This window comes from Pseudomonas sp. JC1203 (genome assembly GCF_056175065.1).
The window spans coordinates 1-55,796 of record NZ_JBWCAM010000008.1; the positions used below are offsets into that span (position 1 = coordinate 1).

54 protein-coding genes, 1 other RNA gene and 1 pseudogene (1 of these 56 running past the window's edge) are annotated in these 55,796 nt (G+C 63.3%); 18 read left to right on the forward strand and 38 right to left on the reverse strand.

Annotated features, from left to right (window positions below; all coding sequences use genetic code 11):
- Positions 1–98, forward strand: a 98-nt coding sequence (locus AC0SZ7_RS13375; protein WP_475504378.1) for an IS3 family transposase, incomplete at its 5' end; no start/stop codon positions are given.
- Positions 99–590: 492 nt separating this feature from the next.
- Here the strand turns inward: AC0SZ7_RS13375 and AC0SZ7_RS13380 are convergent.
- The 3 genes from AC0SZ7_RS13380 to AC0SZ7_RS13390 all read right to left on the reverse strand — a co-directional run bounded on the left by AC0SZ7_RS13380 (position 591) and on the right by AC0SZ7_RS13390 (position 2,974).
- On the reverse strand, positions 591–1,076 hold the full coding sequence (locus AC0SZ7_RS13380) for an FxsA family protein (RefSeq protein WP_475504863.1): 486 nt from the start codon (positions 1,074–1,076) through the stop codon (positions 591–593).
- Positions 1,077–1,140: 64 nt separating this feature from the next.
- The gene (locus AC0SZ7_RS13385; RefSeq protein ID WP_475504864.1) at positions 1,141–1,872 is read right to left on the reverse strand and encodes a HugZ family pyridoxamine 5'-phosphate oxidase; all 732 of its coding nucleotides are present in this window, start codon (positions 1,870–1,872) and stop codon (positions 1,141–1,143) included.
- 94 nt (positions 1,873–1,966) lie between these two features.
- Entirely contained in the window at positions 1,967–2,974 is a 1,008-nt protein-coding gene (locus tag AC0SZ7_RS13390) for a DUF481 domain-containing protein (protein ID WP_475504865.1), read from the reverse strand.
- 89 nt (positions 2,975–3,063) lie between these two features.
- Here AC0SZ7_RS13390 and AC0SZ7_RS13395 point away from each other — a divergent pair, with 89 nt between their 5' ends.
- The gene (locus tag AC0SZ7_RS13395) at positions 3,064–3,444 is read left to right on the forward strand and encodes an MGMT family protein (RefSeq protein WP_475504866.1); all 381 of its coding nucleotides are present in this window, start codon (positions 3,064–3,066) and stop codon (positions 3,442–3,444) included.
- 42 nt (positions 3,445–3,486) lie between these two features.
- Positions 3,487–5,037 (forward strand): AmpG family muropeptide MFS transporter, encoded by a 1,551-nt coding sequence (locus tag AC0SZ7_RS13400; RefSeq protein ID WP_475504867.1) that lies wholly within the window; start codon positions 3,487–3,489, stop codon positions 5,035–5,037.
- 45 nt (positions 5,038–5,082) lie between these two features.
- On the opposite strand, the gene AC0SZ7_RS13405 is transcribed toward AC0SZ7_RS13400, so the two are convergent.
- Both AC0SZ7_RS13405 and AC0SZ7_RS13410 read right to left on the reverse strand, forming a co-directional pair.
- Positions 5,083–5,919 (reverse strand): mechanosensitive ion channel family protein, encoded by an 837-nt coding sequence (locus AC0SZ7_RS13405; protein WP_475504868.1) that lies wholly within the window; start codon positions 5,917–5,919, stop codon positions 5,083–5,085.
- A 100-nt stretch (positions 5,920–6,019) separates the two neighbouring features.
- A complete protein-coding gene (locus tag AC0SZ7_RS13410) occupies positions 6,020–6,499 on the reverse strand; it encodes a YajQ family cyclic di-GMP-binding protein (protein ID WP_027976882.1) in 480 nt (159 codons plus the stop codon).
- A gap of 170 nt (positions 6,500–6,669) precedes the next feature.
- On the opposite strand from AC0SZ7_RS13410, the gene AC0SZ7_RS13415 reads away from it, so the two are divergent.
- From AC0SZ7_RS13415 to AC0SZ7_RS13430, 4 genes are all read left to right on the forward strand, one after another.
- Entirely contained in the window at positions 6,670–7,623 is a 954-nt protein-coding gene (locus AC0SZ7_RS13415) for a GGDEF domain-containing protein (RefSeq protein WP_475504869.1), read from the forward strand.
- Positions 7,620–8,537, forward strand: coding sequence for a putative 2-dehydropantoate 2-reductase (locus tag AC0SZ7_RS13420; protein ID WP_475504870.1), 918 nt, complete (start codon positions 7,620–7,622; stop codon positions 8,535–8,537). The genes AC0SZ7_RS13415 and AC0SZ7_RS13420 overlap by 4 nt, the downstream gene beginning before the upstream one ends.
- Positions 8,538–8,598: 61 nt before the next feature.
- Positions 8,599–10,632, forward strand: coding sequence for a sensor histidine kinase (locus AC0SZ7_RS13425; RefSeq protein ID WP_475504871.1), 2,034 nt, complete (start codon positions 8,599–8,601; stop codon positions 10,630–10,632).
- A 3-nt stretch (positions 10,633–10,635) separates the two neighbouring features.
- The gene (locus AC0SZ7_RS13430; RefSeq protein WP_475504872.1) at positions 10,636–11,199 is read left to right on the forward strand and encodes a cob(I)yrinic acid a,c-diamide adenosyltransferase; all 564 of its coding nucleotides are present in this window, start codon (positions 10,636–10,638) and stop codon (positions 11,197–11,199) included.
- A 98-nt stretch (positions 11,200–11,297) separates the two neighbouring features.
- On the opposite strand, the gene AC0SZ7_RS13435 is transcribed toward AC0SZ7_RS13430, so the two are convergent.
- The 3 genes from AC0SZ7_RS13435 to secA form a co-directional block, all read right to left on the reverse strand.
- Positions 11,298–12,242 (reverse strand): Nudix family hydrolase, encoded by a 945-nt coding sequence (locus AC0SZ7_RS13435; protein WP_475504873.1) that lies wholly within the window; start codon positions 12,240–12,242, stop codon positions 11,298–11,300.
- A gap of 53 nt (positions 12,243–12,295) precedes the next feature.
- On the reverse strand, positions 12,296–13,513 hold the full coding sequence (gene argJ, locus AC0SZ7_RS13440; protein WP_416426816.1) for a bifunctional glutamate N-acetyltransferase/amino-acid acetyltransferase ArgJ: 1,218 nt from the start codon (positions 13,511–13,513) through the stop codon (positions 12,296–12,298).
- A gap of 116 nt (positions 13,514–13,629) precedes the next feature.
- Positions 13,630–16,368, reverse strand: coding sequence for a preprotein translocase subunit SecA (secA, locus tag AC0SZ7_RS13445; protein WP_475504874.1), 2,739 nt, complete (start codon positions 16,366–16,368; stop codon positions 13,630–13,632).
- Positions 16,369–16,654: 286 nt separating this feature from the next.
- On the opposite strand from secA, the gene AC0SZ7_RS13450 reads away from it, so the two are divergent.
- The gene (locus AC0SZ7_RS13450; protein WP_475504875.1) at positions 16,655–17,113 is read left to right on the forward strand and encodes a DUF721 domain-containing protein; all 459 of its coding nucleotides are present in this window, start codon (positions 16,655–16,657) and stop codon (positions 17,111–17,113) included.
- A 66-nt stretch (positions 17,114–17,179) separates the two neighbouring features.
- On the opposite strand, the gene lpxC is transcribed toward AC0SZ7_RS13450, so the two are convergent.
- From lpxC to rsmI, 18 genes are all read right to left on the reverse strand, one after another.
- The gene (gene lpxC / locus AC0SZ7_RS13455) at positions 17,180–18,091 is read right to left on the reverse strand and encodes a UDP-3-O-acyl-N-acetylglucosamine deacetylase (protein WP_008365412.1); all 912 of its coding nucleotides are present in this window, start codon (positions 18,089–18,091) and stop codon (positions 17,180–17,182) included.
- Positions 18,092–18,203: 112 nt separating this feature from the next.
- Entirely contained in the window at positions 18,204–19,394 is a 1,191-nt protein-coding gene (gene ftsZ / locus AC0SZ7_RS13460) for a cell division protein FtsZ (RefSeq protein WP_475504876.1), read from the reverse strand.
- A 62-nt stretch (positions 19,395–19,456) separates the two neighbouring features.
- The gene (ftsA, locus tag AC0SZ7_RS13465) at positions 19,457–20,713 is read right to left on the reverse strand and encodes a cell division protein FtsA (protein WP_008365410.1); all 1,257 of its coding nucleotides are present in this window, start codon (positions 20,711–20,713) and stop codon (positions 19,457–19,459) included.
- 14 nt (positions 20,714–20,727) lie between these two features.
- On the reverse strand, positions 20,728–21,597 hold the full coding sequence (locus tag AC0SZ7_RS13470) for a cell division protein FtsQ/DivIB (RefSeq protein ID WP_475504877.1): 870 nt from the start codon (positions 21,595–21,597) through the stop codon (positions 20,728–20,730).
- 4 nt (positions 21,598–21,601) lie between these two features.
- Complete coding sequence (locus AC0SZ7_RS13475; RefSeq protein WP_475504878.1) at positions 21,602–22,561, reverse strand: D-alanine--D-alanine ligase; 960 nt, start codon at positions 22,559–22,561, stop codon at positions 21,602–21,604.
- Positions 22,558–24,012 carry a UDP-N-acetylmuramate--L-alanine ligase gene (gene murC, locus AC0SZ7_RS13480; protein WP_475504879.1) on the reverse strand — a complete coding sequence of 485 codons (1,455 nt, stop codon included), beginning with the start codon at positions 24,010–24,012 and terminating at the stop codon, positions 22,558–22,560. Before murC ends, AC0SZ7_RS13475 begins: the two co-directional genes overlap by 4 nt.
- On the reverse strand, positions 24,005–25,075 hold the full coding sequence (gene murG / locus AC0SZ7_RS13485) for an undecaprenyldiphospho-muramoylpentapeptide beta-N-acetylglucosaminyltransferase (RefSeq protein WP_475504880.1): 1,071 nt from the start codon (positions 25,073–25,075) through the stop codon (positions 24,005–24,007). The genes murC and murG overlap by 8 nt, the downstream gene beginning before the upstream one ends.
- Positions 25,065–26,279, reverse strand: coding sequence for a putative lipid II flippase FtsW (gene ftsW, locus AC0SZ7_RS13490; RefSeq protein WP_475504881.1), 1,215 nt, complete (start codon positions 26,277–26,279; stop codon positions 25,065–25,067). Before ftsW ends, murG begins: the two co-directional genes overlap by 11 nt.
- Entirely contained in the window at positions 26,276–27,622 is a 1,347-nt protein-coding gene (gene murD / locus AC0SZ7_RS13495; protein WP_475504882.1) for a UDP-N-acetylmuramoyl-L-alanine--D-glutamate ligase, read from the reverse strand. Before murD ends, ftsW begins: the two co-directional genes overlap by 4 nt.
- A gap of 5 nt (positions 27,623–27,627) precedes the next feature.
- Positions 27,628–28,710: a phospho-N-acetylmuramoyl-pentapeptide-transferase gene (mraY, locus tag AC0SZ7_RS13500; RefSeq protein ID WP_027976865.1), complete on the reverse strand. Its 1,083-nt coding sequence runs from the start codon at positions 28,708–28,710 to the stop codon at positions 27,628–27,630.
- On the reverse strand, positions 28,710–30,077 hold the full coding sequence (locus tag AC0SZ7_RS13505) for a UDP-N-acetylmuramoyl-tripeptide--D-alanyl-D-alanine ligase (RefSeq protein ID WP_475504883.1): 1,368 nt from the start codon (positions 30,075–30,077) through the stop codon (positions 28,710–28,712). Before AC0SZ7_RS13505 ends, mraY begins: the two co-directional genes overlap by 1 nt.
- On the reverse strand, positions 30,070–31,533 hold the full coding sequence (locus AC0SZ7_RS13510; protein ID WP_475504884.1) for a UDP-N-acetylmuramoyl-L-alanyl-D-glutamate--2,6-diaminopimelate ligase: 1,464 nt from the start codon (positions 31,531–31,533) through the stop codon (positions 30,070–30,072). The genes AC0SZ7_RS13505 and AC0SZ7_RS13510 overlap by 8 nt, the downstream gene beginning before the upstream one ends.
- Positions 31,533–33,269: a peptidoglycan D,D-transpeptidase FtsI family protein gene (locus tag AC0SZ7_RS13515; RefSeq protein ID WP_475505084.1), complete on the reverse strand. Its 1,737-nt coding sequence runs from the start codon at positions 33,267–33,269 to the stop codon at positions 31,533–31,535. The genes AC0SZ7_RS13510 and AC0SZ7_RS13515 overlap by 1 nt, the downstream gene beginning before the upstream one ends.
- Entirely contained in the window at positions 33,269–33,562 is a 294-nt protein-coding gene (gene ftsL, locus AC0SZ7_RS13520; protein ID WP_475504885.1) for a cell division protein FtsL, read from the reverse strand. Before ftsL ends, AC0SZ7_RS13515 begins: the two co-directional genes overlap by 1 nt.
- Complete coding sequence (rsmH, locus tag AC0SZ7_RS13525) at positions 33,559–34,506, reverse strand: 16S rRNA (cytosine(1402)-N(4))-methyltransferase RsmH (RefSeq protein ID WP_475504886.1); 948 nt, start codon at positions 34,504–34,506, stop codon at positions 33,559–33,561. The genes ftsL and rsmH overlap by 4 nt, the downstream gene beginning before the upstream one ends.
- A complete protein-coding gene (gene mraZ / locus AC0SZ7_RS13530) occupies positions 34,503–34,958 on the reverse strand; it encodes a division/cell wall cluster transcriptional repressor MraZ (protein ID WP_475504887.1) in 456 nt (151 codons plus the stop codon). The genes rsmH and mraZ overlap by 4 nt, the downstream gene beginning before the upstream one ends.
- A gap of 309 nt (positions 34,959–35,267) precedes the next feature.
- An RNA gene (gene rnpB, locus AC0SZ7_RS13535) (RNase P RNA component class A) lies at positions 35,268–35,627 on the reverse strand.
- 97 nt (positions 35,628–35,724) lie between these two features.
- A complete protein-coding gene (gene rsmI / locus AC0SZ7_RS13540; protein ID WP_475504888.1) occupies positions 35,725–36,567 on the reverse strand; it encodes a 16S rRNA (cytidine(1402)-2'-O)-methyltransferase in 843 nt (280 codons plus the stop codon).
- A 210-nt stretch (positions 36,568–36,777) separates the two neighbouring features.
- On the opposite strand from rsmI, the gene AC0SZ7_RS13545 reads away from it, so the two are divergent.
- The 4 genes from AC0SZ7_RS13545 (at position 36,778) to AC0SZ7_RS13560 (ending at position 40,225) form a co-directional block, all read left to right on the forward strand.
- A complete protein-coding gene (locus tag AC0SZ7_RS13545) occupies positions 36,778–38,553 on the forward strand; it encodes a penicillin-binding protein activator (protein ID WP_475504889.1) in 1,776 nt (591 codons plus the stop codon).
- On the forward strand, positions 38,553–38,924 hold the full coding sequence (locus AC0SZ7_RS13550; protein WP_475504890.1) for a YraN family protein: 372 nt from the start codon (positions 38,553–38,555) through the stop codon (positions 38,922–38,924). The genes AC0SZ7_RS13545 and AC0SZ7_RS13550 overlap by 1 nt, the downstream gene beginning before the upstream one ends.
- 132 nt (positions 38,925–39,056) lie before the next feature.
- Entirely contained in the window at positions 39,057–39,650 is a 594-nt protein-coding gene (locus AC0SZ7_RS13555; protein ID WP_475504891.1) for a phosphoheptose isomerase, read from the forward strand.
- Positions 39,647–40,225 (forward strand): BON domain-containing protein, encoded by a 579-nt coding sequence (locus tag AC0SZ7_RS13560; protein WP_475504892.1) that lies wholly within the window; start codon positions 39,647–39,649, stop codon positions 40,223–40,225. The genes AC0SZ7_RS13555 and AC0SZ7_RS13560 overlap by 4 nt, the downstream gene beginning before the upstream one ends.
- A 48-nt stretch (positions 40,226–40,273) precedes the next feature.
- Here AC0SZ7_RS13560 and AC0SZ7_RS13565 read toward each other — a convergent pair whose 3' ends face one another.
- The 7 genes from AC0SZ7_RS13565 to rplM form a co-directional block, all read right to left on the reverse strand.
- On the reverse strand, positions 40,274–40,696 hold the full coding sequence (locus AC0SZ7_RS13565; protein WP_475504893.1) for a ClpXP protease specificity-enhancing factor: 423 nt from the start codon (positions 40,694–40,696) through the stop codon (positions 40,274–40,276).
- 11 nt (positions 40,697–40,707) lie between these two features.
- Positions 40,708–41,331, reverse strand: coding sequence for a glutathione S-transferase N-terminal domain-containing protein (locus AC0SZ7_RS13570; protein ID WP_475504894.1), 624 nt, complete (start codon positions 41,329–41,331; stop codon positions 40,708–40,710).
- A 157-nt stretch (positions 41,332–41,488) separates the two neighbouring features.
- Positions 41,489–42,268 (reverse strand): cytochrome c1, encoded by a 780-nt coding sequence (locus tag AC0SZ7_RS13575; RefSeq protein WP_475504895.1) that lies wholly within the window; start codon positions 42,266–42,268, stop codon positions 41,489–41,491.
- Positions 42,268–43,479, reverse strand: a complete 1,212-nt coding sequence (locus tag AC0SZ7_RS13580) for a cytochrome b (protein WP_475504896.1) — start codon at positions 43,477–43,479, stop codon at positions 42,268–42,270. The genes AC0SZ7_RS13575 and AC0SZ7_RS13580 overlap by 1 nt, the downstream gene beginning before the upstream one ends.
- On the reverse strand, positions 43,479–44,072 hold the full coding sequence (gene petA / locus AC0SZ7_RS13585) for a ubiquinol-cytochrome c reductase iron-sulfur subunit (RefSeq protein ID WP_027976849.1): 594 nt from the start codon (positions 44,070–44,072) through the stop codon (positions 43,479–43,481). The genes AC0SZ7_RS13580 and petA overlap by 1 nt, the downstream gene beginning before the upstream one ends.
- 357 nt (positions 44,073–44,429) lie before the next feature.
- Positions 44,430–44,822: a 30S ribosomal protein S9 gene (gene rpsI, locus AC0SZ7_RS13590; RefSeq protein WP_027976848.1), complete on the reverse strand. Its 393-nt coding sequence runs from the start codon at positions 44,820–44,822 to the stop codon at positions 44,430–44,432.
- Between the two features lie 14 nt (positions 44,823–44,836).
- A complete protein-coding gene (rplM, locus tag AC0SZ7_RS13595; protein ID WP_007928449.1) occupies positions 44,837–45,265 on the reverse strand; it encodes a 50S ribosomal protein L13 in 429 nt (142 codons plus the stop codon).
- A gap of 249 nt (positions 45,266–45,514) precedes the next feature.
- Between rplM and AC0SZ7_RS13600 the strand changes: the two genes are divergently transcribed.
- Both AC0SZ7_RS13600 and AC0SZ7_RS13605 read left to right on the forward strand, forming a co-directional pair.
- Positions 45,515–46,555 (forward strand): NADP(H)-dependent aldo-keto reductase, encoded by a 1,041-nt coding sequence (locus AC0SZ7_RS13600; protein WP_475504897.1) that lies wholly within the window; start codon positions 45,515–45,517, stop codon positions 46,553–46,555.
- Between the two features lie 345 nt (positions 46,556–46,900).
- Positions 46,901–47,797 (forward strand): GlxA family transcriptional regulator, encoded by an 897-nt coding sequence (locus AC0SZ7_RS13605; protein WP_475505085.1) that lies wholly within the window; start codon positions 46,901–46,903, stop codon positions 47,795–47,797.
- Between the two features lie 78 nt (positions 47,798–47,875).
- Here AC0SZ7_RS13605 and zapE read toward each other — a convergent pair.
- From zapE to AC0SZ7_RS13620, 3 genes and pseudogenes are all read right to left on the reverse strand, one after another.
- Positions 47,876–48,967 (reverse strand): annotated as a pseudogene (zapE, locus tag AC0SZ7_RS13610) (cell division protein ZapE); the annotation flags it as partial.
- Between the two features lie 85 nt (positions 48,968–49,052).
- Positions 49,053–50,402, reverse strand: a complete 1,350-nt coding sequence (locus AC0SZ7_RS13615) for a tryptophan--tRNA ligase (protein ID WP_475504898.1) — start codon at positions 50,400–50,402, stop codon at positions 49,053–49,055.
- Positions 50,403–50,426: 24 nt separating this feature from the next.
- Complete coding sequence (locus tag AC0SZ7_RS13620; protein WP_475504899.1) at positions 50,427–51,062, reverse strand: alpha/beta hydrolase; 636 nt, start codon at positions 51,060–51,062, stop codon at positions 50,427–50,429.
- Between the two features lie 138 nt (positions 51,063–51,200).
- On the opposite strand from AC0SZ7_RS13620, the gene AC0SZ7_RS13625 reads away from it, so the two are divergent.
- The 4 genes from AC0SZ7_RS13625 to AC0SZ7_RS13640 all read left to right on the forward strand — a co-directional run bounded on the left by AC0SZ7_RS13625 (position 51,201) and on the right by AC0SZ7_RS13640 (position 52,757).
- On the forward strand, positions 51,201–51,635 hold the full coding sequence (locus tag AC0SZ7_RS13625) for a Z-ring associated ZapG family protein (protein ID WP_475504900.1): 435 nt from the start codon (positions 51,201–51,203) through the stop codon (positions 51,633–51,635).
- A gap of 101 nt (positions 51,636–51,736) precedes the next feature.
- Positions 51,737–52,126: a hypothetical protein gene (locus tag AC0SZ7_RS13630; RefSeq protein ID WP_475504901.1), complete on the forward strand. Its 390-nt coding sequence runs from the start codon at positions 51,737–51,739 to the stop codon at positions 52,124–52,126.
- A 56-nt stretch (positions 52,127–52,182) separates the two neighbouring features.
- Entirely contained in the window at positions 52,183–52,482 is a 300-nt protein-coding gene (locus tag AC0SZ7_RS13635; protein WP_475504902.1) for a bacteriocin immunity protein, read from the forward strand.
- A gap of 5 nt (positions 52,483–52,487) precedes the next feature.
- Positions 52,488–52,757, forward strand: a complete 270-nt coding sequence (locus AC0SZ7_RS13640; protein WP_475504903.1) for a hypothetical protein — start codon at positions 52,488–52,490, stop codon at positions 52,755–52,757.
- 237 nt (positions 52,758–52,994) lie between these two features.
- On the opposite strand, the gene cysN is transcribed toward AC0SZ7_RS13640, so the two are convergent.
- Together cysN and cysD are read right to left on the reverse strand one after the other, a co-directional pair.
- On the reverse strand, positions 52,995–54,896 hold the full coding sequence (gene cysN, locus AC0SZ7_RS13645) for a sulfate adenylyltransferase subunit CysN (RefSeq protein WP_475504904.1): 1,902 nt from the start codon (positions 54,894–54,896) through the stop codon (positions 52,995–52,997).
- Positions 54,897–54,910: 14 nt separating this feature from the next.
- Positions 54,911–55,796 carry the 3' portion of a sulfate adenylyltransferase subunit CysD gene (gene cysD, locus AC0SZ7_RS13650; protein ID WP_008365348.1) on the reverse strand. Its footprint extends 32 nt past the window's final position, so only the last 886 of its 918 coding nucleotides appear in the window; its start codon lies off the right edge, out of view; its stop codon occupies positions 54,911–54,913.

Below are 55,796 nucleotides of genomic sequence, written 5' to 3' on the forward strand. Positions count from 1 at the left end.
TAGAGAGCTACATCGCCTACTACAACCAGGAACGCATAAGCCTCAGATTGAATGGCTTGAGTCCGGTACAATTTCGGACCCAAGCACGGAAACACTAACCCTTGTCCAACATTAGGGGGTCAGTTCACGTAAGGCCGAAACGGTCGGTGGTATCCCCGCGAAAATGGATATGTCCAAAACTGTCAGAAGCAGGATCCGACCATCGTGAACATATCCATTTTCGATGGGTGATGCAAAATCACCTTTTCGGCCTTACGCCGACTCACTTTTTTTCAAACGCCAAAAAAAGTAAGCAAAAAACGCTTGCCCCTGCTTGGGCCCTCCGCTGCGCTACGGGTCCCCTCCTTCCGGCATCGCTCAACGGGCAGACGGCACCCGCTATAGAAGCCTGCGGGTTACCGTCTCTTCGGCCTGCGGCCTCGGCCCTTCGGGCAGCCCGTTGATCGACACCTCCAGTCGGCCCGGGCGCTTTACGGGGCATACAATCAAGATCAGAAGCCAGATCAACGGCAGGTCAACAGCAGATCAAATGCAGATCAACAGCCAACAAAAACGGCCCCGAAGGGCCGTTTTTGGTCAGCTGGCGCAGCTTAGTCGCGCTTCTCGAACTCGCCTTCGATCACATTCGGCTCACGCCCCACAGCATGATTAGCCGCCGGCCGCGCATGGCCTTCATAGGTGCGGCCATGCATCTCCTCGGCAAACGAACGCTGCCGCGACGCCTGCTCGCGGGCCTTGGCCTGCAGCTTGCCGGCGATCAGCTTGCGAGTGAACGGCAACAGGCACAGCAGGCCCAGCACGTCGCTGATGAAACCCGGCAACAGCAGCAGGCCGCCACCGATGGCCATCATCAACCCCTGGAACACCTGTTCGGCCGGCAGTTCGCCGCGTTGCAGGCTTTGACGGGCATTGAGGGCGGTGGCCAGGCCGGCCACTCGCACCACCAGCACGCCAATGGCGGAGCCGGCAATGATCAGCGCCAGCGCCGGGAAGAACCCGATCGCCACGCTGACCTTGAAGAAGACGAAGAGCTCCAGCACCGGGAAGAGCAGGAACAACAATAGAAAGACACGCATCAAGGTTTCCTCTGCGGAAGAACGACTTCCAGTTAACCCTAGATGACGTCGATGTTTCGTGAATTCAAGTCTCGACCTGTCCAACGGTCGGCCACACCTCTGCATGGGCCAGTGAAACCAGGGCCTGGCGGACTTCCAAAGGAGTGTTACAAGGCTTTTCAAAAGGCAGCCAGTACAGCGCCTGGCCGATGCGCAAGTGCATGCCTTCACTGTCCACGCCCGCCAGCTGGGCCGGCACCTCGGCAGGCAAGCCTGCCAGGGCCACGTAGTGGGCGATGGCCTTCGCGTGGTCGGCATTCATGTGCTCGACCATGCCAGTCTCGGCCTGGCCCACGAACGGGTTGGCCAGGGTGACCTGGTCCAGCCAGTGAATGGCGCCGAAACCGCCAATGTAGCGATGGCGCACCGGCGCCAGCACCCAGAAATCGAAATCATGGGCGCGGTGGTAGTTGGCCGAGTCCGGGAAGTAGCGGTAATAGCGTTGGGCGGCAGCCTCAATGGCTGCCTCGTCTTCAAGCTTGTGCGCCTCGGCCATGACCGTCAGGCGCCCCACCGCCTGCACGTCCTCGGCGCCACGCTCGCCCACCAGCAACGAGCACTTGGGGTCCTTGAGCAGGTTGTGGGTGTGCTGGGCGATGCGGCTGATGAGGATCAGCGGGTTGCCGTCGGCGTCCAGGCAATAGGGCACCACGGACCCGAACGGGAAGCCGGGCATCGACTTGGAAAGCGTGGACAGCACGCCACGGTATTCCTTGAGCAACAGTTCACGGGCCTGACGCAGGGCTTTGGCGCTCACCTTGGGCTCCTTGGTGGGAATAAAGGAAAGCCCAAAGGTAAACACTGGCCGGCGGGTTGTCACCTGTGCTGCGTCGCGATGAAGGCGCCGCCGCTTACCAGGCCACGCCGAAGCCTGCGGTGTAGCGGCTGGTGTTGAGGTTCGAGTTACTGGAACCGGTGACCAGGTCTTTCTCGTACTTGAGGTTCAGCGACGCCCACTGGGTGACCTTGTAGCGAACACCCACTTCCGAATCCAGGCTGTAGTCGGCCACGCCGCTGAGTGGCTTGCCGACTTCACCATTGGTGAAGAACTCGAAGGTCTTGCCGACCAGGAAGCGGTTGTAGGCCCATTTCACGCCCACCGAGTAGAAGTCCGACTTGGCGCCGTCCGAATATTCGTAGGTACTGTGGTTGAGCAGCGAGCCCAGCGAGAACGCGCCCAGCTCGTCATCCCAGAACTGGTAACCCGGGCCGGTACCCACTGTGCGCTGCTTGGACAGGTCTTCGACGAAGTCGCGCTTGACGTTGACCCGGCCCTGCCAGTACCACTTGTCGGTAATGAACCGGTCCAGCGCGTACTCGGCGTTCCAGTTGTTGGTGCCCACGGTATCGTCGGTGGTCTCGCGGTTGTACTCGGCATCGGCAGTGTGACGCCAGCGGCCACTGCGCGCCGAGGTCTTGAACGCCAGGTTGTAGTCGTCGGTGTTACTGTCGGCACGCTGGAAGTCCACCGCCGCATCGACGTTGCCCTTCCACACCAGGTCCTCGACCACAGGCTTGGGCTTGATGATCTGCTGGATACTGGCCAGTTCGACGGTCTTGGGCGCCTCGCCGTTCTGCAGAGTCACTTTGCCGTCATCGGAAGCTTTCAGCGACTTGGCCTTCTGGCCGTTGTAGGCGTCCTGCTTGACCAGCAGCTCCTGGTCGCTGTCCAACGTCTTGACCTGTTTCCAATCAAGGGCGATGGAGCCACCATAGGGCGTGTCGAGCATCAGCTTGCCGCCGTCGAACACGGTGATCTTGCCGGTCAGGCGGTCGCCGTTCTTCATCCAGACCGTGTCGGCAAGGGCAGTGGTGGAGGCGCTGGCAATGGCGAGGCACATCAGGGTTCTGGACAGCATAAGCAGATTTGGGCTCGAATTTTGAAGGTTTTGAAAGAAAGCCGGGCATCATCCGGATCGACAGCTTCCGCGCAAGGAAAGACCGACAAATGACCGTTGAGTTCAGCAATCATTTGCAACCATTTGGTGACGAAAGCCCTCCTGACCCGGCTGCGGAACGCCGCATGGCCTTGTACGTGGTGCTCTCGCAAGTGCCCGAAGGCAAGGTGGTGACCTACGGCCAACTGGCCGCAATGGCTGGCCTGGGGCGGGCTGCGCGGTGGGTGGGGCGCACGCTGAGCCAGTTGCCCGACGGCAGCCAGTTGCCGTGGCACCGGGTGATAGGTGCCGGTGGTCGGATAAGTCTGGCTGCCGGTACCGTCGGGGGTGAGGAGCAACGGGCCCGCTTGCGCGCCGAGGGCATATCTTTCATGAATAATCGGGTGGATATCCGTCGCCATGGCTGGCGTCCCATGGACCCTAACGGTTAGAGTGCGCGCTTTGTTTTCGTAAACTGAGGCAGATTCCAGCCCATGCCCCGTAAAACCTGGCGCGCCGCGCTCGCCGCTTATGCCAGCCCTTCGACGCTTGTCCTGTTGCTGCTCGGTTTCGCCTCCGGCTTGCCGTACATGCTGGTGTTCTCCACCCTCTCCGTCTGGCTGCGTGAAGCCGGCGTTGCCCGCGAGACCATCGGCTACGCCAGCCTGATTGGCCTGGCCTATGCCTTCAAGTGGGTGTGGTCGCCCCTGCTCGACCAATGGCGCCTGCCGTTCCTGGCCCGCATGGGCCGACGACGCTCGTGGCTGGTGCTGGGGCAGACGCTGGTCATCATCGGCCTGATCGGCATGAGCTTCTGCGACCCGCAAAAACACCTGTCGTGGCTGATCGCGATTGCGGTGATGGTGGCGTTCGCTTCCGCCACCCAGGACATCGCGGTGGACGCCTACCGCCTGGAAATCGCCGACGACAACACCCAGGCCGCCCTGGCTGCCAGCTACATGGCCGGCTACCGCGTGGCCGCGCTGCTGGCCACCGCCGGCGCGCTGTTCTTCGCCGAAGCCTTCGGCTCCACCGGCTATGCCTACCTGCACAAGGCCTGGGCCGGCACCTACATGCTGTTCGGGGTGCTGATGGTGCCCGCGCTGATCACCACCCTGATCATGCGCGAACCGGCGGTGCCACTGCGCACGCAGCTGTCGGCCGGGCGCTACAAATTCGGCCACCAGCTGATGTCGGTGTTCGTGTTGATCATCCTGCTGATCTCCGTGCCGGCCATGTTCACCCAGCTGTACAACACCGACTTCGCCAGCGTGATCTTCCACGGCGAAAGCCTGGTCAACCTGGTGATGACCGACCGCGCCTTCCTGCGGGCCATCCTCTACATCACCCTGACCGCCCTGTGCCTGTCTTCCATGGGCCGTCGCGGCCTGGCCCCGGTACTCACCCCGGTCAGCGACTTCGTGACCCGCTACCGCTGGCAGGCGCTGTTGCTGCTGGGGCTGATTGCCACCTACCGCATGTCGGACACGGTGATGGGCGTGATGGCCAACGTGTTCTACATCGACCAGGGCTTCACCAAGGACCAGATCGCCAGCGTCAGCAAGATCTTCGGGCTGATCATGACCCTGCTGGGCGCCGGCGTCGGCGGCCTGCTGATCGTGCGCTTCGGCATTTTGCCGATCCTGTTCATCGGCGGCGTGGCTTCGGCGGGCACCAACCTGCTGTTCATCATGCTGTCGGACATGGGCCCGAACCTGCAGATGCTGGTGGTGACCATTTCCCTCGACAACTTCAGTTCCGGCATGGCCACGTCCGCCTTCGTGGCGTACCTGTCGAGCCTGACCAACCTGAAGTTCTCGGCCACCCAGTATGCGTTGCTCAGCTCGATCATGATGCTGCTGCCGCGCCTGATTGGCGGCTATTCGGGGGTGATGGTGGAGAAATTCGGCTACCACAACTTCTTCATGATCACCGCAGTGCTGGGCGTGCCGACGCTGTTCCTGATTGCCCTGCACTGGCACCAGGAAAGCCGCGGCAACCGCATGGCGCCGATCGAGGAAGAAGCGGCGGTAGACAAACCGTAATCGCGGACCGAAAAAAAAGCCCCTGAAAAGGGGCTTTTTTGTTTGCTACGCAGGCTCTGACACCACGCGCACCACCCGTTGCGGGAATGGGATGTCGATGTTCGCGGCGCGCAGGCGGTCACGAATCTCGGCATTGAGCATGTTGGTCACGCCACCCATGTCCGGGGTGTTGACCCACATGCGCAGCGACACCGTGATGGAGCTGTCGCCCAGCGCCGATACCACCGCTTCCGGCGCCGGCGAGTCGAGCACGCGCGGGTCCTTGGCCAGGTCCAGGAGGATCTCCCGGGCCTTCTGCAGGTCCGCATCGTAGTCCACGCCGATGTCGTAGGTGATCTTGCGGGTCGGCTGGCGGTTGGTGTTGGTGATGATGCCGTTGGACAGCGGGCCGTTGGGCAGGATCACGGTCTTGTTGTCACCGGTGCGCAGCACGGTGTGGAAGATCATGATGTTGTCCACGGTACCCTGCACGCCCTGGGCTTCGATCCAGTCGCCAATGCGGAACGGCCGGAACAGCAGGATCAGTACCCCGCCGGCGAAGTTCGCCAGGCTGCCTTGCAGCGCCAGGCCCACGGCCAGGCCGGCGGCACCGATGGCGGCGACGAACGAGGTGGTCTCGATGCCGATCATCGAAGCCACGCTGACAATCAGCATCACCTTCAGGGCAATGTTGGCCAGGCTGCTGATGAAGCCCTGCAACGCCAGGTCGGCGTTGCGCAAGGCCAGCAACTTGCCCACGCGCAGGGTCAGCTGGTTGATCAGCCACCAGCCGATCGCCAGGGTGACCACTGCCAGCAGCACGCGGCTGCTGTATTGCATGATCATGGGAATCCAGGTCTGGGATTTCTGGACCAGCTGGTCCACTTCAGCGTTCACATCCATAAGGCTCTCCTAATGCCAGTCGGCGCAATCGGTTCACCTGCGCCACGGGAGTTGGGACGCCGCCAGCCCTGTCAGGTTCCCTGCGGCGCCCCCGGGGCAATCAGTCGCGGAAGTTGTTGAACTGCAGCGGCATGTCGAATTCCTTGGCGCGCAGGGCCGCGATGGCTTCCTGCAGGTCGTCGCGTTTCTTGCCGGTAACCCGTACCTGCTCGCCCTGGATGGCGGCCTGTACCTTGAGCTTGGCGTCCTTGATGTGGGCGACGATTTTCTTCGCCAGCTCCTTGTCGATACCTTCGCGCAGGGTGGCTTCCTGCTTCATCACCTTGCCCGAGGCATAGGCGTCCTTGACTTCAAGGCACTTCACGTCCAGCTTGCGCTTGACCAGCGCCAGCTTGAGGATCTCGATCATGGCTTCCAGCTGGAATTCGGCCTCGGCGGTCAGGGTAACGGTCAGTTCCTTGAACTCGATGGTGCCTTTGCCTTTCAGGTCATAACGACGGTCCAGTTCCTTGACGGCGTTCTCGACCGCGTTGGTGACTTCGTGTTTGTCCAGCTCGGACACTACGTCGAACGAGGGCATGTAAATTTCTCCAAAAAAAACGGCGCAGCTCGGTACAGATGGAGCACGCCTGGCTTGACGGTTAAAATGCCGGATCATTATAACGGTTGCCAGCATTGCACAACGCCCCTTCATGCTCGAAGTTGGAACCATGCAGCGGCAGGTCGTCTCCCCACCCCCGTGAGTCACGTATGCCGAACCCGAATCTGAGCATTGTGCTGGTCCATGACGATCCCGCGCGCGCCGAGGCACTGGCCGCGCAGCTGCGTGACGCCGGTTGTCACGCCCTGAGCATCAGCACCCACGCCGAGGTGCTGGCCCGCCAGGAGCGCCAGACCGCCAGCCTGATGCTGGTGGAAGGCGAAGCGGGCCTGGCCCTGGCGGCGCGCGTGCGGCAGTTCGACGAAATGGGCGAGCACTACACCTATATCCTGCTGGTCAGCGACCAGGCACCGGCGGCGCTGCTGGACGAGACCGCAGACCTTGGCATCGACGACGTGATCCACCCCCAGGCCCTGCCGGCGCAGTTACTCGCGCGCCTGCAGGCCGCCGAACGGCTGCACAACATCATCCAGCGCCTGCGCCAGGAAAACAGTTTGCTGCGGCAGAACATCGCCAGCCTGGAGCAACGCAACCTGGTCGACTCGCTCACCGGCCTTGGCAACGCCCGCTACCTGCGGCAGAAGCTCACCGACAGCCTGCGCCAGGTGCAGGCCCGCGGCGGCGCACTGTGCTACCTGTTGATAGGCCTGCAGAACGCCGGCGAGCTGCAGCGCGAACACGGCAGCGACGGCTACGACGAGCTGCTGCAGGGCGTGGCCCGGCGCCTGCAGCAAATGGTGCGGCCACTGGACGTGCTGGGCCGGCTGGACGACCAGCACTTCGTGCTGCTGACCCTGCCGCCGGACCTGAGCGAATGCGCGCCCAGCAGCTTCAAGCGCCTGCATGACGGCATCAACCTCAAGGCCTTCCTCACCAGCGCGGGGCCGGTGGAGGTGGTGGCAGGCATCAGCCTGATCGGCGCCGACCGCGACAGCCTGCCCGACACCCCGCAAGCGCTGTTCGACGAGGCACGCGCGCTGCTGGCCGAGTCTTATGACAGCGGCCTGGTCAGTGCCAGGCGCCTGCCGGTGCGCAGCGCATGAGCACGCCCTGGCACGTACTGGGCGCCGGCAGCCTGGGCACCCTGTGGGCCTGCCGCCTGGCCCGCCACGGCCTGCCGGTGACGCTGATACTGCGCGACGCCGCCCGTCTGCGCAGCTACCAGGCGGCCGGCGGCCTGACCCTGGTGGAACAGGACGTCAGCCACCAGTACCCGCTGCCCGCCGAAACCTTCGACAGCCAGGCGCCCATCCAGCGTTTGCTGGTGGCCTGCAAGGCCTATGACGCCGAGCACGTGGTGGCGCGCCTGGCACCTCGGCTGGCGGCGGGCGCCGAGATCATCCTGTTGCAGAACGGCCTGGGCAGCCAGGACGCGGTGGCAGCTGCGGTGCCCCAGGCGCGCTGCATCTTCGCCTCCAGCACCGAAGGGGCGTTCCGCTCCCAGGACTGGCACGTGACGTTCGCCGGCCATGGCTTCACCTGGCTGGGTGACCCGGCAGCCCCCACCCCGCCCGTGTGGCTGGACGACCTGGCGGGCGCCGGCATTGCGCACCAGTGGAGCGCCGACATCCTCACCCGGCTGTGGCGCAAGCTGGCGCTGAACTGCGCCATCAACCCGCTGACCGTGCTGCATGACTGCCGCAACGGCGGCCTGCAGGCACACCCGGCGCAGGTTGCCACCTTGTGCGCAGAGCTTGCCGAGTTGCTGGAGCACTGCGGCCAGCCGGAAGCTGCGCGCGACCTGCACGGCGAAGTGCTGCGGGTGATCCAGGCCACCGCAGCGAACTTCTCGTCCATGCACCAGGACGTGCGCCAGGGCCGGCGCACCGAGATCAGCTACCTGCTGGGCTACGCCTGCGCCGCCGCTGCGCGCCACCAGCGCAGCCTGCCGCACCTGCAACAACTGCACGCGCGCCTGGTCCAACACCTGCAGGCCTTGGGCCTGCCCAGCGTCTGAGCCACGCGACGCTTTGATACACTCAAGGTTGAACGCCCTTTCCAGGAAGACGGAACCGTCAATGCCATTGCGCCAGCGCCTCGAAAACCTGCCGGTGGGGCAGAAACTGCTCGCTGCCCTGCTGGTCCTGCTGACCACCGTGCTGCTGGTCGCCAACCTCACCTTCATCAGCGCCGCCTACTGGATATCCCAGGAAAGCATGGCGCCCCAGGCCTTGCAGACCATCGGCAAGCTGGTCACCAACCCGGCCCTGGCCATCGAGTCGCTGGACTCGCCGCAAAGCGCGCAGGCGCTGCTGGAAGAGCTGAACAGCTATTCCCCCCTGCGCGCCGCAGCAGTCTATGACACCGACGGCGCGCTGCTGGCGCAGACCCAGCACGGCCAGCAACTGAAGCTGCCCGAGCACTACCGCAACGTCGAGAAATGGCGGCAGACCGAGTTCCGCAGTACTCAGCTGGTGAACCTGCCGCGCAGCGGCAAGCCGCCCGGCCACCTGCTGCTGATCGCCAGCAGCGAACTGCCCATGGCCTTCTACACCGGCACCCTTACCGCCAGCCTGGGCATCCTGGTGTTCAGCGTGCTGCTGTGGCTGGTGATTGCCCGGCAGATCAAGCGGCTGATCACCCAGCCCATCTACCGCCTGGAAGAGCTGTCACGGCAGGTTACCCGCGAAGAGAACTACTCCCTGCGCGCCAGCCCCGGCAACCACGACGAGATCGGCAGCCTGGCCGAGGCTTTCAACACCATGCTGTCGCGCATCGAGGCCCGCGAGCAGCAGCTCAAGCGCGCCCGCGACGAGTCCCAGGCCGCCTATGACCAGGCCCAGGCCCTGGCCGAGGAAACCCGCCACACCAACCGCAAGCTCGAACTGGAAGTGCAGGTACGCAGCAAGATCGAGAAGAAGCTCACCGGGTTCCAGAATTACCTCAACAGCATCATCGACTCCATGCCCTCGGCGCTGATCGCCCTGGACGAGCAACTGTACGTGACCCAGTGGAACCAGGAGGCCAGCGCGCTTTCCGGCACGCCCCTGGACGAGGCCCTGAACCAGCCCATATTCCTGGCGTTCGAACCGCTGAAACCGTTCCTGCCGCAGCTCAAGACCACCGTTGAACGCCACACCGTGGCCAAGATCGAGCGCGTGACCTGGGTGAAGGACGACGTGGCCCACCACTACGCCCTGACCTTCTACCCGCTGATGGGCGGCGCCGGGCGCGGCGTGGTGATACGTATCGACGACATCAGCCAGCGCCTGTCCATGGAAGAGATGATGGTGCAGTCCGAGAAGATGCTCTCGGTGGGCGGCCTGGCCGCCGGCATGGCCCACGAGATCAACAACCCGCTGGGCGCCATCCTGCACAACGTGCAGAACGTGCGCCGACGCCTGTCGCCCGACCTGCCGCGCAACGTCGAGGCCGCCACCGAGGCCGGCATCGACCTGGCCACGGTGAACCATTACCTGCACACCCGCGAGATCCCGCAGTTGCTGGACGGCATCCAGCAAGCCGGCGCACGCGCGGCGAAGATCGTCACCCACATGCTCAGCTTCAGCCGCCGCAGCAACCGCCAACTGGCGCCCTGCGACCTGCCGGCGCTGATTGACCAGGCAGTGGAAATCGCCGGCAACGACTTCGACCTGGCCATTGGCTTCGACTTCAAGGGCCAGAACATCATCCGCCAGTTCGACCCCAACCTGGGCCCGGTGCCCGGCACCGCCAACGAGCTGGAGCAGGTGCTGCTCAACTTGCTGAAAAACGCCGCCCAGGCCATTCACCAGCGGCCTGAAGGCGGCGAACCGGGGCGCATTACCCTGCGTACACGGCTGAACCCGCCGTGGGCCGAGATCCAGGTGGAAGACAACGGCATCGGCATGCCCGAGCAAGTGCGCAAGCGCACGTTCGAGCCGTTCTTCACCACCAAGGAAATCGGCCAGGGCACCGGCCTTGGGCTCTCGGTTTCCTATTTCATCATCACCAACAACCACAAGGGCCAGATGGAAGTGCAGTCGACGCCGGGGCTGGGCACCTGCTTCACCCTGCGCCTGCCGCTGACGGCCAGTACCGTCCCCACTCCCCTCTTGACCTCGGAGACTTGAACCATGGGCTTTCGCCTGTCGAAGATCTACACCCGCACTGGCGACAAGGGCGAAACCGGCCTGGGCGACGGCCGTCGCGTAGGCAAGGACCACCCGCGCGTGGAGGCCATTGGTGAGGTCGACACGCTCAACAGCCAGCTGGGCCTGCTACTGGCCGGCTGCGCCGAGGATTCGCGCCTGAGCGAGGTGCTGGAGGCCTTGGCGCCGTGCCAGCACCGGTTGTTCGACCTGGGTGGCGAGCTGGCGATGCCGGCGTACCAGGCGCTGAACGCAGCCGAAGTGGAGCGGCTGGAGCAGGTGATCGATGAATGGAACGAGGAGCTGGGGCCGCTGGAGAATTTCATTCTGCCAGGTGGCTCCACGCTGATTGCCCAGGCACACGTATGCCGGAGCCTGGCGCGCAGTGCCGAGCGCCGGTGCCAGCATTTGAATGCTGTGGAGCCGTTGGGGGGTGTGGGCTTGGCTTACATCAACCGGCTGTCGGACCTGCTGTTCGTGGCGGCGCGGATCATCGCGCGGCGCCAGGGCGTACCCGAGATCCTCTGGCAGCCCGCCGCAAAACCCTGACCGCCTGTAGCAGCGGCCCCAGGCCGCGTCCCAGCCGCCGCGTTGAAACAGGTTTCACGCGGTGAGGCCTGACGCAGCCTGGCGGCAGCTGCTACGGGTTATTCGCCGGGCCAGAACGCGCGGATGCCGGCCACACCCTGGGCGCCGAGGTCCCAGGCGCGCTGCTTGTCGGCAGGGCCGACGCCACCCAGCAGGAACACCGGGTAGTTGAAGCCTTCGATCAGTTCGCCAGCCTGCTGCCAACCCAACGGCTGGGCATCAGGGTGCGTCTGGGTCGTCTGCACCGGCGACAGGGTGACGAAATCGACGCCCATCTGCTGCGCCAACGCCAACTCCTCGGCATTGTGGCAGGAAGCCGCCAACAGCCGCTCACGCGGGAAAGGACGGCCCTTGCTGGCGTATTTGCGCAGCTGTTCGGCGGTCAGGTGCCAACCGGCCGAGGGAAAGTCCCCCAACCATTCCAGCGGGCCCTTGAGCATCAGCTGCGCCTTGCCGGCACACAGGCCCACCGCGTCCACGGCCAGGTCGCGGTACTTGGGGTCGTAGCCATTGGGCGCGCGCAGCTGCACCAGCCGCGCACCGTTGGCGATGGCTTTCTGGATGCCACGCAGCAGCTCGGGGCCTTCCAGCTCGCCGGGGGTAATCAGGTATTCGCTGGCCAGCCCCGCCGCCTTCACGATCGGCCGGTTGGCTTCGGGAAATTCATAGTTGGGCAGTTCACGGGCCGTGACCCAGGCCAACGGCTGGCCCTCGGCGCCATGGGGCTCGCCGGTGAAGGCCGAGACTTCCCACACGTCCAGCAGCACCTGCTTGTCCGGGTAGTCGTGCTGCACCTTGATCAACGGGCGCGCCGCGGTCACGGTAATGCCCAGTTCCTCGGCCAGTTCGCGGCCCAGGGCGGCGCGCACGCTTTCGCCCTCTTCCACCTTGCCGCCGGGGAACTCCCACAGGCCGCCCTGGTGCTGGGTGTCGGCACGGCGGGCGATGAGGATACGGTTGTCAGCGCCACGGATGACCGCGGCGGCTACATGAATGCGTTTCACGGTACCTCCAGATGGACTGCGGGAGCTGGCAAGCCAGCTCCCGCAGACACTCGTTACGTGCGGTATTCGGCGTTGATCTTCACGTATTCGTGGGACAGGTCGGTGGTCCAGATGGTTTCGCTGCAGTCACCACGGCCCAGCTCGATGCGAATGGTGATTTCCTCGCGCGCCATCACCGCCGAGCCCTGCTCTTCGGTGTAGGTGGCCGAACGGCCGCCACGGCTGGCGATGCACACTTCGCCCAGGTACACGTCGATCTTGCTCACGTCCAGTTCTGGCACGCCGGCACGGCCGACGGCAGCCAGGATGCGGCCCCAGTTGGGGTCGGAAGCGAACAGCGCGGTCTTGATCAGCGGCGAATGCGCCACGGCGTAGCCAACGTCCAGGCATTCCTGGTGGTTGCCACCGCCGTTCACCTGCACGGTGACGAACTTGGTGGCGCCTTCGCCGTCACGGACGATGGCCTGGGCCACTTCCATGCACACCTCGAACACGGCCTTTTTCAGGGCGTCGAACAGCGCGCCACGGGCTTCGGTGACTTCCGGCAGGTTGGCCTGGCCGGTGGCAATCAGCATGCAGCAGTCGTTGGTGGAGGTGTCACCGTCGATGGTGATGCGGTTGAACGACTTGTTGGCACCGTCCAGGATCAGGTCCTTGAGTACAGCCGGGGCGACCTTGGCGTCGGTGGCGATGTAGCCGAGCATGGTGGCCATGTTCGGGCGGATCATGCCCGCGCCCTTGGAAATGCCGGTGACGGTGACGGTGACGCCATCGATCACGAACTGACGGCTGGCGCCCTTGGGCAGGGTGTCAGTGGTCATGATGCCAGTGGCGGCAGCGGCCCAGTTGTCCACGGACAGGTCGTCCAGGGCGGCCTGCAGGGCGCCTTCGATTTTCTCGACCGGCAGCGGCTCGCCGATAACCCCGGTGGAGAACGGCAACACCGCGCTGGCGTCGACGCCAGCCAGCTTGGCCAGGCTTGCGCAGGTGCGCTCGGCGGCCACCAGGCCAGGCTCACCGGTGCCGGCGTTGGCGTTGCCGGTGTTGGTCAGCAGGTAACGCACGGTGCCCTGCACGCGCTGCTTGGCGATGATCACCGGCGCGGCGCAGAACGCATTCAGGGTGAAGACGCCAGCCACGCTCGAACCTTCGGCGCAGCGCATTACCACCACGTCCTTGCGCCCAGGGCGCTTGATGCCCGCCGAAGCGATGCCAAGCTCGAAACCAGCCACCGGGTGCAAAGTTGGCAAAGGACCCAGACCAACAGCCATGTGAACACTCCTGCAAAGACGGACGCCGTGTTCCAGCACACGGCGCTAACGATGGAAAAACGCCGCGACGGCTGAAGCCGGTCGCGGCGCGGATGTTTCAGGTCAAAGCCGGATCGTCAGTTGATCTGGCCGTGACAGTGCTTGAACTTCTTGCCCGAACCACACCAGCACAGTTCGTTGCGGCCCAGCTTCTGGTCGTTGCGCACAGGGGCGGCGGCCAGGGCTACGTCTTCGCCCTCTTCGGCTACCAGCTGCGGCGCTTCGAGGCCAGGTGCCTCGGCGTGCTCGAACTGCATGCGCGCGGCCAGTTCCTCGGCCTCGCGGCGCAGGCGTGCTTCTTCCTCGGCCGGATCTTCGCGACGTACCTGCACGTGCGACAGCACGCGGATCGTGTCGCGCTTGATCGAGTCCAGCAGTTCCTGGAACAGGGTGAACGACTCGCGCTTGTACTCCTGCTTCGGGTTCTTCTGGGCGTAGCCACGCAGGTGGATACCGTGACGCAGGTGATCCATGGTCTGCAGGTGATCTTTCCACAGGTCGTCGAGCACGCGCAGCAGGATCTGCTTCTCGAAGGTACGCAGGGCATCGGCGCTGGCCTGCTCTTCCTTCTCGTTGTAAGCCTCCAGCAGTTCGGCCAGCAGCTTCTCGCGCAGGGTTTCCTCGTACAGGTGGTCGTCTTCGTCCAGCCACTGCTGGATTGGCAGCTTCACGCCGAAATCGTTCAGCAGGGCGGCTTCCAGGCCAGCCACGTCCCACTGCTCGGGCAGCGACTGTGGCGGGATGTGGGCGCTGACGGTGCTGTCGAGGACTTCCTGGCGGAACTCGGCGATGGTGTCGCCAATGTTCTGCGCGGCCAGCAGGCTGTTGCGCATGTGGTAGATGACTTTACGCTGTTCGTTGGCAACGTCGTCGAACTCCAGCAATTGCTTGCGGATATCGAAGTTGCGGCCTTCTACCTTGCGCTGGGCCTTCTCGATGGCGTTGGTGACCATGCGGTGCTCGATGGCCTCGCCGGACTGCATGCCCAGGGCCTTCATGAAGTTCTTCACCCGGTCAGAGGCGAAGATACGCATCAGGCTGTCTTCCAGCGACAGGTAGAAGCGGCTCGAACCGGTATCACCCTGACGGCCGGCACGGCCACGCAGCTGGTTGTCGATACGGCGCGATTCGTGGCGCTCGGAAGCGATCACGTGCAGGCCGCCGGACTCCAGCACCTGCTGGTGACGTTTCTGCCAGTCGGCCTTGATCTGGGCGATCTGCTCGGGGGTAGGGTTGTCCAGCGAAGCGACTTCCACTTCCCAGTTGCCGCCCAGCAGGATGTCGGTACCACGACCGGCCATGTTGGTGGCGATGGTCAGCGCACCCGGGCGGCCGGCCTGGGCGATGATCTCGGCTTCCTTCTCGTGGAACTTGGCGTTGAGCACCTTGTGCTCGATGCCTTCCTGGTTGAGCAGGTTGGACATGTGCTCGGAGGTTTCGATGGTGGCCGTACCGACCAGCACCGGGCGCCCCTGGGCCATGCTTTCCTTGATATCGGTGACGATGGCGGCGTACTTCTCGTCCGCGGTCAGGTAGACCAGGTCGTTGAAGTCCTTGCGCGCCAGCGGCTTGTTCGGCGGAATCACCATGACCGACAGGGTGTAGATCTGGTGGAACTCGAACGCCTCGGTGTCAGCCGTACCGGTCATGCCGGACAGCTTGTTGTACAGGCGGAAGTAGTTCTGGAACGTGGTCGACGCCAGGGTCTGGCTTTCGGCCTGGATGTTCAGGTTTTCCTTGGCCTCGATGGCCTGGTGCAGGCCTTCGGACAGGCGACGGCCCGGCATGGTACGGCCGGTGTGCTCGTCGACCAGCAGGATCTGACCGTCCTGGACGATGTATTCCACGTTGCGGTGGAACAGCTTGTGGGCGCGCAGGCCGGCGTAGACGTGGGTCAGCAGGCCCAGGTTGTGCGCCGAGTACAGGCTTTCGCCCTCGGCCAGCAGGCCGACCTGGGTAAGCATTTCCTCGACGAACTGGTGACCGGCTTCGTTCATCTCCACCTGGCGCGATTTCTCGTCGATGGTGTAGTGACCGGCCTTGGTGACCTCGCCTTCCACTTCCTCGATGTGCTGCTCCAGGCGCGGGATCAGGCGGTTGATCTCGGTGTACAGCTTGGAGCTGTCCTCGGCCTGGCCGGAGATGATCAGCGGGGTACGGGCTTCGTCGATGAGGATGGAGTCAACTTCGTCGATCACGGCGAAATTCAGCTCGCGCTGGAATTTCTCTTCCAGGCTGAACGCCATGTTGTCGCGCAGGTAGTCGAAACCGAACTCGTTGTTGGTGCCGTAGGTGATGTCGGCGGCGTAGGCGGCACGCTTTTCCTCAGGCGGCGCGAAAGGCGTGACGACGCCCACGGTCAGGCCGAGGAATTCGTACAGCGGGCGCATCCAGTTGGCGTCCCGGCGGGCGAGGTAGTCGTTCACGGTGACCACGTGCACGCCCTTGCCGGACAGTGCATTGAGGTACACGGCCAGGGTTGCGACCAAAGTCTTGCCCTCACCGGTGCGCATTTCGGCGATCATGCCTTCATGCAGCGTCATGCCACCAATGAGCTGGACGTCGAAGTGGCGCATGCCCATGACACGCTTGCCCGCTTCGCGGCACACCGCAAAGGCTTCTGGCAGAAGCTTGTCGAGGGTCTCGCCTTTTGCCAGGCGGGCCTTGAACTCTTCGGTCTTGGCGCGCAGCTGCTCGTCCGAGAGGGCCACCATTTGCTCTTCGAAGGCATTGACGATCTGTACCGTCTTGAGCATGCGCTTGACTTCACGCTCGTTCTTGCTTCCAAAAAGTTTCTTTAACAAAGGCGCAAACATATCGGCAGGATCTTCCACACGTAGGGATGGAGGGCGGCCCCGTGAGTCGCCCGTGCAGCCCTCATGGCCGCATGCGAACGAGCATTCTACCCGGAAACGGCGAGGAGGAAAGTGGCGTTATTTCCACGATGCTGGCACAGCGCTTTGACGGGGCTTTTTTACAATAAGGGCTTTTTTCCCAACTTCAACCCATCAGGTGCAGAAGTTATGTAACCGGTCAGGGTATTGCGGCTTGAATCGGGCGCTTTCTGCTACCATGGCGGCTCTGTAACTTCAGGTTTCCCCTATGGCCTTCCGCCCCCTCCCCGCCCGGGCGCCCGGCGTTTTGCTGCGCGAAGCCAAGCCCCTCAAGGCCCTGTTCAGCCAGGCCCAGCGCCTGTCCCACCTGCAACGGCTGTTCGAAAGCCAATTGCAGCCGGCCGCCCGCCCACACTGCTACGTGGCGTCCTGGCGTGAAGGTTGCCTGCTGCTAATTGTCACTGATGGCCATTGGGCCACACGCCTGCGCTACCAGCAGAAGCGCCTGCAGCGCGACCTGCAGGCCCTGGCGGAATTCGCCAGCCTGACGCGCATCCTGTTCAAGGTGCAGCCACCCACGGTGCAGAGCAGCACCGGTAGCCGCAGCATCGACCTGTCGGCGCAGTCGGCGGAAAATATCCAGTCCACCGCCGAAGGCATCACCGACCCCAACCTGCGCGCCGCCCTGGAGCGCCTGGCAGCGCATGCGGGCAAGCCCAAGGCCTGATTGGCGGGCATAAAAAAGGCCACCCGAAGGTGGCCTCAATAACATCTAGAGAAGAGAGTGTTCGACTTACACTGCCGCCACGGGACGCATGTAAGAGATCGGTGCCGTGCTGGCATCTTCGAATGTCACCACTTCCCAGGCATCCTTCTGCTCGATGAGCTTGCGCAGGAGCTGGTTGTTCAGCGCATGGCCGGACTTGAAGCCACGGAACTCACCAATCAGGCTGTTGCCCAGCAGGTAGAGGTCACCGATGGCGTCGAGGATCTTGTGCTTGACGAATTCGTCTTCGTAGCGAAGACCGTCTTCGTTCAGCACGCCGTCCTTGTCGACCACGATAGCGTTTTCAACGCTGCCGCCGAGTGCGAGGTTGTGCTTGCGCAGGTACTCGATGTCACTCATGAAACCAAAGGTACGGGCGCGGCTGACTTCCTTCACGAAGGACGTGCTGGAGAAGTCGACGCTTGCACTTTGGGTGCGGTTGCGGAACACAGGGTGATCGAAATCGATCTCGAAGCTCACCTTGAACCCGTCGAATGGCACGAAAGTGGCGCGCTTGTCGCCATCTTCCACAGTCACTTCGCGCAGGATGCGGATGAATTTCTTGGCTGCGTCCTGTTCTTCCAGGCCGGCAGATTGAATCAGGAATACGAAGGGTCCTGCACTACCATCCATGATCGGGACTTCGGACGCGGAGAGCTCGACGTAGGCGTTATCGATGCCCAGGCCAGCCATGGCCGAGAGCAAGTGCTCAACCGTGTCTACCTTGGTATCGCCGTTGACCAGAGTGGTCGACATCGTGGTCTCGCCGACGTTTTCCGCACGCGCAGGAATCTGCACCATTGGATCCAGGTCGGCACGACAGAAAACGATGCCAGTATCCACGGGTGCAGGCTTGAGAGTCAGGTATACCTTCTCCCCAGAGTGCAGGCCGACACCGGTGGCACGGATAATATTCTTCAGGGTGCGTTGTTTAATCATGGCATTGGCCGCTTCAGCGCAAATTGCGAACTGGTATCAACAAAGGCTGGCGATAATAGCAGACCCGGCCTTTGCTGAACACCAATCACCTTCATAGCCCTGATAAATTCCATCAATCAGCCTGACGACGCAGGAATGCCGGGATGTCCAGGTAGTCCAGATCGTCTTGCGGGTTAAGTTTGGCAGCCTGTGCCGCGCCTGCGTGTGCCTGGTTGCGCATCACGGTAGGACGGTCCAGGTCACGGTAGTTCACCGACGGCAGTTCCTGACGAGCGGGCGCTTGCACAGCGGCTTGCTGGGCGGCGGCCTGCAGGGTGTTGTCGATGATCTTCACCGGCTTCTCGATCTTCGCGCCCAGGCCCGTGGCAACCACGGTCACGTGCAGCTCGTCGCGCATGTCCGGGTCGATTACGGTACCGACCTTGACCATGGCGTGGTCGGAGGCGAACGCTTCGATGATGCTACCCACGTCGGAGTATTCACCCAGCGACAGGTCAGGACCTGCGGTGATGTTCACCAGGATGCCGCGGGCGCCCTGCAGGTTGACGTCTTCGAGCAGCGGGTTGCGGATGGCCGCCTCGGTCGCTTCACGCGCACGGTTCGGACCGCTGGCGCAGCCGGTACCCATCATCGCCATGCCCATTTCGCTCATGACAGTGCGAACGTCGGCAAAGTCGACGTTGATCATGCCCGGGCGCTTGATGATGTCGGAGATACCGCGAACGGCACCGGCCAGTACATCGTCAGCCTTGGCGAACGCGGACAGCAGGCTTGCGTCCTTGCCCAGGATGGTCAGCAGCTTCTCGTTGGGAATGGTGATCAACGAGTCGACGCTTTCCGACAGCGCGCGAATGCCTTCGTCGGCGATCTGCATGCGCTTGCGGCCTTCGAACGGGAACGGACGCGTCACGACCGCAACGGTCAGGATGCCCATTTCCTTCGCCACTTCGGCGATGATGGGCGCAGCACCGGTACCGGTACCACCGCCCATGCCGGTGGTGATGAAGACCATGTTGGTACCCACCAGCACTTCGGCGATACGCTCGCGGTCTTCCAGGGCTGCCTGGCGGCCCACTTCAGGGTTGGCGCCAGCGCCCAGGCCCTTGGTCACGCCGGTGCCCAGTTGCAGGATGGTGCGCGCACCAATGTTCTTGAGGGCTTGAGCATCGGTGTTGGCGCAGATGAACTCGACGCCTTCGATGTTGCTCTTGACCATGTGATTGACCGCGTTGCCGCCGCCACCACCCACACCGATAACTTTGATTACCGGGCTTTGCGGGATGTTGTCTACAAGTTCGAACATGTTCCCTCTCCTTTCTCTAGTTTTAGCGCCTACTACTGCCTTTGAAGCTTTAAATCTGAAACCTAGAAGTTGCCTTGAACCCAACGTTTCAATCTTTCCAGCACAGGTGCCTTGGGTTCATCGCCGTAGCTGTTGCTGTTACTCAGGCCGGTCAGGGTGGTGCCATCGTTCTGCTTTTGCAGCCCGTACATCAGCAGGCCCACGCCGGTCGAGTAAATCGGGTTGCGCACGACATCTGCCAACCCGCGAACCGAATGCGGTACGCCCAGGCGCACCGGCATGTGGAAAATCTCTTCGGCCAATTCGACCGCGCCTTCCATCTTCGACGTGCCACCGGTCAGCACGATGCCGCCAGGGATCAGGTCTTCGTAGCCGCTGCGACGCAGTTCGGCCTGGATCAGGGTGAACAGCTCGTCGTAGCGCGGCTCCACCACCTCAGCCAGGGCCTGGCGCGACAGTTCGCGCGGCGGACGGTCGCCCACGCTCGGCACCTTGATGGTCTCGCCGGCGCCGGCCAGCTTGGCCAGGGCGCAGGCGTAGCGGATCTTGATCTCTTCGGCGTACTGGGTCGGGGTACGCAGCGCCATGGCGATGTCGTTGGTGACCTGGTCGCCCGCGATCGGGATCACCGCGGTGTGGCGAATGGCGCCTTCGGTGAAGATGGCGATGTCGGTGGTACCGCCACCGATGTCCACCAGGCACACGCCCAGCTCTTTCTCGTCGTCGGTCAGCACCGAGTAGGCCGAGGCCAGTTGTTCGAGGATGATGTCGTCGATTTCCAGACCGCAGCGGCGCACGCATTTCTCGATGTTCTGGGCGGCGTTGACCGCGCAGGTGACCACGTGGACCTTGGCTTCCAGGCGCACGCCGGACATGCCCAGGGGCTCGCGCACGCCCTCCTGGTTGTCGATGGAGTAGTCCTGCGGCAGGGTGTGCAAGACCCGCTGGTCAGCCGGGATGGCCACGGCCTGGGCGGCGTCCAGCACACGCTCCAGGTCGGCGCTGCTGACTTCGCGGTCGCGGATGGCGACGATGCCGTGGGAGTTGAGGCTGCGGATGTGGTTGCCGGCGATGCCGACGAACGCCGAGTGGATACGGCAGCCCGCCATCAGCTGGGCCTCTTCCACCGCGCGCTGGATCGACTGCACCGTGGACTCGATGTTCACCACCACGCCCTTCTTCAGGCCGCGCGAGGGGTGGGTACCGATCCCGACGATATCCAGCGAACCGTCATCCGCGACTTCGCACACCAGCGCCACCACTTTGGAGGTACCGATGTCCAGACCGACGATCATTTTCCCGCTTTGCACGTTTGCCATGGTCCTGCCTCTTCTTAATTCTTCGCGACGGCGGCTTGGGCCGTCGGCTTCGCATTCTGATCACGCCAGGCCACGGCCAGGCCGTTGGCGTAGCGCAGGTCGATGCTTGCGATATTCGTGATCTGGTCTTTCAGTGTTTTGTCGTAAATGGCAATGAAACGGCGCATTTTCTCGACGAGGTGGTCACGCCCCAGCAACAGTTCGATGCCGGGACCTGCGCTTCCTGCGCCGGTGGTGAGGAACCAGCTGCCCCGCTCGCGCAGCTCCAGCCGCACGATGGAGAAGCCCATGGGCCGCAGCATCTGGCTCAGCACCTGGTACTGCTGCATCACTTGCTGCTGGGCACGTTGCGGCCCCACCAGCTGCGGCAGGTGCTCGTAGTTGGCCAGTTCGCGCGGCGCAAACGCCTCACCCTGGTTGTTGAGCAGTGCCGAGTCCCCCCAACGGGCCACGGGCAGCTGCTCTTCCAGCCGGATAACCACCTGGTCAGGCCACACCCGGCGAACTTCGGCGTGGGCGATCCACGGCATCTGTTCAAGCTCGGTGCGCATGCTGGTCAGGTCGATGGTAAAGAATGTCGAATCCACGTACGGGGCGATGCGCTGCTGCACCGCCTGCTGGCTGATGTAGCTGAGGTCGCCCTGCACGTTGATCTTGGTGATCGGCCGGTCGGCGTAGGGCATCAGGTAGATGGCGCCCTCGTAGGTACCGACGCCCAGCACCACCAGCAACACCGGCCAGAACAGCTTCTTCAGGAAGCTGAAATTGGCCTTGCGTACCCGCGTGCCCATGGGCTCGGTGGCCACCATGCGGCTGGCGCCACGGGGCACCGGCTTGTTGCGGCCGGGTACGGGTTGCTGATGACGAAGCGTCGCGCCGTTCATGGGTTTACCCTCGCGCCTCTACGCTGTCGGCCAGGATCGCCAGCACCAGTTGCTGGAAATCGATGCCGGCAGCGCGAGCTGCCATGGGGACCAGGCTGTGGTCGGTCATGCCTGGGGCCGTGTTGACTTCCAGCAGCCAGAAACGCCCCTGCTCGTCCTGCATGACGTCGACGCGGGCCCAGCCGGCAATGCCGACGGCTTCACAGGCACGGGCCGTGAGGTCGATCAGCTCTTGTTCGCGGGTGGCGTCGAGGCCGCACGGGATTCGATACTGGGTATCGTTGGCCACGTATTTGGCGTCGTAGTCGTAGAACGTGTGCGGGGTGCCCAGGGCGATAGGCGGCAGAACCTGGCCACGCAGGGTCGCAATGGTGAACTCCGGACCTTGAATCCATTGCTCAACCAGGACTTGCGAATCGTAGGTGCTGGCCGCTTTCCATGCGCCGATCAATTCTTCGACGCTGGTCACTTTGGCCATACCGATACTTGAACCTTCATGGGCCGGTTTGACGATCAAAGGGAAGCCCAGTTCCGCGCCTGCGGAAATACAATCTGCCTCGCTGGCCAAAACCGCGTGGTGCGGGGTCGAAAGACCCAGGCTTTGCCACACCTGCTTGGTGCGCAGCTTGTCCATCGCCAGGGCCGACGCCAGGATGCCGCTGCCGGTGTAAGGGATGCCCAGGCACTCCAGCAGGCCTTGCATGCTGCCGTCTTCACCGCCACGGCCGTGAAGGATGACGAAGGCGCGGTCGATTTTCTCGCTTTGCAGGCGCGCCAGCAGGTCGTCGCCCACGTCCAGGCCGAAGGCGTCCACGCCGGCGCCTTGCAGGGCTTCAAGCACGGCGGCGCCGGATTTCAGCGAAACCTCCCGCTCGGCGCTCTTGCCGCCGTAAAGCACGGCCACGCGCCCGAAATCCTTCGGGGCAATGGTCGATAGCAGGGAGGAAGTGGTGCTGGCTGTCATTTCAATTTCCCCTCGCCGGCCTTGTCAGCGGCGAACAACGGACTTTTCAGTAATTGCGGGGCGAGCCCGCCGATGTCGCCGGCGCCCTGGCACAGCAGGATGTCGCCGGCACGCAGCAGTGGCTTGACCAGTGGGGCCAGTTCCACGCCGCGTTCAATGTAGATAGGGTCGAGCTGGCCGCGCTGGCGGATGCTGTGGCACAGCTGGCGGCTGTCCGCGCCCGGGATAGGCTCTTCGCCAGCCGGGTAGACTTCCATCAGCAGCAGCACGTTGGCGTCGGCCAGCACCTGGACGAAATCGTCGTACAGGTCGCGGGTACGGCTGTAGCGGTGCGGCTGGTAGACCATCACCAGGCGGCGCTCCGGCCAGCCGCCGCGCACGGCGCGGATGACCGCGGCTACCTCGGTCGGGTGGTGGCCGTAGTCGTCGACCAGCATCACGCTGCCGCCGTCCACCGGCAGTTCGCCGTACACCTGGAAGCGTCGGCCCACACCCTGGAAGCCCGACAGGCCCTGCACGATGGCCTCGTCGGTGACACCTTCGTCAGTGGCAATGGCGATGGTGGCCAAGGCGTTGAGCACGTTGTGGTTGCCGGGCATGTTCACCGACACGTTCAGCGGCTCGCGGTCGCGGCGCAGCACGGTGAAGTAGGTCAGCATGCCTTCCTGGCGGATGTTGATGGCGCGCACATCGGCTTCTTCGCTGACACCGTAGGTCAGGGTCGGACGGGCGATCTGCGGCAGGATCTCGCGCACCACCGGGTCGTCCAGGCACACCACGGCCAGGCCGTAGAACGGCAGGTTGTGGAGGAAGTCGACGAAGGTTTTCTTCAGCTTGTTGAAGTCGCCCCCGTAGGTGGCCATGTGGTCGGCGTCGATGTTGGTGACCACGGCCACCAGCGGCTGCAGGTGCAGGAAGCTGGCGTCGCTTTCATCGGCTTCGGCGATCAGGTAGCGGCTGGTGCCCAGTTGCGCGTTGGTGCCGGCGGCGTTCAGGCGGCCACCGATGACAAACGTCGGGTCCAGGCCACCAGCGGCGAACACCGAGGCGATCAGGCTGGTGGTGGTGGTCTTGCCGTGGGTGCCGGCCACGGCGATGCCGTGACGGTAGCGCATCAGCTCGGCCAGCATCTCGGCACGCGGCACTACCGGAATGCGGCGCTCAAGCGCGGTGGCCACTTCCGGGTTGGAGGTGTTCACGGCGCTGGAGACTACCAGCACGTCGGCGGTGGCGGCGTTCTCGGCACGGTGGCCGATGAAGATCTGCGCGCCAAACGACTGCAGGCGCTCGGTGACCGGCGACGCCTTGAGGTCGGAACCCGACACCTGGTAACCCAGGTTCAGCAGCACTTCGGCGATGCCGCACATGCCCACGCCGCCGATGCCGACGAAGTGGATGCGACGGATGCGGCGCATTTCCGGTTGTGGCATGGCTTTCTGATTCTCAACCATGGGCCACCTCCAGGCAGACGTCGACGACGGTACGGGTTGCATCGGGCTTGGCCAGGCGGCGTGCGGTGCTCGCCATGGTGTTGAGTTTTTCCGGTTGCATCAAAACCTCGTTCAGGCGTTCAGCCAGCTCGGCTGCGCCGGTTGTCGCTTGTGGCATCAGGAAGGCAGCGCCTTCACGGGCCAGATATTCGGCGTTGCGGGTCTGGTGGTCGTCGATTGCGTGCGGCAGGGGCACCAGCACCGAGGCCAGGCCGGCTGCGGCCAGCTCGCTGACGGTCAGCGCGCCTGCGCGGCACACCACCATGTCGGCCCAGCCATAGGCCTGGGCCATGTCCTTGATGAACGGCGCCACTTGCGCCTCGATCCCTGCCTCGCGGTAACGCTGGGCGGTGACTTCATCGTGTTGCTTGCCGCTCTGGTGGAACACCTCGGGGCGAATGGCCTCGGGCACCAGTGCCAGTGCGGCGGGAATCAGTTTGTTCAACGGCTCGGAGCCCAGGCTGCCACCGGTGATCAGCAGGCGCGGCCTGCGCCCGGCCAGGGCCTGGCGCGGGGTTTCCAGGAACAGCTCGGGGCGCACCGGGTTGCCGGTGGTGCGGCGCTTGGCCGAGGCACCGAAGGTGTTCGGGAAGGCCTCGCAGATACGCGCGGCCAGCGGCGCCAGCAGGCGGTTGGCGGTACCGGCCACGGCGTTCTGCTCGTGGACGATCACCGGCACGCCGCACAGGCGCGCGGCCAGGCCGCCGGGGCCGGTGACGTAGCCACCGAAGCCGACCACGCACACAGGCTTGAGCTGGCGCATCACCTTGCGCGCCTGCAGCAGCGCGCGTACCAGCACGAACGGCGCCTTGAGCAGCGACAGCTTGCTCTTGCCACGCAGCCCGGCAACGTTGATCAGGTGCAGCGGCAGGCCTGCCTGCGGCACCAGTTCGTTCTCGATGCCGCGCGGGGTGCCCAGCCAGTGCACGGTGTAGCCACGGGCCTGGAACTCACGGGCGCAGGACAGCGCCGGGAACACATGCCCGCCGGTGCCGCCTGCCATGATCAATACGTTACCGGCCACGGGCTGGCTCCTCTGCGAAGTCGCTCTCGTTGAACTCGGTTTCCTCACTGCCCAGGTGCGTGCGGCTCTCCCATTCGATGCGCAGCAGCAAGCCCAGGCAGGCACAGCAGATCACCAGCGAACTGCCCCCGTAGCTGAGGAACGGCAGGGTCAGGCCCTTGGTGGGCAGCAGGCCGACGTTCACGCCGATGTTGATCAGGAACTGGCCGATCCACAGGAACGACAGGCCATACGCCATGTAGGCGGCGAAGAACTGCTTGGAACGCTCGGCCCAGACGCCGATGTACATGCCGCGAATACACACGAACACGAACAGCGCCACGGTGCACAGCGAGCCGACCACGCCCAGTTCCTCGGCCAATACCGAGAACACGAAGTCGGTGTGCGCTTCGGGCAGGTAGAACTGCTTCTGCACGCTGTTGCCCAGGCCTGCGCCCAGCCAGCCGCCGCGACCAAAGGCGATCAGCGCCTGGGTCAACTGGTAGCCGGAACCGAACTGGTCGGCCCAGGGGTCGGTGAAGGTGGTCAGGCGCGCCATGCGGTACGGCTGCGCCTGCACCAGGATGAACACCGCGGCCACGGCCAGCACCACCATCAGGGCGAAGCGGAACAGGCCTACGCCACCCAGGAACAGCATGGCCGCCGCGGCGCCCATCATGACCACGGTGGCACCGAAGTCGGGCTCCATCAGCAGCAGCACTGCCATGGGCAGCAGCACGATGAACGGCTTGAAGAAGCCCATCCAGGTCTCGCGCACTTCCTTCTGCTGGCGAATCAGGTAGCCGGACAGGAAGATCACCACGAACACCTTGGCGATCTCGGAAGGCTGCACGTTGAAGGCGCTGAAACCGATCCAGCGCATGGAACCGTTCACCTCGCGGCCAATGCCGGGCACCAGCACCAGCACCAGCAAGCCGAAGGCGCCGATCAGCATCAGCCAGCCCAGGCGCTGCCAGGTGGCGATGGGAATCATCATGGTCACGCCACAGGCGCCCAGGCCCAACACCAGGTACACCAGGTGGCGGATCATCATGTACAGCGGGTTGCCCGATTGCACGGCGGCCACTTCGGACGACGCCGAGGTGATCATCACCAGGCCCAGGCCCAGCAGCGCGAGGCAGCCGGCCAGCATCGGGAAGTCGACGTCGATGCCGCGGCCGGTAATCAGCGGCGACGGGTACGGCTTGATCACGCCAAAGATCATGACAAGCCCTCCACGGCCTGGGCGAACAGGCGCCCACGCTCTTCGTAGTTCTTGAACATGTCCAGGCTCGCGCAGGCTGGCGACAACAGCACGGCATCGCCGGGCTGGGCCAGGGCGGCGCATTGAGTCACGGCTTCGTCCAGGGTCTTGACGCGCACCAGTGGCACCTCATCGCCCAGCACAGCGGCGATCAGCTCGGCGTCGCGGCCCAGCAGCACCACGGCGCGGCAGTGGGCCGCCACCGGGGCCTTGAGGCCGGAGAAGTCGGCACCCTTGCCATCACCGCCGGCGACCAGCACCAGCTTGCCGTCGATGTCGGCGCCCAGGCCTTCGATGGCGGCCAGCGCAGCACCGACGTTGGTGGCCTTGGAATCGTCGTAGTAGCTGACACCGTCACGCTCGCGCAGCCATTGGCAGCGGTGCGCCAGGCCGGCGAAGGTGCGCAGGGTGGCCAGCATCGGCTCGAACGGCAGGCCCACCGCGTGGCCCAGGGCCAGGGCGGCCAGGGCATTGGCCTGGTTGTGCGAGCCGCGGATCTTCAGTTCACTGACCGGCATCAGGTTCTGGAATTCGAACGCCAGGTACTTCTGGCCGTTCTCTTCGCGCAGGCCGAAGGCCTTGAAGTCAGGCTTGTTGAGGCCGAAGGTCCAGCATGGCAGGCCCTCGCCCATCAACGGCCGGGTCAGCGCGTCCTGGCGGTTGTAGACCACCTGGCGGGCGCCACGGAAGATCCGGTGCTTGGCCAGGTGGTACGCTGGCAGGCCGCTGTAGCGGTCCATGTGGTCTTCGCTGATGTTCAGCACGGTGGCCACTTCGGCGTTGAGCTGGTCGGTGGTCTCCAGCTGGAAGCTCGACAGCTCCAGCACGTACAGCTCGACGTCGTCGGCCAGCAGGTCCAGCGCCGGCGTACCGAGGTTGCCGCCCACGGCGACGCGCTTGCCCGCGGCAGCGGCCATGTCGCCCACCAGGGTGGTCACGGTGCTCTTGGCGTTGGAGCCGCTGATGGCGACGATGGGCGCCTGCGCGTTACGCGCGAACAGCTCGATGTCACCCGACAGCCGCACGCCACGGGCAGCGGCCTGCTGCAGCGCAGGCGTGGCCAGGGCCAGGCCGGGGCTGACCAGCAGCTCGCTGGCGCGGCACAGGAATTCCACGTCCAGCTCGCCACAGCGCACTTCCACCTGCGGGTAGTCACGACGCAGCGTCGCCAGCTCCGGCGGATTCTCGCGCGTGTCGGCCACGGCAAAGGCAATGCCCCGGCGCGCCAGGAAGCGCACCAGGGACATGCCGCTCTTGCCGAGGCCGACAACGATGCGGAATTGGTCAGAAGCGATCAGGGACACTCGTTCTACCTCAGTTTCAATGTGGCAAGGCCGACCAGCACCAGGATCACGGTGATGATCCAGAAACGGACGATCACGCGCGGCTCGGGCCAGCCCTTGAGTTCAAAGTGGTGGTGGATCGGCGCCATGCGGAACACGCGGCGACCGGTCAGTTTGAAAGAGGCCACCTGAATGACCACTGACAACGTTTCCATCACGAACACGCCGCCCATGATGAACAGCACGATTTCCTGGCGAACGATGACGGCAATGGTGCCCAGCGCCGCGCCCAGGGCCAGCGCACCAACGTCACCCATGAACACCTGGGCCGGGTAGGTGTTGAACCACAGGAAGCCCAGGCCGGCACCGATCAGGGCGCCGCAGAACACGATCAGCTCGCCGGCGCCCGGCACGTAGGGGATCAGCAGGTAGTCGGCGAACTTCACGTTGCCCGACAGGTAGCAGAAGATGCCCAGGGCGCCGCCTACCATCACCGTCGGCATGATCGCCAGGCCATCCAGGCCGTCGGTGAGGTTCACCGCGTTGCTGGAGCCGACGATGACGAAGTAGGTCAGCACCACGAAGCCAACGCCCAGGTAGATGCTGGCGTCCTTGAACATCGGGATGATCAGCGTGGTTTCCACGGCGCTTGGCGCGGTGGCGTACAGGAAGATCGCAGCGCCCAGGCCGAACACCGACTGCCAGAAATACTTCCAGCGGCTTGGCAGGCCGCGCGAGTTCTTCTCGATGACCTTGCGGTAGTCGTCAACCCAGCCGATGCCACCAAACAGCAGGGTCACCAGCAGCACGGTCCACACGTAGCGGTTGGTCAGGTCAGCCCACAGCAGGGTGCTGACGCCGATGGCCGACAGGATCAGCGCGCCGCCCATGGTGGGGGTGCCGGATTTTTTCAGGTGCGATTCGGGGCCGTCATTGCGCACGGCCTGGCCGATCTGACGAATCTGCAGGGTACGAATCATCCATGGGCCCAGGAACAGGGCCAGCGACAGCGCGGTCAGCACACCCAGGATCCCGCGCAGGGTCAGGTACTGAAAGACCGCGAAGCCTTTGTAGAACTGTTGCAGATACTCCGCCAGCAGCAGCAGCATTAATGTTTCTCCCCGCTGGAACCGCACAAGGCCGCCACGACGTTTTCCATCGCAGCGCTGCGCGAACCCTTGATCAAAATAGTGGTGTGCCTGGCCTTCTCGGCGCCGAGCGCTGCGATCAGGTCAAGTTGTGTGCCGAAATGGCGTGCATTGGCGCCGAATGCGTTCACTGCGTGAAGCATGTTCGGCCCCACGGCGTACAGGGCGTCGACCTTGCCGAGGGCGTATTCGCCCACTTGCCGATGCCCTTCTTCTGCCCATTGCCCCAGTTCGCCGATGTCTCCGAGCACCAGGACGGTGCGGCCGGAAAAGCCGGCGAGTATATCAATGGCGGCGCACATTGAGGTGGGGTTTGCGTTGTATGTATCGTCAATTACACGCAACCCGTCGGGGGTGACCTGGGCCACGGTGCGGCCTTTGACCGGCTGCACGCTGGCCAGGCCACGCGCGATGTCGTCGGCGCCCAGGCCAAAGGCATGGGCGGCGGCGGCGGCGGCCAGGGCGTTCTGCACGTTGTGGGTGCCCAGCAGGTTCAGCTGGACCCGCGCGGTACCCTGCAGGCCATGCAGGTTGAAGCCCGGGCAGCCACGCTCATCAGCGCTGATATCGCTGGCGTGGAAGTCGGCGGCGCTGTTGCTCAAGGCAAAGCTGAGCACGCGGCGCGCGCCGGCACGGCTGTGCCAGATGCCGAACGCCTTGTCGTCCAGGTTGAGCACCGCCGTGCCATCGGCGGCCAGGCCGTCGATGATTTCGCCCTTGGCCTCGACGATTTTTTCCGGCCCGCCAAACTCGCCCACGTGGGCAGTACCGGCGTTGTTGAGGATGGCCACGTGGGGTTTGGTCAGCCCGACGGTGTAGGCAATTTCGCCCAGGCGCGAGGCGCCCAGCTCGATGACCGCCGCGGTGTGCTGCGGGGCCAGTTCAAGCAGGGTCAGCGGCGCGCCCAGGTCATTGTTGAGGTTGCCACGGGTGGCCAGGACGTCGCCCTGGGTACGCAGGATGCCGGCCAGCAGCTCCTTGACCGTGGTCTTGCCGCTGGAACCGGTAATGGCGGCCACCGGGCGGGTGAAGCGGGCACGGTTCAGCGCGCCCAACTGGCCCAGCGCCGCGCGGCAGTCGGCAACCACCAGTTGCGGCAGTTCGACGCCCGGCATTTCACGCTCCACCAGGGCCGCGACAGCGCCCTTGCCCGCCACGTCGGCCAGGTAGTCGTGGCCATCGAAGTTGGGGCCGGTCAGCGCCACGAACAACTGGCCCGCCGTGATGGCGCGGCTGTCGATGCTGACGCCGTCAAATTGCACATCCTGGCCATGCAAACGCGCAGCCAGCGGTTTGAGCAGTTCTGCCAGGGACATGGGCTTAAGCATGGTCCACCTCCCAGGTGGCCAGGGCCCTGGCGGCTTCTTCCAGGTCGGAGAAGGCCAGGCGCTGACCGTTGATTTCCTGATAATCCTCGTGCCCCTTGCCGGCCAGCACCACCACGTCGTCGGCGTTGGCCTGGGCGATCAGCTGGGCAATGGCCGGGCCACGGCCCGAGACGAATTCAACCCGGGCAGCCGCGCTGAAGCCAGGGCGAATGTCAGCGAAAATCTGCTGGGGCTCTTCGCTGCGCGGGTTGTCATCAGTGACCAGCACGCGGTCGGCCAGGCGTTCGGCCACTTCGGCCATCAGCGGGCGCTTGCCACGGTCACGGTCGCCGCCACAGCCGAACAGGCACAGCAGCTCGCCCTTGGCGTGCGGGCGCAGCGCCTGCAGCACTTTGTCGAGGGCGTCCGGGGTGTGGGCGTAGTCGACCACCACCAGCGGCTGCTTGCCGCCACCCAGGCGCTGCATGCGACCCAGCGGGCCTTCCAGCTGCGGCATCACCTTGAGAATGTCGTCCAGCGGATAGTCCAGCGCCAGCAGCGTGCCGACTGCGGCCAGCACGTTGCTGAGGTTGAAGCGGCCCAGCAGGCGGCTACGCAGCACGTGCTCGCCCTGGGCGGTGACCAGCGTGGCACGCACGCCATGGTCGTCGAATTCGGCTTCGCGGCAGTACAGGGTGGCCGACGGGTCCAGCAGGCTGTAGGTGATCAGCCGCGATTCGTGGGTTTCCTCGGCCAGGGTGCTGCCGAAGGCATCGTCCAGGTTCAGCACGCGGCAGCGCAGCCCCGTCCAGCCGAACAGCTTGGCCTTGGCGGCGGCGTAGGCCTGCATGCTGCCGTGGTAGTCCAGGTGGTCGCGGCTGAGGTTGGTCAGCACCGCCACGTCGAAGGCCAGGGCAGCAACGCGGCCTTGATCCAGGGCGTGGGACGACACTTCCATGGCCACGGCCTTGGCACCGGCTTTCTTCAGGTCCTGCAGGGTCGACTGCACGGCAACCGGGTCCGGGGTGGTCAGGCGGCCGCTTTGCAGTGCTTCATAGAAACCGGTGCCCAGGGTGCCAATCAGGCCGCAGCGCTGGCCCAGCAGGTCCAGGGCCTGGGCCACCAACTGGGTGACGCTGGTCTTGCCGTTGGTGCCAGTGACGCCCACCAGGTTCAGCAGGCGGCTGGGGTCGCCATAGAAGCGCCCGGCAATGTCGGACAGCTGGCGAACCAGGCCCTTGACCGGAATCAGCGGCACGTCGGTGATCGGCAGCACGGTGGCGCCGTCCACTTCGTAGGCCACGGCGGCAGCACCACGGCCCAGGGCGTCGGCAATATGCGCGCGGCCATCGACCTTGGCACCCGGCACGGCCAGGAACAGGTCGCCGGGGCGCACGCTGCGGCTGTCCAGCGCCAGCTCGCGGATCAATGGATCGCGGTTGGCCTGGGCGAAAATCTTGCTCAGCGGCATGCTCATCAACCACGCCCTCCCTTGCTGGCCGCAGGCTGCGCCTGGGCTTGTTCCTGCGGAGTGCTCGGCAGGTTATCCGGTGTCACGTTCATCAGGCGAAGCGTGCCGGACATGACCTTGCTGAAGACCGGTGCCGATACCAGGCCACCGAAGTAGCCGGCCTTGCTCGGTTCGTCGATGACCACGACGATGGCGTAGCGCGGGTCGCTGAGCGGGCCGAAACCGGCGAACAGCGAGCGGTAGGCGTTCTCGGTGTAGCCGCGCGAGCCGATGGTGGCCTTGCGCGCGGTACCCGACTTGCCGGCCACGTGGTAGCCCGGCACACGCGCACGGTAAACACCGCGCGAGTCCTCGATTACTTCTTTCATCATGCCCTGCAGGGTCTTCGCCACCTGCTCCGGCATCACCCGGGTAGCCTGCGGCTTGCCGTCGACCTTGAGGATGCTCAGCGGCACGATCTCACCGTCGTTGGCGATGGCCGAGTAGGCGTGCACCAGCTGCAGCGCGGTCACCGACAGGCCGTAGCCGTAGGACAGCGTGGCAGTCTCGGCCTTTTTCCAGTCGCGGTGGTTGGGCAGGTTGCCCACGCGCTCGCCCGGGAAGCCCAGGCCGGTGTATTGGCCAAGGCCCACGGCCGACATGGCGCGGAAGATGTTCTCGCCGCCGACGTCGAACGCCACCTTGCTCATGCCCACGTTACTGGAGTTGATCAGGATGCCGGTGAGGTCGAGGATCGGGCCCTCGGTCTTGGTCACGTCCTTGATGGTGTAGCGACCGATCTGCAGGCTACCGGGGTACACCTCGACCTTGTCGGTAGGCTTCCAGCGCCCGGTTTCCAGCGCGGCGCTCATGGAGATCGGCTTCATGGTCGAGCCAGGCTCGAACACGTCGGTGATCGCCCGGTTACGCATGGAGGCCGGGAACATGGTCTTGCGGTTGTTCGGGTTGTAGGTGGGCTGGTTGACCATGGCCAGCACTTCGCCGGTCTTCACGTCCATGATCACCATGCTGCCCGCCTTTGCCTCGTTCTCGACGATGGCATTGCGCAGCTCGCGGCTGGCCAGGTATTGCAGGCGCAGGTCGATGGACAGGGTCAGGGTCTTGCCCGCCTTGGCGTTCTTGGTGACCTGCACGTCCTTGATCAGGCGGCCGCGACGGTCCTTGATCACCTGGCGCTTGCCCGGCACGCCGGCCAGCCAGTCTTCGTAGGCCAGCTCCACGCCTTCACGGCCGTGGTCGTCCAGGTCGGTGAAGCCGACCATGTGCGCGGTCACGTCACCCGCCGGGTAGAAACGACGAAATTCCTCGATGCCGTAGACACCAGGAACCTTGAGGTCCAGCACGGTCTGGCCCTGTTCCGGGGTAAGCCCGCGCACCAGGTAGATGAATTCCTTGGTGGCCTGGGCGTCCAGGCGCGCCGACAGTTCCTTGGGGTCTTGCCCCAGGGCGGCGGCCAGCGCTGGCCATTTGCTCTTGTCGGCCTGCATTTCCTTGGGGTTGGCCCACAAGGTGGTAACAGGCGTACTTACCGCCAACGGCTCGCCGTTGCGGTCGGTGATCAGGCCACGGTGCGCGGGAATGGGAATATGCCGCACGCTGCGCGCATCGCCCTGCCCCTTGAGGAAGTCATGATCGATGACCTGCAGGTCGACGATACGCCAGACAATCGCGCCCACCATGATGCCCAGCAGCGCCACGAGCACGCGGAACCGCCATGGGTAAAGGGCCCCATCGAGCTTCATCATGGCGCCACCATCTTGATTTCGGCAGCGTCGGGAATGCGCATTTTCAGTTGGCCGCTGGCCAGCGCCTCGATACGGCTATGGGCCGTCCAGGTGCTTTGTTCCAGAATCAGCCGGCCCCACTCGGCCTGGGCCTTGTCGCGCTCGCTCAATTCGTTGTACAGGCTGTTGAGCAGCTGGCGATTGAGGTGCGCGCTATAGGACACGGCGATGGCCGACACCAGCACGGCGACAAACAGCAGGAGCATCAGGAAGCTCCCGCCTGGCAGAGGCTTGGCGTAAAGCTTGCTCACCGCAGCTTCTCCGCCACGCGCATGACGGCGCTGCGCGAGCGTGGGTTGGCCTTGAGTTCGGCTTCGGAGGCGAACTGGGCCTTGCCGTGCACCTTGATTTTCGGCTCGAACGCCTGGAAGCGCACCGGCAGGTTGCGTGGCAGGTTGTCGGCTTCGCCCTTGGCCAGCTTGCGCATGAACAGCTTGACGATGCGGTCTTCCAGCGAGTGGAAGCTGATCACTACCAGGCGCCCACCCACTTCCAGCGATTCCAGTGCAGCTTCAAGGCCGGCTTCAAGGTCGGCCAGCTCGTTGTTGACGTGAATGCGCAGGCCCTGGAACGCACGGGTAGCCGGGTTCTTGCCCTTTTCCCAGGCAGGGTTGGCGACCTTGAGCACTTCGGCCAGGTCGGCAGTGCGCTCGAACGGCTTGGTTTCACGGCGCGCCACCACGGCGTTGGCCATGCGCTTGGCAAAACGTTCCTCGCCGTATTCCTTGAACACGCGGGCGATTTCCTCGGCCGGCGCGTTGGCGATGAACTCGGCCGCGCTGACGCCACGGCTTGGGTCCATGCGCATGTCCAGGGGGCCGTCGTTCATGAAGCTGAAGCCGCGCTCGGGGTCGTCCAGCTGCGGCGACGACACGCCCAGGTCCAGCAGCACGCCATTGACCTTGCCGGCCAGGCCCTGGCTAGCAATTTCGCTACCCATTTCCGCAAAACTACGCTGCACAATGACAAAGCGGCCGTCTTCGGCCGCCAGCGCTTGCCCCGTGGCAATCGCTTGTGGATCCTTGTCGAAGCCCAACAATCGGCCATCCGGCCCGAGGTGCTTGAGGATCAACCGGCTGTGACCACCCCGCCCGAAGGTACCGTCCACGTAGCAGCCATCGCCCTGTATGGCGAGAGCCTCGACGGCTTCGTCAAGCAATACGGTGATGTGGTTAAAGCCGCTATCTATAGTCACAGAATCAAATCACGCAGTTCATCAGGCATGGCGCCCGGTTGTTGAATAGCTGCAAGGTCCGCATCAGCAAGCGCGTTCCAGGCATCCTCGTCCCACAGTTGAAACTTGTTGAGCTGGCCAACCAGCATCACTTTCTTGTCCAGAGCCGCGTATTCACGCAGGCGCGGTGGAACAAGAAAACGCCCGCTGCCGTCAAGCTCCAGGTCAACCGCATTACCAATCAGCAACCTTTGCAGACGGCGGTTCTCTTCCCGGAGCGACGGCAGCGCGCGCAGCTTTGTCTCGATTAATTCCCATTCATCCAGCGGGTATACACACAGGCAGCGGTCGACAGCGTCGATGGTCACGATCAACTGGCCATTGGAGCGCGAAACCAGCTCGTCACGGTACCGGCTCGGCATGGCGAGACGGCCCTTTGCATCGAGACTGATGGCATTAGCTCCGCGAAACACAGAGGCGCTTCCCCAAGATTTAGTTTTTCGTGCCTAAAAACCCACTTTGTGCCACTTTCCGCCACTTGCGCACACTATAGGAATGCGCCCACACCACCGTCAAGGCACGCTCGTAAGGAAAACCCTTACAGATCGGCGATTTAGGTGATAAAAGGAAGGAGATAGGCTAATTCGAGGGAATCGCGGGGGTATAAAGCCAAGTTAACTCAAGGGTCTACGCGTCGAACTTAAAGTAATTTGTGAAGAGTAAGATTTTTTCGGTATTACCAGGGCCGCTTCTGCTATTGATTGATGCAGAAGGGAAAAGAGGTGGAGAGTCGATCTGTAAGCCGGGTTCTGTCGAGGACAGTCATTCCTCTACGATGGCCATCACTGGACACCTTTAGCAACCTACCCGGTTCCAACGCGGGCCGCGCCATATGGAACCCTATTTGGTCTTGCTCCGAGTGGGGTTTGCCTAGCCACGAACTGTTACCAGACGTGCGGTGCGCTCTTACCGCACCTTTTCACCCTTACCGGCGCCGAAGCGCTTAGGCGGTTATTTTCTGTGGCACTTTCCGTAGGCTCGCGCCTCCCAGGTGTTACCTGGCACTCTGCCCTATGGAGCCCGGACTTTCCTCCCCCCGCTTTTGCGGAACAAAAGCAGGCAGCGACTGTCCAATCGACTCTCCGGCGACAAGGTTACGGAATAGCTAGGCCAGCTGCAAGCTTTAAGCTTCAAGCTGCAAGCTTGAGTGCCTGTCTTGCAGCTGGCCTCTTACAGCTTTCAGCTGCTTTTCTGCCGCTCCAGCGCGACCTGGTACAACACATTCTTGCGCGCCCCGGTAATCTCCGCCGCCAACGCTGCCGCACGCTTCAACGGCATCTCCTTGAGCAGCAGGTCCAACACGCGCATCACCTCGGCGCTCACCACTTCATCGCTTTCAGGCGGCGTCCAGCCCGCCACCAACACCACGCACTCGCCGCGCTGCTGGTTGCTGTCGCTCTCTACAAAGGCACGCAGTTCGGACAGCGGCAGGCCTTTCAGGGTTTCGAACGTCTTGGTCAGTTCACGCGCCAGCAGTGCCGGGCGCTCGGGGCCAAAGACCAACTCCATGTCCTGCAGGCACTCCAGGATACGGTGCGGGGCTTCGTAGAAGATCAGCGTGCGCGGCTCTTCGCGCACCTGCTCCAGGCGCGAGCGACGGCCGACGGTCTTGGCCGGCAGGAAGCCTTCGAAAATGAAGCGGTCGGACGGCAGGCCCGCCGCCGACAACGCGGCAATCAGTGCACATGGCCCTGGCACCGGCACCACCGGGATACCCGCTGCGCGCACCTGGCGCACCAGGTGGTAACCAGGGTCGGAAATCAGCGGCGTGCCGGCGTCGGAGATCAGCGCCACGCTCTCGCCAGCCAGCAGCTTGTCGAGGAAGCGCCCGCCTTCGTCGCGTTCGTTGTGCTCGTGGCACGCGGCAAGCGGCGTGTTGATACCAAAGTGCTGCAGCAGGCGGATCGAGTGGCGGGTGTCCTCGGCGGCGATCAATGCCACGTCGCCGAGGATCTTCAACGCACGGGCGCTCATGTCGTCCAGGTTACCAATGGGCGTGGCCACCACATAAAGTGTTCCCATCGCGGAATTCGAAGCACCTGGAGCAGTCACAGCACACACCTGTCGTTGGCAAAAGCGGCATTGTAGCGCGCCCTTTCGCCCAGCGGCCAAAAAGCCCTCGGTAAAACCCTGAATGACCTTTGATGCGCCTTTCACGCCAGTGACATCGCACCGGGGGCCGTGCTTGGGTACAATTGCGGGCCTAACCGATCGAGTATCAGGAAGATATACATGACAGCTTGCCTGCGGCTGCTCTCAGCCCTATGCCTTGCCGTACTGTTGGCGGCCTGCGCCAGCTCGCCTTCCAGCAGCCTTGGCGAACTGCCGCGTACGCCTGACGCCACCATCGAGCAACTGCTCGGCCAGGCGGCTTCGGCCAGGACACCCGCCGACGCTGCCGTGCTGCGCCTGAGCGCCGCCGACCTCGCCCACCGCCAGCACGCCGACCAGCGTGCCGGGCAAATCCTGGCGCAGGTGCAGGTCGAGCTGCTGAACGTGGGCCAGCAAATCATCGCCAGCACCCTGGCCGCCGAACTGGCGCTGGCCCGCAACCAGCCGAAAGAGGCCCTGGCCGCACTCAACCACCCCAGCCTGCAACGCCTGAACGAGGCCTCGGTCGAGCAGCAGGTACGCACCCACACCGTGCGCGCCCGCGCCCTGGAAGCTGATGGCCAGACCCTGCCAGCCGCCCAGGAACGCGTGTTCATTGGCCCGCTGCTGACCGGCGACGCTGCCGCAGCCAACAATGACGCCATCTGGACCCTGGTCAGCAGCCTGCCCGTCGACCAACTGCAATCCACCGGCACCGACGACCTGGCCGGCTGGCAGAGCCTGGCCCTGGCGGTGAAAAGCGCCGGCACCCTGGACCAGCAGAAAGCCGCCATCGACAACTGGCGCAGTGCCCACCCCGACCACCCTGCGGCCAAGCAGTTGCCTGTGGCCCTGGTGAAGCTCAAGGAGCTGACCAGCCAGCCGCTGACCAAGATTGCCCTGCTGCTGCCGCAACAAGGCCAGCTGGCCTCCGTGGGCAAGGCCCTGCGTGATGGTTTCATGGCCGCCTACTACCAGGCCCAGCAGGCCGGGCAGAAGCCGCCGGTGGTGGAAGTGTTCGACAGCTCCCGCGTCACCTCCATGGATGATTTCTACCGCCAGGCCCAGGCCGCAGGCGCCCAGCTGGTCGTAGGCCCGCTGGAAAAACCGCTGGTCAAGCAACTGGCTGGCCGACCGCAGCTGCCCATCACCACGCTGGCGCTCAACTACAGCGACGGCACCCAGGCGAACCCGCCACAACTGTTCCAGTTCGGCCTGGCCGCCGAAGACGAGGCGCGCGAAGTGTCCCGCCGCGCTCGTGCCGACGGCCTGCACCGCGCCGTGGCACTGGTTCCTCGTGGCGAATGGGGCGACCGCGTGCTGGCAGCCTTCCGCCAGGACTTCGAAGCCAACGGCGGCCAGCTGCTGGGCTCCCAGCGCGTCGACCAGCCCGTGGCCCTGGCCCAGCAGATCGGCGACCTGATGCAGGCGCGCCAAGGCGCCAACGGCAGCAACGGTTCGCGCCGCCAGGATGTCGACTTCATCTTCCTGGCCTCCACCCCGCAACTGGCCCAACAGATCAAGCCGACGCTGAATTTCCAATATGCCGGTGACGTGCCGGTGTACGCGACGTCCAACGTCTACAGTGCCAGCGGTGACCAGGCCCAGTACAACGACATGAACGGCGTGCGCTTCTGCGAGACTCCATGGCTGCTGGACAACAGCAACCCGCTGCGCCAGCAGGTGGTGCGCCAATGGCCCCAGGCGGGTGGCAGTCTCGGCCGCCTGTTCGCCATGGGCGCCGACGCCTTTGCCCTGGCCCCGCGCCTGGGCCAGCTGAAAGCCCTGCCTGACAACCGCCTGGAAGGCCTGTCGGGCAACCTGAGCATCAACGCCAGCCAGCGCATCGAGCGCCAGCTGCCGTGGGCGCAGTTCACCGGCGGCCAGGTACAGCGCCTGCCGGACACTGCGCAGTAATGCTCGCCAGCTCGTCGCGCCAGGCCGGCCAGGAGGCCGAAGCGCAAGCCCTCGCACACCTGCAACAGCAGGGTTTGCAGGTGCTTGCGCGCAACTGGCTATGTAAAGGCGGCGAGCTTGATCTGGTCATGCTTGATGGCGATACAGTAGTATTCGTCGAAGTTCGTTACCGCCTGCACGCACAATGGGGTGGCGCGCTCGACAGTATCGATGCGCGCAAGCGTGCCAGGGTGGTCAATGCCGCACAGTCGTTTCTGCACCAGGAGGCGCGCTGGGCCAACCACCCATGCCGCTTCGACGTGATCGCCCTGGAAGGCACCGCCAGCAAGGACACGCGCCTGAACTGGTTGCGCAATGCCTTCGATAGCTGACCGGGCCATCGTGAGCGCTGCCGTTTTACCCCCTTATTCCAACGTTTTTTGCTCTTTGCTTTGCGGGCTGCACATTCATGTGCCGGGACGCTGAACAGCGCCCGACCAGCCGCCCTAATTAAGGTCACACTGATGGACATGCAATCCCGAATTCGCCAGCTTTTCCAGGCCAGTATCGATACCAAGCAACAGGCGATGGAAGTCCTTGCACCGCACATCGAGCAAGCCAGCCAGGTCATGGTCAACGCGCTGCTCAATGAGGGCAAGATGCTGTCGTGCGGCAACGGTGGCTCGGCGGGCGACGCCCAGCACTTTTCCTCGGAGCTGCTGAACCGCTTCGAGCGCGAGCGCCCGAGCCTGCCGGCCATCGCCCTGACCACCGACAGCTCGACCATCACCTCGATTGCCAACGACTACAGTTACAACGAAGTGTTCTCCAAGCAGATCCGCGCCCTGGGCCAGCCCGGCGACGTACTGCTGGCGATTTCCACCAGTGGCAACTCCGCCAACATCATTCAGGCTATCCAGGCCGCACATGATCGCGAAATGGTTGTCGTAGCCCTGACCGGCCGCGACGGCGGCGGCATGGCGTCGCTGCTGCTGCCCGAGGACGTGGAGATCCGCGTACCGGCCAGCGTCACCGCGCGCATCCAGGAAGTCCACCTGCTGGCGATCCACTGCCTTTGCGACTTGATCGACAGCCAACTGTTCGGGAGTGAAGAATGACCCCTAATCGCCTTGGCCTGATGGCCCTGACCCTGTGCCTGAGCCTGACCGGCTGCAGCTCGTTTCTGACCGCGACCCGCGACAAGCCAATCGAGGACGACCGTGGCACGCGCACCTTCGGCAGCAAGATCGACGACTCGCTGATCGAAACCAAGGTGTCGGTGAACGTTGCCAAGGCCAGCCCTGACCTGGACCAGAACTCGCACATCGTCGTCAGCAGCTTCAACGGCGTCGTCCTGCTGGCCGGCCAAACCCCGCGCGCCGACCTCAAGGCCATGGCCGAACAGGCCGCTGCCAGCGTGCAGCGCGTCAAGCGCGTGCACAACGAACTGCAGGTAATGGCGCCCTCCTCGATCCTGGCGCGCAACAATGACGCCTGGCTGACCACCAAGATCAAGACCCAGATGCTGGCCGACGCCAGCATTCCCGGCTCGCGCATCAAGATCATCACCGAGAACGGCATCGTCTACATGCTGGGCCTGGTGACCCAGAAGGAAGCCGCCCAGGCAGCTTCGCTGGTGCAGGGCGTGGGTGGCGTGCAGAAGATCGTGAAGCTGTTCGAGTACATCGACTGATCAACTGCGGCACAAAAAAAAGGCGATCCAACTGGATCGCCTTTTTTGTTACTTGACCACCTTCAAGCTAGGGCGGCCTGCAGGACGTTGCGGCCGGCCGCCATCAGGCGGCAGGTCGTCGTCATGGCCATCGAGCACAACCTCGTCTTCCTCGAGCGCCGACGGCTCCAGGTCGAAGACCATGCCCTGGCCATTCTCGCGGGCGTAGACGCCCAGGATGGCACCGATAGGCACGTACAGGGTGTGCGCGACGCCACCGAAGCGGCCTTCGAAGCTGACCGCGTCGTTGTCCATGTGCAGGTGGCGCACAGCACTGGGCGACACGTTGAGGACGATCTGGCCATCGCTTGCAAAGCCCTTGGGGACCTGCACCGAACGGTGTTCGGAATTGACCAGCATGTGTGGCGTGCAATCGTTATCCACGATCCACTCGTAGAGTGCACGTACAAGGTACGGACGACTGGAGTTCATCAACGGCTCCTTCAAACCTGGCGCATTTCACGTTCAGCAGCCGAGAGGCTAGCCTGGAAGGCTTCGCGGGCGAACTGACGTTCCATATAGTCCAGCAGCGGCTTTGCAGGCCGCGGCAATTCGATACCCAGCACTGGCAAGCGCCAGAGTATGGGGAGTAGACAGCAATCAACCAGACTTTGCTCCTCACTGAGGAAGAAAGGCTTGTCGGCAAACAGGGGCGAAACGCCCGTCAGGCTCTCACGCAGCTCCTTGCGGGCCTGTACACGCGCCGGTTCCTTGGTGCGCGTATCGAGAATCAGGTCCACCAGCCCACACCAGTCGCGCTGGATCCGGTGGATCAGCAGGCGGCTGTTGGCCCGGGCCACCGGGTAGACCGGCAGCAACGGCGGATGCGGGTAACGCTCATCCAGATATTCCATCACCACGGTGGATTCGTACAGCGCCAAATCCCGATCAACCAGCGTGGGCAGGCTGCCATACGGGTTCACTTCGATCAGTTTTGCCGGCTGCGACCCCGCCGGCACACTGATGATCTCGGCGCTTACACCCTTCTCGGCGAGAACGATGCGCACCCGGTGAGAATAGTGGTCAGCGGGGTCGGAGTAACAGGCCAACCGGTTGGTCACGCCCATGGCGGTCCTCCTCGCGTATAAAAAACATGAATAACACATAAACGAGCGCGCCCCTGAAGCGCTCCTTTGGCGAATGTGGCTGGAATGGCTTCCAGGTTCGCCGTGCAACGGAGTCGCCGAGGGGCGCGCGCATTTAACAGCAGATCTTACCGCATATTCAATGAACGTCTTTCCAGTATTCACGTTTGAGCAGGTAAGCAAAGATGAACAGAACCGCCAGGTACAGCAGCACGTAGGTGCCGATGCGTTCAGCCTGCAGCTTGTTGGGGTTGGCCGAGTACGCCAGGAAGGTCACCAGGTTCTTGATCTTCTCGTCGAACTGCTCAGGCGAAAGGCTGCCGGTCTTGGGCAACAGCGTTAGCTGGTCGCAGGCTTCGTGGGTCAGCGGCGAGCCGGTCAGGGGGTCGTATTGCTTCTTGCCGTCAGTGACCACCTGCACCTGCTTGCAGCCGATCACCTGGCGCCCCTGGAGGCCGCCCAGCACGTTGGGCATGCCGACGTTGGGGAACACGACGTTGTTGACGCCCCAAGGCCGCGCAGGGTCCTCATAGAACGACCGCAGGTAGCCGTAGAGCCAGTCGGTGCCGCGCACCCGCGCCACCAGCGTCAGGTCCGGCGGCGCTGCGCCGAACCAGGCCTTGGCGTCGGCAGGCTGCATGCCGATGCTCATGTGGTCGCCGATCTTGGCGCCGGTGAACACCAGCTTCTGCAACATCAGGTCATGGGGGATGCCCAGGTCGTCGGCCACCCGCTCGTAGCGCTGGAACTTGGCGCTGTGGCAACCCATGCAGTAGTTGGCGAAGGTACGCGCGCCGTCCTGCATGGCGGGCTTGTCGGCCAGGTCGATATCGACCTTTTCCAGCTCCGGGCCACCTTCGGCAGCCAGGGTCAACGCGGGCAGCAACGCAAGAATGAATACCGCTAATAATTTTTTCATCAGCCAGTCACCCTTTCCGGTACCGGTTTGGTCTTCTCGAAGCGGGTGTAGAACGGCATCAGGATGAAGTAGGCGAAATACAGCACCGTGCACACCTGGGACACCAACGTTCGTTCAGGTGTAGGCGGCAACACGCCCAGATAGCCCAGGGTGACGAACGATATGCAGAACAGCGTCAGCGCGATTCGGCTGACCCAGCCCTTGTAGCGCATGGACTTGACCGGGCTGCGGTCCAGCCACGGCAGCACGAACAGCACGGCGATCGCAGCGCCCATGGACATCACCCCCAGCAGCTTGTCGGGCACCGCCCGCAAGATGGCGTAGAACGGCGTGAAGTACCACACCGGCGCGATATGCTCGGGCGTCTTGAAGGCGTTGGCCTGCTCGAAGTTGGGTTTTTCCAGGAAATAGCCGCCCATCTCCGGGAAGAAGAACACGATGGAGCAGAACACGAACAGGAACACCACCACGCCGACTATGTCCTTCACCGTGTAGTACGGGTGGAAGGCAATGCCGTCCAGCGGTATGCCGTTTTCGTCCTTGAGCTTCTTGATCTCGATGCCGTCGGGGTTGTTCGAGCCCACCTCGTGCAGCGCCAGGATATGCAGCACCACCAGGCCCAGAATCACGATGGGCAAGGCGATTACATGCAGGGCGAAGAAACGGTTCAGGGTGATGCCGGAAATCAGGTAGTCACCGCGAATCCACTGGGTCAGGTCGTTGCCGATCACTGGAATGGCGCCGAACAGCGAGATAATCACCTGCGCACCCCAGTACGACATCTGCCCCCACGGCAGCAAATAGCCCATGAACGCCTCGGCCATCAACGCCAGGTAGATCAGCATGCCGAAGATCCACACCAGCTCCCGCGGCTTCTTGTAGGAGCCATACAGCAGCCCGCGGAACATGTGCAGGTAGACCACGATGAAGAACGCCGAGGCGCCGGTGGAATGCAGGTAGCGCAGGATCCAGCCGTAGGACACGTCGCGCATGATGTACTCGACCGAGGCGAACGCCTCTTCCGCCGAGGGCGTGAAGCTCATGGTCAGCCACACGCCGGTGATGATCTGGTTGACCAGCACCAGCAGCGCCAGCGAGCCGAAGAAATAGAAGAAGTTGAAGTTTTTCGGGGCGTAATATTTGGTGAGGTGCTCTTCCCACATTTTTGTCGCGGGGAAGCGGGCATCCACCCAGGCCATGAACTTGCTCATCACGCTTTCTCCTGATCGACGCCGATGACAATCACATCGTCCGACTCGTACGAGTGCGGCGGCACCGCCAGGTTGAGCGGCGCGGGCTGGGACTTGTAGACGCGACCGGCGAGGTCGTAGTGGGAACCGTGGCAAGGGCAGAAATAGCCCCCCACCCAATCCTTGCCCAGGTCGGCCGGGGCCACCTCGGGGCGGAAAGTCGGTGAGCACCCCAGGTGCGTGCAGATGCCGATCAGAATCAGGACTTGTGGCTTGATGGAGCGCAATTTGGGGTCGACGTAGGCAGGCTGGGTCGAATTCTTCGACTCGGGGTCGGAGAGGCGGTCTTCGATCTTGCCCAGGTTGGCGAGGATCTCGTCGGTGCGGCGCACCACGAACACCGGCTGGCCACGCCATTCGGCGATCACCTGCTGGCCGGGCTCCACCTTGCTGATGTTGAACTTGACCGGAGCCCCCGCCGCCTTGGCCTTGGCACTGGGGAACCAGGACCCCACGAACGGGACCGCAGCCCCTACCGCTCCTGCTGCGCCGACCACGGACGTGGCCGCTACGAGGAAGCGACGCCGGCCTGCATTCACGCCGTCATTGCTCATTCAGTCCTCTCCCATCAGCTTGGTGGCCTGTTGCAACAGGCATCTACATTGTTGGTTCCATCCCGCCAGGCACGGTCAGCCTGAAAATCTGCCGAATGGTAGTTAAAAGCCCATACAAGAACAAGGGAAATACCTGCGGCAAACGACTGCACCCCTGCCCGTTGCGGCATGCGCAGGTGCAGCAAGCCGCTGCACAAAAACTTCGCACCCCGCGCTATTCATCGTAGCCGTCAATTCCCGTGGCAGCGGCCCCAAGGCCGCGTCACGGGTTTTCCGTCACCGTAGTCTAGTCGACATAAAAAAAGCCCGGTTCCAAAGGAACCGGGCTTTTTTTGAACGGAGTCGCGAAGCTTTGAATTAACGCTTCGAGTACTGCGGACGCTTACGCGCTTTACGCAGACCGACTTTCTTACGTTCAACTTCACGAGCGTCACGAGTCACGTAGCCAGCTTTACGCAGGGCGCTACGCAGGGTCTCGTCGTATTGCATCAGAGCACGGGTGATACCGTGACGGATTGCACCGGCTTGACCGCTGACACCACCACCGATAACGGTGACGTAGATGTCGAACTTCTCGGTGGTCTCGGTCAGTTCCAGCGGCTGACGAACTACCATGCGGGCAGTTTCACGGCCGAAGAAAGTGTCCAGAGAACGGTTGTTGATGGAGATGTTACCGGTACCCGGACGCAGGAAAACGCGTGCGGTAGCGGTCTTGCGACGGCCAGTGCCGTAATTTTGAGTCGCCGACATAATGAACTATTCCGTTAAATCTTCAGTTCTTGGGGCTGCTGAGCAGTATGAGGGTGAGCAGCGCCCGCATAGACTTTCAGCTTACGGTACATGTCGCGACCCAGCGGGTTCTTAGGCAGCATGCCTTTGACCGCGGTCTCGATCACGCGCTCAGGGGCCTTGGCGATCAGCTTTTCAAAGTTGATCGACTTGATGCCGCCCGGGAAACCGGAGTGGGAGTAGTACATTTTGTCAGTGGTTTTTGCGCCAGTGACACGAACCTGCTCGGCGTTGATGACGACGATGTAGTCGCCGGTGTCAACGTGAGGGGTGTATTCTGGTTTGTGCTTGCCACGCAGACGGCTCGCGATCTCAGTAGCCAGACGACCCAGGGTCTGACCAGCAGCATCAACGACGAACCAGTCGCGTTTTACTGTTTCCGGTTTAGCAGTAAAAGTTTTCATTCTTTATAGCCTCGAAGGCCGTCCAGCAAAAAGAGACGGCAGATCTTACTGAATAGTGCGTACTTTGACAAGTCAAAGGCAGCCGGATACAGACGCTATCGGGGGCTCGGGTCAGCGCGTCCAATATACGGCAAGATTCTTCGGCGAGCGGCGCATCACTTCCACTGCAGAGAGAGGGGGCGAATTATCCAGATTGCGAAAAAAATATCAACCTGCTTTTATGATCCTTTTGCCTTGAGGAGTAGCAGGATGGATTACCGTCAACTCGGCCGCACCGACATCAAGGTCAGCGCCCTGGCGCTGGGCACCATGACCTGGGGCGAGCAGAACACCGAGGCAGAGGGCTTCGCGCAGATCGAGCGGGCCAAGAACGCGGGCATCAATTTCATCGACACGGCGGAAATGTACCCCGTGCCCCCTCGTCCGGAAACCTACGCGGCCACCGAACGGGTCATCGGCAATTACTTCCACAGCCGCGGCGACCGCGCCGATTGGGTGCTGGCCAGCAAGATCGCCGGCCCCGGCAACGGCATCGCGCACATCCGCGACGGCCAGCTGCGCCACAACCGCGAGCACATCGTGCAGGCACTGGACGCCAGCCTGGCGCGCCTCAAGACCGACTGGATCGATGTGTACCAGCTGCACTGGCCCGAGCGCAGCACCAATTTCTTCGGCAAGCTGGGCTACCAGCACACCCAGGACGACCTGATCACGCCGCTGGAAGACACCCTGGAAGCGCTGGACGAGCAGGTGAAAGCCGGCAAGATCCGCCATATCGGCCTGTCCAACGAAACGCCGTGGGGCACCATGAAGTTCCTGCAGCTGGCCGAGAGCCGCGGCTGGCCGCGCGCGGTGTCGATCCAGAACCCCTACAACCTGCTCAACCGCAGCTTCGAAGTGGGCCTGGCGGAAATTGCCATTCGCGAACAGTGCGGCCTGCTGGCGTATTCGCCCATGGCCTTCGGCATGCTGTCGGGCAAGTTCGAGAACGGCGCCAAGCCGGCCAACGCCCGCCTCACCCTGTTCAGCCGCTTCAGCCGCTATTCCAACCCGCAAAGCGTGGCCGCCTGCAGCCGCTACGTGGCCCTGGCCCGCGAGCACGGCCTGGACCCGGCGCAAATGGCCCTGGCGTTCGTCACCCAGCAGCCGTTCGTGACCAGCAACATCATCGGCGCCACCTCGCTTGAGCAACTGGACGCCAACATCGCCAGCTTCGACCTGAAGCTGAGTGACGAAGTACTGGAAGGCATCGAGGCCATCCACAAGGATCAGCCCAACCCGGCGCCGTGATGGCCCTGACGCGGCCTGCGGCCGCTGCTACGAAGCCTGTAGCAGCGGCCAAAGGCCGCGCCCCGCCACGCACCCATCAAGCACCTTGCCCTCCCTAGGAATCGTCCTACACCTCTCGCTGCGCAATCCATGGTAGATACCTGATACCAAGCGCGGCGGCATGTATCGGCACTGGACACAAACGCCAAAAAATAAGACGATCCAGCCGCTTATTGACCACTATCCCTTATAAGAATAATGAACATGATGTTTACCCCGAATACCCCGTCCCTGCGGCGCGTGAGCATTCTGGCCATCGACAAGGTGTTCGCCTCGACGCTGATGCATGCCAAGGATTTTTTCCACCTGGCCAGCCTGCGCCACGGCAAACAGATGGGCCAGGGCCTGACGTCCCTTTTCGAAACCCGCCTGATCAGCCCCGACGGCCAGCCGGTGGTGACCTTCAGCGGCGTGCAGGTGCCCGTCGACGGCACCCTGGAAGACGCCGACATTATCGTGCTACCAGCCTTCTGGGATGATTTCGACGCCATGTGCCTGCGCTACCCGCAGGTACTGCCCTGGCTGCGCGCCCAGCATGCCCGTGGCGCGGTGTTGTGCGGCGAGGCCAGCGGCGTGTTCTGGCTGGCCGAGGCCGGCCTGCTGGACGGCAAGGAGGCCACCACCTACTGGCGCTTCTTCGGCCAGTTCGCCGAGCGCTTCCCGCAGGTGATCCTCAACCAGGACAAGCACCTCACCGACGCCGACAACCTGTACTGCGCCGCCGGCACCACCTCCGCCTGCGACCTGTACATTTACCTGATCGAGCGTTTCTGTGGCGCCAGCGTGGCCCAGGCCGTGTCGCGCGACATTCTCTACGAGGTGCAGCGCAACTACACGCCGGGGCGCATGGGCTTTGGCGGGCAGAAGCTGCACCAGGACCTGATCATTCTGCAGATCCAGCAGTGGCTGGAGGAACACTTCGCCGACAAGTTCCGCTTCGAGGACGTGGCCCGCGAACATGGCATGAGCATCCGCAATTTCATGCGCAGGTTCCAGAACGCCACCGGCGACAAGCCACTGCACTACCTGCAGCGGCTACGCATCGAAACGGCGAAAGGCTTGCTGTCGGGCTCGCGCAAGAGCATCAAGACCATCAGCTATGAGGTGGGCTACGACGACGCGAGCTTCTTCGCGCGCCTGTTCCGCCAGCACACGGCGTTGTCGCCGAACCAGTACCGGCAGCAGTTCCTGCAAGAAGCCTGATGTATGTGGGAGCTGGCTTGCCAGCGAGCTGTTGAGGGCCCTCAAAGCTCGCTGGCAAGCCCGCTCCCCCACGGGTCGGGGCTTGTGCGCGCGCGACAGGAATTCGTGCGACTGCATTTCCAGCAGGCGGCTCAGCGTCCGCTGGAATTCGAACATCAGGCGGCCGCCGGTGTACAGATCCTTCAGCTCGACTTCGGCCGAGATGATCAGCTTCACGTTGCGGTCGTAGAATTCGTCAACCATGTTGATGAAGCGCCGGGCGATGTCATCGGTAGCCACGCCCATCTGCTCCACGCCGCTGAGCAGCACGGCATGGAAAATCTTGCCCAGTTCGATGTAGTCGTTCTGGCTGCGCGGGCCGTCGCACAGTTCGCGGAAGTCGAACCAGGCCACGTCGTCGCAGGTCTTGAGCGCGCGAATCTCGCGGTTCTCGATCATCAGCACGTCGTTTTCCACCGCCGCCGTGCATTCCGGGGTCAGCGCCTTGAAGCTCTTGCGCAGGCTTTCCGCGGCCGCTTCGTTCAGCGGGTAGTGGAACAGTTCGGCCTGCTCCAGGTGGCGCAGGCGATAGTCCACGCCGCTGTCGACGTTGACGATCTCGGTGTTCTGCTTGATCAGGGCAATGGCCGGCAGGAAGCGCGCGCGCTGCAGGCCGTCCTTGTACAGGCCATCGGGCACGATGTTGGACGTGGCCACCAGGGTCACGCCGTTCTTGAACAGTTCTTCCATCAGCGTGCCGAGGATCATGGCGTCGGTGATGTCGGAAACGAAGAATTCGTCGAAGCAGATGACCCGTGCTTCGTCGGAGAAACGCTTGGCGATCACCGTCAGCGGGTTTTTCTCACCCTTGAGGGTGCGCATCTCTTCGTGCACGCGCTTCATGAAGCGGTGGAAGTGGGTGCGCACCTTCTCCTTGAACGGCAATGCCTCGAAGAAGGTGTCCACCAGGTAGGTCTTGCCCCGCCCTACGCCGCCCCAGAAGTACAGGCCCTTGACCAGCGTCGGCTCTTTCTTGCCGAACAGCTTGCCCAGCAGGCCTGGCTTGCTGTCATGCGCCGCGACCAGGTCGTCGTACAGACGCTGAAGGTGACGCACCGCGGTTTCCTGCGCAGCATCATGGAAGAACTCGGGGCGTTTGAGGTCAGCTTGATATCGTTCTAGAGGCGTCATATTCGTTAGCAGGGCAACAAAAACGGGTCGTCACTGTAACGACGACCCTGGGTTATGGCAATTAGACTTGCGACAGTTGGTCGCATTAGTCCTGTTGGGGCTGCAAGGCCAGGCGCAGAGCCTCTACCGCCGCATCGCGAGCCGCAGTGTCGGCGAATTCGGGGCTGTCGCCCACGCAAGCGTCATCCAGCCACAAGGTGAAGCCATTACCCTGGCTGCGCACGTCCAGTGCAGCGCCGCTCTGCAGCTGTTTGCTGACCTGGCCGGCGGCCTTGCCGTCGGCGAAGTTGCGCGACAGCAGCAATTGCTCGCCATCGGCAGCCAACAGGCGGAAGCGGAAGCTGCCGTCGTCTTCACGGAAGCTGACGAAACGCGCAGTCTTGGCGGCTTTCTTCTTGGTAGCAGCGGCGACCGGGCCCTGTTCGCGGAACGAGCGCAGGCCAACGGCTTCGCGCAGCTCGCCGAGGAACGGCGTGGCGACCTGGCGGGCCTTGGCGGCGCCAGCCAGCAGGATGTCTTCCAGGTCGGCCGGGCGGGCGATGAACTGGTGGTATTTCTCGCGCGCTTCGCCCAGCTCGCCGTCCAGCAGGGTGAACAGGCGGTTCTTGGCTTCGCCCCAGCCCAGGCCCTGCAGCAGCTCTTCGCGGAACTCGGCTTGCTGCGCCGGGGTGGCGAAGGCCTGGTACAGGGTGAACAGGTGGGAGTTGTCCGGGTCTTTCGCCTCGCCCGGGGCACGGGAGTCGGTGACGATGCGCGAAATGGCGTCCTTCATTTCCTTGGCGCTGCTGAACAACGGGATGGTGTTGTCGTAGCTCTTCGACATCTTGCGCCCGTCCAGGCCTGGCAAGGTGGCCACGCTTTCCTCGATCAGCGCCTCGGGCATCACGAAGAACTCGCGCCCCTGGCCGAACAGGTGGTTGAAGCGCTGGCCAATGTCACGGGCCATTTCCACGTGCTGGATCTGGTCGCGGCCGACCGGCACCTGGTGGGCGTTGAACATCAGGATGTCGGCCGCCATCAGCACCGGGTAGCTGAACAGGCCCATGGTGATGCCGGCGTCCGGGTCTTCGCCGGCTTCCACGTTCTTGTCCACCGACGCCTTGTAGGCGTGCGCGCGGTTGAGCAGGCCCTTGCCGGCCACGCAGGTCAGCAGCCAGGTCAGCTCGGGGATCTCCGGGATATCGGACTGGCGGTAGAACGTCACGCGGTCCACGTCCAGGCCACCGGCCAGCCAGGTGGCGGCGATTTCCAGGCGCGAGCGCTGGATGCGCTGCGGGTCATCGCACTTGATCAGCGCGTGGTAGTCGGCCAGGAAATAGAACGAGTCGAAGTCGGCCTGGCGGCTGGCGACGATGGCCGGGCGGATGGCACCGGCGTAGTTGCCCAGGTGGGGCGTGCCAGTGGTGGTGATACCGGTCAGGATACGAGTGGTCATGGGCTAATTCTTGTCTGTCTGCAATCAGTTCGAAAGGCGTGGCAGGACCAGATCTTTCAGGTCGGTCAGCTTGCCATGAAAAAAGTGTCCGCATTCTGCCACTTTCAGCAGCTCGTGGGGACGTTGCAGCGCTTCAGACCAGGCATACACCAGCGCCGGGTCCACCACTTCGTCGGTTTCAGGCTGTATCACGGTCAGCGTGCCGCCCAGCGGCAGGCTATGCTCAGGGCCCAGGCGCATCACCGCGGGCGCCACCATGAACAGGCGCTGCACGCTCTGCCCCGCCGCTTCCAGGCGGCCACCCAGGCTTGCGGCAACGAAACCGCCGAACGAGAAGCCCAACAGCGTCAGCGGCAGCTCGGGGTGCTGGCTGCGCAGCCAGGCGGCGGCGGCCTGGGCGTCATCGATTTCACCGTTGCCCATGTCGTGGCTGCCGGCGCTGGCGCCCACGCCACGGTAATTGAAACGCAACGTAACAAAGCCTGCGTCACGGGCGGTGCGCTGCAGGGTCGAGATGACCTTGTTGAGCATGGTGCCACCCTGCACCGGGTTGGGGTGGCAGATCAGCGCAATGCCGCGCGCGTCGGGGGTGTCCAGGTACAGCGCCTCGAGCTGGCCCTGCGGGCCATCGATGAAAACGGGGGTTTCGCGGATCAGCAAGGGTACACTCCGTGACCTCGAAAGGGGTCGACTCGTCTAGTCGAAGGATTCTGTCTGAAATATTTGCGATTGCTCGCGGTATACAGCGCAGGTTAGAGCCGTTAACGTAAAGCAAAGCCGTTTATAGAGGAAGGACTCGTGGAACACTCGCTCTTAGTTTGGTTGTTGCCGACAATCGCCCTCGTCGTGGGTGTCGTGATTGGCCTGGTTATCGCCCGCCTCGTGCCCAATGCCGCTCCCAGCAGCACTCAGCGCCAGCTGGACGAGATTCAGGAACGCTTCGACAGCTACCAGAATGACGTGGTCACCCACTTCAACACAACGGCTTCGCTGGTCAAGAAAATGACCCAGAGCTATCAGGAAGTGCAGGAGCATCTCGCCGAGGGCGCCAACCAGCTGGCCCTGGACGAACTGACCCGCCAACGCCTGCTGGCGGCCCTGCACGCTGAAAGTGCCGGCCCCCGCGAACGCCTCACCCCACCGCGCGACGCCGAGCCGCCCCGCGACTACGCGCCCAAGGCGCCTAACTCGCCAGGCATGCTGGACGAGCAGTACGGGCTCAAGCGCAAGTAAGCGCCCGTGTTATTGAAAAAAGGAGCCTGATGGCTCCTTTTTTTATGGCCAAAAAATGATTACTACATAAACAAGAGACAGCCCCGGCACACGGAATTGCCATGGCTAAAAGACTGGCTCTCGGAAGTCTCCCACACCAAATCTGGACGCAGCTGACAGAAATCTCGCCCCTGCAAACTCATGATGAGCCTGCAGCCCAGGAGACCTGTATGACTCGAAAGCCACCGCCCTTTGAGAAAATATTCAGAATCGAAACAACCGAAGACATCATAAAGCTTCTGGCAACACTCAAGAATGCGCCCGACCTCCCTCGAATGGATCGCTTGTTTTCCCGCCGCGGTTGGCCAAACACATCGAGCTATGAATTGATCCTGACCTATCAGCGCTTACTCGACACCGGCGTGATCCAACTGGTCACACCCCAAGGAAAGATAGGCAAAGGCCCACACTGGACAGAACCCGCATTCCTGGCTGACCGCCGTTACGAATAATAGCGCCTGGCTCCACTTAGCTGAGCAACGCCGCCTGTCAGCAGCGGCTAAGCGCGATGCCTAACGCAGGGGACACCCGCTTGCGAAGACTTGACCAACACCTTCTGAAAAACACTCTTTCAGACTACACCGAAGCAGAATTTCTAGAGTTGCTGAGATTCATCTTTCGGGAAAACCAGGCGCCTACGGATGCTCTTTTAGACACTCTCCTCATCCATTACCGACAGGTCGTAGAGCACCCGAGCGGAACGGATCTGATCTATTACCCTGAAACCGGAGACTGTACGCCTGAATCGTTGCTTGATGAGTTGAAAGCCTGGCTTGCCATTAACAAAAAACCCGGGTTCAGGATATAACCACAATGCTCAACATCGATGAACTATTCAAAAATGAACCGACAGAAGACATCATAAAGATGCTGGCAACCTTAAAAAATGCGCCAGGCTACCCTCAGATGGATCGGCTATTTTCCAGCCACGGATGGCCCAACACCTCCAGTTACGAACTGATGCTGACCTATCAGCACCTGCTCGACACTGGGGTAATCCAAACAGAAACTCCTCTAGGAAAGATGAGAAAAGGCCCACATTGGACAGAACCTGTATTCATGACTGACAAGCGCTACGGCTAGAAACGCTGTCAGCCTTAAATTTCCGGCTCTCAGCTTGCCTTAGGCGTTCCTGGGGTTTATCGCGATTTTCTCTTTGATGGTGGGCAAGGGCGCGTGATGTGGTTTACCTGCCGTACCGCGGCGTTTGGGACGCGGCCTGGGGCCGCTGCTACGGGTTAGCCGGCGGTAACGCGAACAGTATCCATGAAAAAGCCCGCGGCTCTTGCGAGGCGCGGGCTTTTTCTACAGTGCTGTTGCTTAGATGGCGCCGCGCGAACGCAGCAGCTCCAGCACCTGCTTCACGCCTTCTTCCAGCGAAACGCTCTGGGTGTCGACGATCAGGTCGGCGTTCAATGGCACATCGTACGGGAAGGACTCACCCGGGATGTTGTCGCCATCGGCAGCGTACAGGCCTTGCGGGTCACGCTCCCGGCACACCTGTGGCGATGCCTGCACGTAGACGGTCAGCAGGCGATCGGCGCCGATCAGCGCCTTGGCCTGTTCGCGGCCTTCGGCATCCGGGGCGACGAAGGCGGCCAGGGTCAGCAGGCCGGCTTCGTTGAACTGGCGCGCCACGTGGGCGGCACGACGCCAGTTCTCGGTACGCCCGGCGCGGTCCTGCGGCAGGCCCTTGTTCAGGTCGTGACGCAGGTTCTGGCCGTCCAGCACGTAGACCGCGCGGCCCATGTCGAACAGCTTGCGCTCCACGGCGTAGGCCAGGGTGCTCTTGCCAGCGCCCGACAGGCCGCTGAACAGCACGGTGGCCGGTTGCTGGCCGAAGCGCAGGGCGCGCTCTTCGGTGGCAACGTGAGCCAGCTTGCCGTGGTGGCCAGCCGCGCCGTGCGGTACCACTGGCGGGGCGATGATCATGCCGGCGCCAACGGTGCCGTTGGTCAGGCGGTCGATGACAATGAACGCACCGGTGGTGCGGTTGCTGTCATAGCCGTCCAGTGCGATGGAGCTGTCCAGCGCAACCTTCACGCGGCCGATCTCGTTCAGGGCCAGCGCGCTGCCCGGGCCTTCGGCCAGGGTGTTGACGTCGACCTTGTGGACGATGCTGGCAATGCTGCCCGGCACGTAGCTGGTGGCACGCTTGATGTCGTATTTCTTGCCCGGCAGCATCGGCTCTTCAGCCATCCACACCAGCATGGCGTCGAAGCTGTCGGTCACGGTTGGCACGTTGTCGGCGTGTACCAGCAGGTCGCCACGGGAGATGTCGATCTCGTCTTCCATGGTCAGGGTCACGGCCTGGCCTGGGCCGGCCTGCTCCAGTTCACCTTCGAAGGTGACGATCGACTTGACCCGGCTGCTCTTGCCCGACGGCAGCACCACGACTTCGTCGCCCTTGTGCACGATGCCGCTGGCCAGGGTGCCGGCGAAGCCACGGAAGTTCAGGTTCGGACGGTTGACGTACTGCACCGGGAAGCGCAGGTCGGTCAGGTTGCGGTCGCCCGAGACTTCCACGGTTTCGAGAATTTCCATCAGCGACTGGCCGGTGTACCACGGCGAACGCTCGCTGCGGTTCACCACGTTGTCGCCCTTGAGGGCCGACATCGGCACGAAGTGCAGGCTGCTCGGCTTCAGGGCGATACCTTCGGCGAACTTCAGGTAATCAGCCTTGATTTCCTCGAACACGCCTTCGTCGAAGCCCTTCAGGTCCATCTTGTTGATGGCAACCACGATGTGCTTGATGCCCAGCAGCGAAGCAATGTAGCTGTGGCGACGGGTCTGGGTCTGCACGCCGTAGCGGGCGTCGACCAGGATGATCGCCAGGTCACAGGTGGAGGCACCGGTGGCCATGTTGCGGGTGTACTGCTCGTGGCCCGGGGTATCGGCGATGATGAACTTGCGCTTGGCAGTCGAGAAGTAGCGGTAGGCCACGTCGATGGTGATGCCTTGCTCGCGCTCGGCCTGCAGGCCGTCCACCAGCAGCGCCAGGTCGATGTCGTCACCGGTGGTGCCGACTTTCTTCGAGTCACGGGTAATGGCTTCCAGGTGATCTTCGTAGATCATCTTGGAGTCGTGCAGCAGGCGCCCGATCAGGGTGCTCTTGCCGTCGTCGACGTTGCCACAGGTCAGGAAGCGCAGCAGTTCCTTGCGCTCGTGCTGGCCCAGGTAGGCGAGGATGTCCTCGCTGATCAAATCGGATTGATGCGACATGGTTCGACCCTAACTTAGAAATAGCCCTGACGTTTCTTGTCTTCCATCGAACCGGCGCCATCGTGGTCGATGACCCGGCCCTGGCGCTCGGAAGTTCGCGTCAGGAGCATTTCCTGAATGATGTCGGTCAGGCTCTCGGCCTCCGACTCCACCGCGCCCGTCAACGGGTAGCAGCCAAGGGTACGGAAACGCACTTTCTTCTTGACGATCTGCGCCTTCTCTTCCTCGCTGAGGTGCTCAAGGATGCGATCGTCGTCGATCATGATCAAGGTGCCGTTCTTCTCGATCACTTCGCGCTCGGCGGCGAAGTACAGCGGCACGATCGGGATACCTTCCAGGTAGATGTACTGCCAGATATCCAGCTCGGTCCAGTTCGACAGGGGGAACACGCGAATGGATTCGCCCTTGTTGACCTTGCCGTTGTACACGTTCCACAGCTCGGGGCGCTGGTTCTTCGGGTCCCAGCGGTGCTTGCTGTCACGGAACGAGTAGACACGCTCCTTGGCACGCGACTTCTCTTCGTCGCGACGCGCGCCACCGAAGGCGGCGTCGAAGCCGTACTTGTCCAGCGCCTGCTTGAGGCCCTGGGTCTTCATGATGTCGGTGTGCTTGGAGCTGCCGTGGGTGAAGGGGTTGATGCCCTGCGCCACGCCTTCGGGGTTCACGTGCACCAGCAGGTCCAGGCCCAGCTCTTCAACCATGCGGTCGCGGAACTTGTACATCTCCTGGAACTTCCACTGGGTGTCCACGTGCATCACGGGGAACGGCAGCTTGCCGGGGAAGAACGCCTTGCGTGCCAGGTGCAGCATCACGGCGGAGTCTTTGCCGATGGAATAGAGCATCACCGGGTTATCGAACTCGGCGGCCACCTCACGGATGATGTGGATGCTCTCCGCCTCC

Excerpts from the sequence above, each read along its gene's own strand:
- AC0SZ7_RS13555 (WP_475504891.1), top strand. The coding sequence starts at position 39,057 with ATGGACATGCAATCCCGAATTCGCCAGCTTTTCCAGGCCAGTATCGAT.
- AC0SZ7_RS13400 (WP_475504867.1), top strand. The coding sequence starts at position 3,487 with ATGCCCCGTAAAACCTGGCGCGCCGCGCTCGCCGCTTATGCCAGCCCT.
- AC0SZ7_RS13515 (WP_475505084.1), bottom strand. The coding sequence starts at position 33,269 with ATGAAGCTCGATGGGGCCCTTTACCCATGGCGGTTCCGCGTGCTCGTG.
- AC0SZ7_RS13505 (WP_475504883.1), bottom strand. The coding sequence starts at position 30,077 with ATGCTTAAGCCCATGTCCCTGGCAGAACTGCTCAAACCGCTGGCTGCG.
- AC0SZ7_RS13570 (WP_475504894.1), bottom strand. The coding sequence starts at position 41,331 with ATGGGCGTGACCAACCGGTTGGCCTGTTACTCCGACCCCGCTGACCAC.
- AC0SZ7_RS13405 (WP_475504868.1), bottom strand. The coding sequence starts at position 5,919 with ATGGATGTGAACGCTGAAGTGGACCAGCTGGTCCAGAAATCCCAGACC.
- AC0SZ7_RS13560 (WP_475504892.1), top strand. The coding sequence starts at position 39,647 with ATGACCCCTAATCGCCTTGGCCTGATGGCCCTGACCCTGTGCCTGAGC.
- AC0SZ7_RS13475 (WP_475504878.1), bottom strand. The coding sequence starts at position 22,561 with ATGACAGCCAGCACCACTTCCTCCCTGCTATCGACCATTGCCCCGAAG.
- AC0SZ7_RS13600 (WP_475504897.1), top strand. The coding sequence starts at position 45,515 with ATGGATTACCGTCAACTCGGCCGCACCGACATCAAGGTCAGCGCCCTG.
- AC0SZ7_RS13635 (WP_475504902.1), top strand. The coding sequence starts at position 52,183 with ATGCCTAACGCAGGGGACACCCGCTTGCGAAGACTTGACCAACACCTT.
- AC0SZ7_RS13420 (WP_475504870.1), top strand. The coding sequence starts at position 7,620 with ATGAGCACGCCCTGGCACGTACTGGGCGCCGGCAGCCTGGGCACCCTG.
- AC0SZ7_RS13510 (WP_475504884.1), bottom strand. The coding sequence starts at position 31,533 with ATGAGCATGCCGCTGAGCAAGATTTTCGCCCAGGCCAACCGCGATCCA.
- ftsZ (WP_475504876.1), bottom strand. The coding sequence starts at position 19,394 with ATGTTCGAACTTGTAGACAACATCCCGCAAAGCCCGGTAATCAAAGTT.
- AC0SZ7_RS13565 (WP_475504893.1), bottom strand. The coding sequence starts at position 40,696 with ATGAACTCCAGTCGTCCGTACCTTGTACGTGCACTCTACGAGTGGATC.
- AC0SZ7_RS13410 (WP_027976882.1), bottom strand. The coding sequence starts at position 6,499 with ATGCCCTCGTTCGACGTAGTGTCCGAGCTGGACAAACACGAAGTCACC.
- AC0SZ7_RS13380 (WP_475504863.1), bottom strand. The coding sequence starts at position 1,076 with ATGCGTGTCTTTCTATTGTTGTTCCTGCTCTTCCCGGTGCTGGAGCTC.
- AC0SZ7_RS13575 (WP_475504895.1), bottom strand. The coding sequence starts at position 42,268 with ATGAAAAAATTATTAGCGGTATTCATTCTTGCGTTGCTGCCCGCGTTG.
- ftsA (WP_008365410.1), bottom strand. The coding sequence starts at position 20,713 with ATGGCAAACGTGCAAAGCGGGAAAATGATCGTCGGTCTGGACATCGGT.
- murC (WP_475504879.1), bottom strand. The coding sequence starts at position 24,012 with ATGGTTGAGAATCAGAAAGCCATGCCACAACCGGAAATGCGCCGCATC.
- AC0SZ7_RS13640 (WP_475504903.1), top strand. The coding sequence starts at position 52,488 with ATGCTCAACATCGATGAACTATTCAAAAATGAACCGACAGAAGACATC.
- secA (WP_475504874.1), bottom strand. The coding sequence starts at position 16,368 with ATGTTTGCGCCTTTGTTAAAGAAACTTTTTGGAAGCAAGAACGAGCGT.
- AC0SZ7_RS13545 (WP_475504889.1), top strand. The coding sequence starts at position 36,778 with ATGACAGCTTGCCTGCGGCTGCTCTCAGCCCTATGCCTTGCCGTACTG.
- AC0SZ7_RS13615 (WP_475504898.1), bottom strand. The coding sequence starts at position 50,402 with ATGACCACTCGTATCCTGACCGGTATCACCACCACTGGCACGCCCCAC.
- AC0SZ7_RS13580 (WP_475504896.1), bottom strand. The coding sequence starts at position 43,479 with ATGAGCAAGTTCATGGCCTGGGTGGATGCCCGCTTCCCCGCGACAAAA.
- AC0SZ7_RS13470 (WP_475504877.1), bottom strand. The coding sequence starts at position 21,597 with ATGAACGGCGCGACGCTTCGTCATCAGCAACCCGTACCCGGCCGCAAC.
- AC0SZ7_RS13425 (WP_475504871.1), top strand. The coding sequence starts at position 8,599 with ATGCCATTGCGCCAGCGCCTCGAAAACCTGCCGGTGGGGCAGAAACTG.
- AC0SZ7_RS13630 (WP_475504901.1), top strand. The coding sequence starts at position 51,737 with ATGGCTAAAAGACTGGCTCTCGGAAGTCTCCCACACCAAATCTGGACG.
- rpsI (WP_027976848.1), bottom strand. The coding sequence starts at position 44,822 with ATGTCGGCGACTCAAAATTACGGCACTGGCCGTCGCAAGACCGCTACC.
- petA (WP_027976849.1), bottom strand. The coding sequence starts at position 44,072 with ATGAGCAATGACGGCGTGAATGCAGGCCGGCGTCGCTTCCTCGTAGCG.
- AC0SZ7_RS13395 (WP_475504866.1), top strand. The coding sequence starts at position 3,064 with ATGACCGTTGAGTTCAGCAATCATTTGCAACCATTTGGTGACGAAAGC.
- AC0SZ7_RS13430 (WP_475504872.1), top strand. The coding sequence starts at position 10,636 with ATGGGCTTTCGCCTGTCGAAGATCTACACCCGCACTGGCGACAAGGGC.
- AC0SZ7_RS13450 (WP_475504875.1), top strand. The coding sequence starts at position 16,655 with ATGGCCTTCCGCCCCCTCCCCGCCCGGGCGCCCGGCGTTTTGCTGCGC.
- AC0SZ7_RS13550 (WP_475504890.1), top strand. The coding sequence starts at position 38,553 with ATGCTCGCCAGCTCGTCGCGCCAGGCCGGCCAGGAGGCCGAAGCGCAA.
- rsmI (WP_475504888.1), bottom strand. The coding sequence starts at position 36,567 with ATGGGAACACTTTATGTGGTGGCCACGCCCATTGGTAACCTGGACGAC.
- cysN (WP_475504904.1), bottom strand. The coding sequence starts at position 54,896 with ATGTCGCATCAATCCGATTTGATCAGCGAGGACATCCTCGCCTACCTG.
- ftsW (WP_475504881.1), bottom strand. The coding sequence starts at position 26,279 with ATGATCTTTGGCGTGATCAAGCCGTACCCGTCGCCGCTGATTACCGGC.
- AC0SZ7_RS13415 (WP_475504869.1), top strand. The coding sequence starts at position 6,670 with ATGCCGAACCCGAATCTGAGCATTGTGCTGGTCCATGACGATCCCGCG.
- lpxC (WP_008365412.1), bottom strand. The coding sequence starts at position 18,091 with ATGATTAAACAACGCACCCTGAAGAATATTATCCGTGCCACCGGTGTC.
- AC0SZ7_RS13390 (WP_475504865.1), bottom strand. The coding sequence starts at position 2,974 with ATGCTGTCCAGAACCCTGATGTGCCTCGCCATTGCCAGCGCCTCCACC.
- mraY (WP_027976865.1), bottom strand. The coding sequence starts at position 28,710 with ATGCTGCTGCTGCTGGCGGAGTATCTGCAACAGTTCTACAAAGGCTTC.
- rplM (WP_007928449.1), bottom strand. The coding sequence starts at position 45,265 with ATGAAAACTTTTACTGCTAAACCGGAAACAGTAAAACGCGACTGGTTC.
- argJ (WP_416426816.1), bottom strand. The coding sequence starts at position 13,513 with ATGGCTGTTGGTCTGGGTCCTTTGCCAACTTTGCACCCGGTGGCTGGT.